This is a genomic window from Photorhabdus sp. RM96S, assembly GCF_042879335.1.
In the GTDB taxonomy this organism is placed as follows: domain Bacteria; phylum Pseudomonadota; class Gammaproteobacteria; order Enterobacterales; family Enterobacteriaceae; genus Photorhabdus; species Photorhabdus kayaii.
Map to the genome: position 1 here is coordinate 1 of NZ_JBHFKT010000030.1, position 57,671 is coordinate 57,671.

A 57,671-nucleotide genomic window follows, 5' to 3' on the forward strand; every position below is an offset into this window, starting at 1 on the left:
AGATGCATCGCGACGGCAAGGGAGTGAATCCCCGGGAGCATAGCAAACTATGTGACCGGGGTGAGCGAGTGCCGCCAACAAAGAGGCAACTTGAAAGATGACGGGTATATATTAATTTATTAGCTATATTACTTATGATGGCATCTGATCTTTTCCATCTACATGTTTTTCATACCGGATGCATTCCATTTTTTGGCGTGTCTACTTCATATAATGATTTTGTATTTTATAGTTCTATTGTACTAGCCATATTATGTAATATCACATTTATGATCGCACACAGCAGGCATTATAGGAAAAACAAGTGGTAATTTTGCCGGTAAAACAACACTATTTTACCGGCAAATAAATTAATAAACGCGATCATCCCAAATACTATAAGCACTTGTCCCTGCTATATGATGAGTCCATGTGATACTCTTATAACGTAAAGATATCGTTTCCTGCGGCTGTGCGCCAGCATGTGTTATCGAATGGGGGTGATAAACAGCTAAATCAACTATCGTCGCCTCAATTACCTTTATAGTATAATATAACTCCTGAATCCCGGATTGATTCGTTCGATAAATATCAAACATACCGTCCAATACTTCATTTTCTGACATCGCTATTCCCAAAAGCGGTGACGATTTATCAACAGGTTTTTTAAATGTTATGGGATGGTGTTTACCCAATGGAATTAAAATCATTCCGATTTTATAGGTTAGAAATTAATTAAATTTAGCCATCAGTTAACATTGAAACACTTTATTACAATTATTATCAATTTGATACAATTAAAAATATTTAGCAACAATTTGTAGAAAATTATTTATATTTTCTGGTCTTCACTTATATTTAATACTTGTTGAACAATGGAATTAATATAATATGTTTACCTAATCTCTCAATCTGACTACATCTTCCAAGATGCAGCCAAAAAAGCGGTTTAAAATATTATGAATCAACAAAATTAATTGGAAAATTATATGGATAATCAAAACTTAAATTCTAACTCCAACGCTATGTCTAATGACCATCAGGAAGTATTTATTCCTGATGGTCAGTCCCTCAGTAGCACAGAAGGTGTGAAATGGATTGGTCAAGCATGGCAACTTGTCAAGAACAAATGGGGCATGTGGATACTACTCTATATTGTCTATTCTATATGTATAGCTGGTTTCATGCTTATTCCTTTTATCGGAATATTTGCCTGGTTTTTGAACCCAGTATTTATCGGCGGTATAATTGCCGTGTGCGAAAAACAGAGGACTAGCGGAGAATTCGAACTAGGGCTGTTATTCAACGGATTTCAGAAAAACTTTGCATCACTGCTTGGCATTGGTGCTTTAACGATTGGTATTATACTCCTCGGTGTTATCGCAATGTTTATTGTCGGAGGTAGTGCCGTAATTCATCTTCTATTAGTCGCTCAACATGGTGAAATCCCAACCGAAATACTTCAAAATGGCCTGTCCTCATTACTTCTTAGTCTCTTTATTTTGATGGTTTTATCAATTGTGAATGCCGCATTGACCTGGTTTGCACCAGCGCTAATTGTTATTCATAATTTGAAATTTGGTGCTGCCATATCAATGAGCCTGACAGCAGTGAAAAAGAATCTATTACCTGGTTTATTATTCTTTATCACCTCCGCCATCATTATCATAATCTCGGTAATGACTTTTGGTTTAGGTTTTCTAATCTCTATACCAATACTTTTAGTTAGTCATTATTCCTCCTACCGCAGCATTTTTATCGGTAAGGAGAAATCATTTACATTTTAATTAGCTAGAAGATACATCTACTATTTGCTGAAAATAATTACTTTATTTTCAGCAAAATATAACGAAGACAAAAAAGTGCCAATTTGGCATTCAGATCATGAACAAATCTCGATATTTCAAAATGAGGTTTGTTTTTTCATGATAAAAGATCGGTATTGAAATATCGATATTAATTAAGTTATATGATAGAAACTACAATATATTACATAAATATCTTAGTTATTTAGATAATGATAAAACCATTTGATCAAGTTAAAAAATAAATAGCAAAACATTGTTTATAAATCCACCACATTGTTAGTTAATTACTCCTATTTAGTGCTTGTTGATTAACAAATTTAATATATTATACTTACCAGCTTTTTACGGATGATTGTAACTTTGAAGATGCAGACAGAAAAAGCGATTCAATAAATTACAAGTCAATAATTAAATTGGAAAATACATGGATAATAAGAACCTAAGTTTTAATTCCAACGCTATATACAACAATCAGGAGGTATTTATCCCTGGTGGTCAATCCCTCAGTAGCACAGAAGGCATGGAATGGATTAGTCAAGCATGGGATATCGTCAAACGTAAATTGGGTATGTGGATACTACTTGGTATCATTTATTTCATTATCATATCTGGTTTACAGCTTATTCCTTTCCTTGGGATATTTACTGTACTTTTTGGTCCGGTATTTTTTGGTGGTATTATTGCCGTGTGCGAAAAACAAAGAACAACTGGACAATTCGAAATAAAGCTACTATTCAACGGATTTCAGAAAAACTTTGTATCACTGCTTGGCGTGGGTGCTTTATCATTTGGCATCATTCTTCTTGGAATTGTCGCAATGTTTATTATCAGCAGTAATACAATGGCTCATATATTGTTAGATAGCCAATATGACGAGATCCCGGTTGAAGTATTTCCAAATGATCTATCTCCATTATACCTTGGTGCCTTTGTTCTGCTTATTTTTAACATTTTTGGTACTGCTTTAACCTGGTTCGCACCAGCATTAATTGTTATCCATAATTTGAAATTTGGTGCTGCCATATCAATGAGCCTAGAAGTTGTGAAGAAGAATTTATTACCCGGTTTCCTATTCTTCATGGTCATGGCAATAATGTTCATAATTTCTATCATGACTTTAGGTTTAGGTCTTTTAATAACCATTCCCCTATTTTTAGTCAGCTATTATTCCTCTTACCGTAGCATTTTTATCGGAAAGGAAAAATTATCTTCTTTAATTAGTTAAATCTTTACTAAATCTAATAACTTTATTTTCAACAAAAAAATCAATAGAGAAGAAGCAAAAAGCGCCAAATCTGGCGCTTTTCATTAATACAATAATCAACCAATATATTCCAAACCACCCATATATGGACGCAATACTTCGGGTATTTCAATACGACCATCGGCTTGCTGATAGTTTTCCATAATGGCAACCAGAGTACGGCCTACAGCTAAACCAGAGCCATTCAGAGTATGGAGTAATTGAGTTTTCTTATCCTCTTTACCGCGGAAACGTGCTTGCATACGGCGCGCCTGGAAATCCCACATGTTAGAACAGGAAGAGATTTCACGATATGTGTTCTGAGCTGGTAACCACACTTCCAAGTCATAAGTTTTGCATGCGCTAAAACCCATATCACCGGTACACAATAAAACTTTACGATATGGCAGGTTCAGTAATTGCAGTACTTTCTCTGCATGTCCTGTCAATGCTTCCAATGCATCCATTGATTCATCAGGATGAACAATCTGAACCAACTCAACTTTATCAAACTGGTGCATACGGATCAGGCCACGAGTGTCACGACCATAAGAACCCGCTTCTGAACGGAAGCAAGGGGTATGAGCGGTCATTTTCAATGGCAGTTCATTTTCATCCAGAATGTCACCACGAACCAAGTTGGTTATCGGAACTTCAGCAGTTGGGATCAGCGCGTAATGGCTTTCCGCCTCTTCTTCCAGAGGCTTAGTATGGAAAAGATCTTCACCAAATTTCGGCAATTGACCCGTACCATATAAGGTTTCATGGTTTACCAAATAGGGAACATAAGTTTCCAAATAGCCATGCTGTTCTGTGTGAAGGTTTAGCATAAATTGCGCCAAGGCCCGATGCAGACGGGCAATTTGCCCTTTCATCACCACAAAGCGTGAACCGGTTAGTTTAACCGCGGCGGCAAAGTCCAGACCATTGGTCAATTCACCTAATGAAACATGATCTTGAATTTCAAAATCATATTTACCTGGCTCACCCCAACGGCTCACTTCCAAATTATCGTTCTCATCTTTACCTACCGGTACAGAGTCATCTGGAATGTTAGGGATACTTAAAGCCAAATCACGGATTTCAGCTTGAAGTTTTTCCAGTTCGGCTTTCGCTGTATCCAACTTTTCACCTAACTGGTTCACTTCCTGACGTAGCGGATCAATATCTTCACCACGGGCTTTTGCTGCACCAATAGCTTTCGATCGGGAATTACGTTCTGCTTGCAGGGTTTCAGTTTCAACTTGTAAAACTTTACGGCGCTCTTCTTGTTTGCGCAGCGTATCCACGTCAAGGGTATAACCCCTGCGAGCCAGTTTTTCGGCGACTGCGTCTAGCTCATTACGCAGTATGTTTGGATCGAGCATGCTAGTCCTGTGCTTGTCGTTATTAAGTTATACCCGTTATCTTTCAAGTTGCCTCTTTGTTGGCTGCACTCACTCACCCCAGTCACATAATTCGCTATGCTCCCAGGGATTCGCTCCCTTGCCGTCGCGATGCATCTTGAAATCCATTAGGTATAGATGATGTGAATAGGCCCACACAAGTTGATGGGCCATAAGATATTTTACCTGCCAACCTTACCGCAACAATAATGTTAGCGATAGCGTTTTATCGGGCTATTTTGATCCTGTTCAGCAAGCCAGGCGAGTTTATCGCCTATTTTACTTTCTAGCCCTCGGTTAGTCGGATGATAATAGCGGGTTTCCCCCATCTCAGGCGGAAAATAAACTTCACCCGCCGCATAAGCATTAGGTTCGTCATGGGCATAACGATATTCCTCGCCAAGCCCCATCCCTTTCATCAATTTTGTCGATGCATTGCGTAAATGAGCAGGAACATCATAATCAGGTTTTTCCTTCGCATCAGCTATTGCTGCTTTAAAAGCGGTATAAACAGCGTTGCTTTTCGGTGCACAAGCAAGATAAACAATAGCCTGAGCAATCGCCCTTTCACCTTCTGCCGGCCCAACACGGGTAAAACAATCCCATGCAGCAATCGCTACCTGCATTCCCCTAGGATCGGCATTACCAACATCTTCGGAAGCAATAGCCAATAAACGACGGGCAACATATAACGGATCACCACCGGCAGTAATAATTCGAGCATACCAGTAAAGCGCAGCGTCAGGTGCAGAACCACGAATAGATTTATGCAGTGCTGAAATCAAATCGTAATAACGATCACCTTTATTATCAAAATGCGCACTTCTCTCTCCACTGACTTCTTTCAATAGCCCCGGAGTCAAAACCCTCAGCCCCTGAGCATCGGTTTCTGCCACATCCGCCATCATTTCAAGCAGATTCAGTGAGCGACGAGCATCGCCTGCAACCAGTTCCGCCACCATACGACGGGTGTTTTCGGGCAAAACGATATTCTGTCCACGATAACCACGCTCTTTATCATTCATGGCCTGCTCAAGAACCTGCTCAATCTCTTCTGTTGTCAATGACTTAAGTAGATAAACACGCGCTCGTGAAAGTAATGCGGAATTCAGTTCAAAAGAGGGATTTTCTGTCGTCGCACCAATAAAGGTGATCGTGCCATCTTCAATGTGTGGCAGAAAAGCATCCTGTTGACTTTTGTTAAAACGATGTACTTCATCAACAAACAAGATAGTTCTACTCCCTGCATTCCGGTTCTGACGCGCTTTTTCAATCGATTCACGTATCTCTTTGATACCGGAAGTGACCGCAGATATCCGTTCAACATCAGCCTGAGCATAATACCCAATAATTTCAGCTAATGTTGTTTTGCCCGTCCCCGGTGGCCCCCATAAAATCATGGAGTGCAGTTGTCCAGCCCGGATAGCCCTTGGCAGAGGTTTTCCCTCAGCGAGTAAATGCCGCTGCCCGATATATTGCTCTAATGTTATCGGCCGCATACGCGCGGCCAATGGCTGAAATTCATTTTGAGAAAAATCGAGTGACAGGTTGTTCACTTAAACCTCACTGGCGCTGATCATCCAGCGTAACACCTTTCGGTAGCGTAAAACTGAACTTTGCCGCATCCACATGGGTATTTTGCTGCTCTTTTAATTGATAAGCACTCTTTTGTCCATCCTGCTCAATAGCAGAAAATTTTTGGATAGTGCCATCCGTCGTGACGGTAATCGAGAAACGTTTCAGATTACCAGTGACATTATTCGGCGTCAGTTCAAAATCATTCCCTTGCTGGCTAATTTTATATTGGGACCAATCTTTAGCATCGTTACGAGTAATTAACATAAACGGCGTGTTACCTGTAGCATCTTTCAACCAATTAGCCGTTACCTGCTCAACAAATGGATTATAAAACCACAATGTTTTACCATCCGATACCAAGACGCTTTCATCAGGTGATGTCATATGCCAGTTAAATAGGTTTGGTCGTTTAACCCACAATTGCCCTTCACCTTCCTGAATTGTTGCTCCATCATCACTGGTGACGGTTTGAGTAAAGCTGGCATGAAAACTGTTTACTTTACCCAAACGCTCCTGCAAATCCTGGCTGGCATTTGCCCATACCGCATTGATACTCATGCCAGCCATTAAACAACCAATCAATATCAGATTTTTCATATCAGAGATACCTTTCTCAATGTTATTACTTCACGTGATTTATTATCAGGGTCTTCAACGTTCAATATTCACTATACCCTATGGATTTCAAGATGCATCGCGACGGCAAGGAAGCGAATCCCCGGGAGCATAACGAACTATGTCACCGGGGTGAGCGAGTGCAGCCAACAAAGAGGCAACTTGAAAGATAACGGGTATATCAGCTCTCATGTGGCGGTGGAGCTAATACTTCACGATTACCATTATGACCCGGAGCACTGACAATCTGCTGTGCCTCCATCTGTTCCACAATACGCGCCGCTCGGTTATAACCAATACGGAATTGGCGCTGGACACCAGAAATCGAAACTCGTCGTTTTTCCGTTATGAATTGAACTGCCTGATCAAACAGGGCGTCTAGCTCTTCATCGCTGTCAATGCCTAAGCCACCTTCAGCATCATCACCACCACTGAGAATGCTATCAATATACTCTGGACGACCACGAGCTTTCCAATCATTAACCACTTCATGAACTTCCTGATCCCGAACAAATGCACCATGTACACGCACCGGAATTGAGGAGTTTGGCGCCAGATAAAGCATATCCCCCATGCCCAACAGGGATTCAGCGCCGCCTTGATCAAGGATAGTGCGGGAATCAATTTTGCTGGAAACCGTAAAGGCAATACGAGTCGGAATATTCGCTTTAATCAAGCCGGTAATAATATCGACAGATGGGCGTTGAGTCGCCAGAACCAAGTGGATACCAGCCGCACGCGCTTTCTGTGCTAATCGGGCAATCAGCTCTTCAACTTTTTTACCGACGGTCATCATTAAGTCAGCAAATTCATCTACCATAACAACAATATACGGTTCTTTTTTCAGCACCGGATGAGTAACATCCATGCTGTCACCCGGCTTCCAGAATGGATGAGGAATTGGGCGTCCCATCTCTTCTGCCTGCTTAACCTTTTCGTTATAACCCGCCAAATTACGCACACCCAATGCAGACATCAGTTTATAACGGCGTTCCATTTCACTGACACACCAGCGCAGTGCATTAGCAGCATCTTTCATATCAGTAACAACTTCGGTTAACAGATGCGGAATACCTTCATAAACCGATAACTCCAACATTTTTGGGTCAATCATAATAAAGCGGACATCTTCTGGTTTTGCTTTATAGAGGATACTGAGGATCATGGCGTTGACACCAACAGATTTACCCGAACCGGTTGTACCCGCCACCAGCAAGTGCGGCATTTTACCTAAATCAGCGACAACCGGCTGGCCGCCAATATCTTTACCCAACACAATTGTCAGTGGTGACGGATTATCGCGGAATTTTTCACAATCCAATACTTCACGCAAATAGACCGTCTGGCGCTTTTTATTCGGCAATTCCAAGCCAACATAAGGTTTACCCGGAATCACTTCAACAATACGCACAGCGACCGCTGATAGAGAACGTGCTAAATCTCTTGATAAGTTAGAAATACGTGAGGCTTTAACACCCGGAGCCAAATCCAGTTCAAACCGGGTAATCACCGGACCGGGTGAAAAACCCACAACATCAGCTTTAACTCGATAATCACTCAGACGCGCTTCAATCAAACGGGACGTTTGCTCAAGGGCAAACATATCAATGGGTTCTTCTTCCGCTAAAGGACTGGTTAGCAGATCGAGCGAAGGCATTGGTGTCGTTGGTTTTGGCAACGGTTGATCGTTACGAACTAAAAACGGATGGAATAAGCTATCTTGCTGCGGTTGCTGCGGTTGCTGCGGTTGCTGCGGTTGCTGCGGTTGCTGCGGTTGCTGCGGTTGCTGCGGTTGCTGTACAACATTGTGTACAGATGCTGACACAAAAGCAATTTCTGTGGGTCGTTCTGATTGATTTTCCGGTGCTGATTGAGCAGAAGGCATAAATAACGGCTCTGCCGGCTCTTTTTCAACTAAATCTTCAACCGGTGAAAAGTTATTTAAAATCGATAAACTCTCCAGAGCAGAAAGCTCTTTTTTTTCCTGGTGACCTTGCGCCTGATAACGCTTATATTGCGGCTGCTCAACTGTCTGTTTGACAGTCTCTGTCGCTGTTTGAGCCCGTTTTTCCACCGAAGGCTCATTTTCCAGCTCAAATGGATTCTGTCTTATCTGAGGCTGGATTGGGGCCTGTTCTTCTGTATCCGTCGTAATACGATAACGCTCGCGCTGTTGTTCAAGAAACTGCTGACTCAGCAACGCTTCTTGCTGTTTATCAGACTCAATATCATCATCCGCTCCACCTGCTTGTTGTTTGACCTCTTCTTCACGCTGTTGTTCTGCAAGACGTTGTGAAGGCACTTTAATGCCATACAGTTCACGGCGGGTTGGAATACGGACAGGATTAGGACGGGGTAGTTCTGGCCCGATTCCTTGCTTAACCTGAGAGTTGCCTGTTATAACCGTTGCAGAGGTTGAGGTTGCTGCTACAACATTTTTTGGTTCTGTTTCAGGCATAAAAGTGAAGGTGTCGCTGCTATTCCGGCTATTTTCGACGGGCTCAAATGTTGGCGTCGCTTCACGATTAAATTCAGATATAGGTTCAAAATGGTACTCAGCAGGCGTTTCAAATACATAACGAACAGGTTCGTCATTATTCTTTTCGCTCTCTTCTACTAATGACTGAGGCCGTGCAATATCATCGGATGTATTAACCAGAATTTCAGGTTCAGCATCAATATCAGCCATATTAGTGGTAGGAATATCTATTGGCTGTTCTTGTTCGATTTCTGCTTTCACCAATTCTGGTTCGTCCAGTTCAGCTTTTGCTAACTCTACGGCTGAAGGTACTGTAAATAGTACATCATCATGATCAATATCAGCCGCTGTAAATTCAAATTCTGTTTTATCATCGGCGGGATCTTCCCTCTCAATAGCCGTTTCACCGTATGGCATATATTCCTGTTCATTACGGCTACGATTGGTAATAAATCCTATTGCTCCCAGAATTACTGCTCCCGTTTTTTCAGCAATGGTTAACCATGACCAACCAGTAAATAACGTCAACCCAATTGCCCAAATACACAGCAAGACCAAAGTTGCGCCTAATTCATTAAACCAAGGCAACATCGCACGACTAAACAGACTGCCAATAATACCGCCGGAAGCAAAGTAATGGAGATCGTCAACATTCAGTGCCGCTAATCCACATGAAGTCAAAACGATTGCCAATGCGCCAATAACGCGCAAAGCCAACGCAAAGAAATCGACATACTCTCGGTCATCATGTTGCTTAAAAGCAGTCCAGCAACCCAATATCATCACTGGGGGGATGACATAAGCTAGAATGCCAAATGCAGAAAACAGCGTATCGGCCAGCCATGCACCCACACCACCACCCAAATTATGCACTGGCTCATGCCATGCAGTCTGAGACCAACTGGGATCAGAAGGGTTAAAACTGACAAGTGCGACCAGCAGATAAGCCGCTAGGATAACAATGACAAGCAATACAGCTTCTAACAGCCTGCGCCCACTACTCAGTCTCTTTAATTTAATATTTTTATCTTCTGTATATTCCTGGCTCAAGAAAGGCTCTCCAGGTTTCCTGTTGATTTAACGGAACAACGCCGAGATAGCTCAGCGTTGAAACTGTATGCATAAACAGGAGTGTACCTAAATTTTTCCAGTTTTGCACCTGTACATTTTTGGTAAGATTTTAGCGAGTCTTAATGACCAGACGATTGCTCTGCTTAACTTCTTCCATCACAACATATGTGCGGGTGTCATTAACACCTGGCAAACGCAACAAAGTTTCGCCTAGCAACTTACGATAAGCTGACATGTCTGGTACGCGAGTTTTCAATAGATAGTCGAAATCACCAGAAACTAAGTGGCATTCCTGAATCTCTTCCAATTTTTGTACAGCAGCGTTGAATTGTTCAAAAACATCTGGAGCACCACGGTTTAAGGTAATTTCAACAAATACCAGCAAAGATGCATCCAAATAGTGAGGATTCAGCAATGCCGTGTATCCAGTAATAAACCCTTGGCGTTCCAGACGACGAACACGCTCCAGACACGGAGTTGGAGACAAACCTACCCGTTTAGACAGTTCTACATTAGAAATTCGCCCATCTTTCTGTAGCTCATTTAGGATATTACGATCTATGCGATCAAGATCTTTTCCCGGACGTTTTTTATTATCTATCATTTTGTTGATCTCTCTTTATTTTCCTACACCCATAACATTTTCCCCTATCTCTTGAGTTTGAGTTGGAAAAGATGTCTTAAAGTTAAAGCCTCGCTCTATCAGCGTAAAGCAACCCACAGGCCATTTTTTTAATGCTACACTAGAGGGAATTATCCGCATGTCGATTTTTATAGAAACGAATTTAGCGAGGTGGATAATTATCTCTTACAGTGATGTTTTCGCAAATGCACAGCCGATTGTCAAAGTAAATGAGCAAAAATCAGAACAACCTGTGGAACAAATTTTCAGTTAATCGTTTCGATAGTCTATCATTAATTAAAAACGAGCAAATAAAACCCAAACAGCACTAAAAGGACACTTTTCTCAGGTTAAAATCATTGTTAGTTAATATCTATCGGTAAAATCGTTAGTAACATGAGTCTTTTAACTTTTTTTACCCTCCTATTTCTCCTACAATCGTTCGATATTCGATAGGTGATAAATGGAAATGAGGTATTCATGAGCGCCGCCAAACACCACAAACTCATTATTCTTGGCTCCGGTCCAGCAGGCTATACCGCTGCGGTTTATGCTGCCCGAGCAAATTTAAATCCGGTTCTTATTACCGGGGTTGAAAAAGGCGGTCAATTGACTACAACCACCGAGGTCGAAAACTGGCCGGGCGATCCTGAAGATTTGACCGGCCCAGGGTTAATGGAGCGCATGCACCAACATGCTGAAAAATTCCAAACTGAAATCATTTCTGACCATATTCAAAAAGTTGATCTGCAAAACCGGCCTTTACGCCTTTATGGTGATGAACAAGAATATACCTGTGACGCACTGATTATCGCAACAGGTGCTTCTGCCCGTTATTTAGGTTTACCTTCTGAAGAGGCATTCAAAGGGCGTGGTATTTCAGCCTGTGCAACTTGTGATGGTTTCTTTTATCGTAACCAGAAAGTCGCCGTTGTTGGCGGTGGTAATACTGCGGTAGAAGAGGCCTTATATCTGGCAAATATTGCAGCGGAAGTTCATCTAATTCATCGCCGTGATACATTCCGTTCAGAGAAGATCTTGATCAGTCGCCTGATGGATAAAGTCAAAAATGGCAATATCATCCTGCACACCGATCGTATTCTGAATGAAGTACTCGGTGATGATATGGGCGTTACCGGTGTTCGCCTACGCGATACCCAAAGTGGCGCTACAGAAGAATTGGCGGTTACCGGCACCTTCATTGCTATCGGCCATACTCCCAATACCGCTATCTTTGAAGGCCAATTAGAACTGGATAATGGTTACATCAAAGTTCAATCCGGTTTACAGGGTAACGCCACTCAGACCTCCATTCCCGGTGTATTCGCCGCCGGTGATGTCATGGATCATACCTACCGACAGGCAATTACGTCCGCCGGTACAGGTTGTATGGCAGCCCTTGACGCAGAACGTTTCTTAGATGGGCTAGCCGCTAAATAAATTCTTTTTCTTTCAAGGCGCTATTTCGGTAGCGCTTTTTAACATGTAACATATCAGCAGGATGTTGACACATAGGATATGTCCAGCCTTTTGGTACACCATTACCCTCACCTGTTAAATTAGAATTTTTCCTTATGGACAAAATAAGACAGTATGAATTAGTTCGCTGGCTGAAACAGCAAAGTGCCCCGGCCCAACGCTGGCTCCGCCTGTCCATGTTATTTGGCTTAATCAATGGATTATTGATTATTGCTCAAGCTTGGCTACTGGCCTCAATTCTGCAAGCTTTAATCATGGATAATCTTCCACGCGAGCACATCACGAACGAATTTTGGTTGCTAGCAGCCGCCTTTGTGTTACGAGCTATCATCAGTGCCATTCGGGAACGAATCGGTTTTATCTGTGGCAAAGTCGTGCGTCAGAAAATCCGCGCTATGGTATTGGATAAGCTGGAACAACTTGGCCCAATGTGGGTTAAAGGTAAACCAGCCGGTAGCTGGGCAACCATTATTCTTGAGCAGATAGAAGATATGCAGGATTATTATTCCCGCTATCTGCCACAGATGTCTCTCGCCGTCATAATCCCTATTCTTATTCTGATCACCCTATTCCCTGTTAACTGGGCTGCCGGGCTAATTTTATTCGCTACTGCTCCCCTGATCCCGCTGTTTATGGCGCTGGTTGGTTTAGGCGCCGCAGACGCTAATCGGCGTAATTTTGTCGCACTAGGGCGATTAAGCGGTAATTTTCTTGATAGGTTACGTGGGTTAGAAACGTTGCGCTTGTTTTATCGCGGCAAAGTAGAAACACAACAAATCAACGAATCCACCGAAAACTTCCGTTGCAGAACGATGGAAGTGCTGAGATTAGCGTTCCTTTCTTCTGCGGTGCTGGAGTTCTTTGCTGCCATTTCTATTGCCGTTGTCGCTGTCTATTTCGGTTTCTCCTATTTGGGGGAGCTTAATTTTGGCAGTTACGGGATGGGCGTTACCCTGTTTGCCGGTTTTCTGGTGTTAACCCTCGCCCCAGAATTTTTTCAGCCATTACGCGATCTGGGTACTTATTATCACGCTAAAGCACAGGCGATTGGGGCCGCCGAAGCATTAGTGACTTTATTGAGCAGTGATGGTGAATATGCGCCTGCCGGTGGTGATAAAACACTTCCCCCCCAAGATCCGTTGACCATCATTGCTAATAATCTGGAAATTTTGGCCCACGACGGCAACCGGCTTGCTGGCCCGTTGAATTTTACTATAGAGAAAAATCAACGGGTGGCATTAGTTGGTCAAAGTGGAGCAGGTAAAAGTTCCCTCTTGAATTTATTGTTAGGGTTCCTGCCCTATCGTGGTTCAATACAAATTAATGGCACTGAACTGTGTGAGTTGGATCAACAGAGATGGCGTGATCAACTGAGCTGGGTTGGACAAAATCCACATCTGCCTGAGCAGACTTTGCTTGATAATATTCGTCTGAACCAACCTAATGCCAATCAACAACAAATCCATCAGGTTATGGAACAAGCATACGTCACTGAATTTATTCACGATTTACCCGATAGACTGAATACCATCATCGGTGATAATGCAGCACGATTATCCGTTGGTCAGGCCCAACGTATCGCTGTTGCCCGTGCCCTATTGAAACCTTGCCGGTTATTATTACTGGATGAGCCTGGCGCTAGCCTGGATGCGCATAGCGAACAACAGGTGATGAAAACACTCAATCAGGCATCTCATCATCAGATGACCCTGTTAGTTACCCATCAATTGGAAGAAACGCTGGAATATGATCAGATTTGGGTCATGGAAAAGGGGTTGATTATTGAACAGGGAGATTACCAATCGCTAAGCCAATCTCAAGGGGTATTCACCCGCCTGTTATCCCATCGAAGTGAGGAGCTGTAATTATGCGGGTATTGCTTCCTTTTCTGGCGCTCTATCGCCGTCATTGGTTTCTTATCAGTTTAGGCATGGTTCTGACCATTGTTACACTACTCGCCAGCATAAGTTTGCTGACCCTCTCTGGCTGGTTCCTTGCAGGCGCAGCACTAGCAGGTCTTACCGGTTATACATTCAACTATATGCTACCGGCGGCCGGTGTCCGTGGCTCAGCCATTCTTCGAACTGCCGGGCGCTATGCTGAACGGTTGGTTAGCCATGATGCCACTTTCCGGGTATTGGCACATTTACGGGTTTTTGCCTTTCAGAAAATTTTGCCACTTTCACCGGGAGGAATAGCTCGTTTTCGCCAAGGAGAATTATTAAACCGACTAGTTGCTGATGTTGAAACATTGGATCATCTCTATTTACGGGTGATTTCGCCGATATTATCAGCTCTTATCGTTATCATGGTCCTCACTTTCGGCCTTGGCTTTCTGGATCTCACATTAGCCTATACCCTTGGCGGTATTATGCTGGCTCTGTTGATCCTGCTGCCATCAATATTTTATAACGCAGGTAAATCCGTTGGCCGCAATCTGACTATTCTGCGTGGTCAATACCGCACCCAACTCACAGCGGCATTGCAAGGACAAGCTGAATTGATGGTATTCGGTGCTGCTGGCCGTTTCCGCAAGTCAATGGCTGATATTGAGTCACGTTGGTTAAGACATCAGCAACAGCAAGCGAACCTAACCGGCTTGTCACAGGCAGTCATGATTTTTGCCACCGGTATGACCGTTACATTGATTTTATGGCTGGCAGCGAACGGTGTGGGAGGAAACAACCAGCCGGGGGCATTAATCGCACTGTTCGTCTTCTGTTCTCTTGCCGCATTTGAAACTCTGGGCCCTGTCACTGTTGCATTCCAACATCTAGGTCAGGTCATTACCTCTGCAACCCGGGTTTCTCAATTGATGCAACAAGAACCGGAAGTAACGTTTCCTACATCAGGGCCGGAAAGTTCAGCTCAAGCCAGTATTGATATCAAAAATATCAGTTTCACTTATCCTGATCAGCCAATGGCCGTCCTGAAAAATGTTTCTCTCTGCTTGAAAGCAGGGGAACATGTCGCGCTGTTAGGCAAAACCGGTTGTGGTAAATCTACCTTGCTACAATTATTGACCCGGGCCTGGGATATTGATTCAGGATCAATCTGTCTGAATCAGCATTCTATTACTGCTTATGACGAATCAACTCTGCGCAGTATGATATCGGTTGTTTCACAACGTGTTCATGTGTTCAGTCATACTTTACGACAGAATTTATTACTGGCAAAACCAAATGCAACCGATAATGAACTAGAAATTGTGCTGAAACAGGTAGGTTTAAGCAATCTACTGGAAACCAATGAGGGACTAAACTGCTGGATGGGTGAAGGCGGTCGTCAGTTGTCAGGCGGTGAACAGCGCCGCATGGGAATTGCCAGAGCGCTACTGCACTCGGCGCCACTGATGTTACTGGATGAACCTACGGAAGGACTCGATGCGGATACTGAACAACAAATTCTATCTCTATTGCGTCAGCATTGTCAGCATAAGTCACTGATTATTGTCACCCACCGCCTGTACGGGCTTGACCATATGGACCGTATTTACGTCATGGATGGCGGCACTATTATTGAACAAGGGCAGCATAATGAATTACTGGCTCAGCAAGGTCGCTATTATCAGTTTTATCAGCGGCCACATCAGATTCGTCTTGAACCGGGGCAGTAACACACGATGCCAATAATTCAACTGAATACTGATTCATATGATTTTCCTCACCCGAAAGAAGCACTAACGGAGCCTAACGGCCTACTGGCAGTCGGGGGAGATTTATCCGCTAAGCGATTAAATGCAGCCTACCATCAAGGTATTTTTCCCTGGTTTTTACCCAGTGAAATGCCACTTTGGTGGTCCCCTGATCCGCGTGCGGTGATCATTCCGGGTGAATTGCATATCGGCCGAACCCTACGCCGGTTTCTGCGCAATCCCCCATACCATATTACGGTGAATCATGCTTTTGAACAGGTGGTTCATTTCTGTGCTCAACGGCAGGAAGGAACATGGATAGGCAAGGATATTCAACAAGGCTATAAAAAATTATATCAGATAGGACAAGCGCATTCAGTAGAAGTCTGGCACAATGAGCGGATTGTTGGTGGTTTGTACGGTGTCAGCGTTGGCACACTATTCTGCGGTGAGTCTATGTTCAGCAGAATGGAGAATGCATCCAAATGTGCGTTCATTGCCTTCTATCGCCATTTTCTGCGACACGGTGGTGAACTACTGGATTGCCAAGTGCTTAACCATCACACAGCTTCACTGGGTGCAAAAGAGATCCCTAGGGAAGAATTTATTCAGTATCTTTATCAATTCAGAAATCGGTCATTAAAACCTGGTTGCTGGTTACAACAAGTACTGGAATTATAATCAACATTTGACCGATTCATGTTGCTGATAACATAAATATCACTATGCACTATTTGCAAAATAACGGGTTAAAATACAACATTCCTTTACATAATGAGGGTTTTTCGGCATTATCTTGCCCGTTAAAAACGATGGTTATTAAACTTAGAGGATTAGATGGCCAAAGAAGACAATATTGAAATGCAAGGTACTGTGCTAGACACACTACCAAACACTATGTTCCGCGTTGAATTAGAAAACGGGCACGTAGTCACTGCTCACATTTCAGGTAAAATGCGTAAAAACTATATTCGCATCCTGACAGGCGACAAGGTTACAGTTGAGCTGACCCCATATGACCTGAGCAAAGGCCGTATCGTCTTCCGTAGCCGCTGATTCATTACCGTTTTCAGATATTACACCACAGGTAGCAACTTTGTATTTAACAACGTTGTATTCACCTGTGGTGTCGCTCTTCTATTAGTGCACTACATCTTCCGGCTTCTGCTTATAAGCATTGCTGAAATCGTAGGTCAGTATGCGTTTTGCCTTATCCAAACCAATACTCACCGAGCCACCGTGAACTAATGAGCCGAATAGGAGTTCATTTGCCAACGGTTTTTTCAAGCTATCCTGAATAACCCGCGCCATTGGACGAGCACCCATTGCTTTATCATAGCCTTTATCACATAGCCATTGACGAGCATCCGCACTGACCTCCAGCGAAACGCCTTTGTCATCCAATTGTGCTTGCAAGGCGACAATGAACTTATCAACTACCTGTTGAATGACTTCAATAGAAAGCGTATTAAACCAGATGATACCATCAAGACGGTTACGGAATTCCGGTGTAAACACTTTCTTAATTTCTTCCATTGCATCGGAGTTGTTATCCTGCTGCTTAAATCCAATGGATTTGCGCTGTGTTTCACGTACACCCGCATTCGTTGTCATGACTAAAATGATATTACGAAAATCCGCTTTGCGCCCGTTGTTATCAGTCAGAGTACCGTTATCCATGACTTGCAATAACAGGTTAAATACATCTGGATGTGCTTTTTCAATCTCATCAAGCAGCAATACTGAATGAGGATGTTTAATCACAGCATCCGTCAGCAATCCTCCTTGATCAAAACCAACATATCCCGGTGGTGCGCCAATTAAACGACTTACTGTATGGCGTTCCATATATTCTGACATATCAAAACGCAATAATTTGATATTCAACACCTTAGCAAGCTGTACGGTGACTTCCGTTTTCCCTACGCCTGTCGGACCTGCAAGTAGGAAAGAACCCACCGGTTTATTATCCTGCCCCAACCCTGCACGACTCATCTTAATGGCTTCGGTCAATGCCGCAATCGCGGTATCCTGACCGAATACCAACATTTTCAGCCGCTCATCCAGCGTTCTTAGGACATCTTTATCACTGGCAGAAACGGTTTTTTCAGGAATCCGGGCAATCCGGGCAACAACGAATTCAATATCCGACACATTAATCGTTTTTTTACGGCGACTAATCGGCACCAGACGAGTACGCGCCCCAGCTTCATCGATCACATCGATCGCCTTATCCGGTAAGTGGCGATCAGTAATGTATTTCACCGATAAATCAACCGCAGCACGGATAGCTTTCGTGGTATAACGTACATCATGGTGCGCCTCATATTTTGGCCGCAACCCTCTAATAATCTGTACCGTCTCTTCGGGTGAAGGTTCAACAATATCAATCTTCTGAAAACGACGCGCTAATGCCCGATCTTTTTCAAAAATATTACTGAATTCATGATAGGTCGTAGAACCAATCACTCTGATACGTCCACTGGATAACAATGGCTTAATCAGATTAGCCGCATCAACCTGCCCCCCTGACGCAGCCCCCGCACCGATAATGGTATGGATTTCATCTATAAATAGAATACTTTTTCTATCCTGCTCAAGGGTTTTTAACAATGCTTTGAAGCGCTTCTCAAAATCGCCACGATATTTAGTTCCCGCTAGCAATGAACCAATATCCAGCGAATAAATCGTACAATCTGCCATCACTTCCGGTACATCTTTTTGCACAATCCGCCACGCCAGCCCTTCTGCAATAGCTGTCTTACCAACCCCCGATTCTCCGACCAACAATGGGTTGTTTTTTCGACGGCGGCACAATATCTGAATTGTTCTTTCTAACTCATCCTGGCGGCCAATCAATGGATCAATCTGTCCTCTTTGAGCGAGTTGATTAAGATTAGTTGTAAAATTTTCCAACCGATCCTCTCCTGTAAGCTGCTCTTCTGCTGATTGCGTACCTGTCTCCTGATGATCCGATTCCGAGTCCTCTTTTTGAGTTCCGTGAGAAATGAAATTAACCACGTCCAGACGACTCACATCATGTTTACGCAGCAAATAAGCCGCTTGAGACTCCTGTTCGCTAAAAACAGCCACCAGCACATTAGCACCAGAGACCTCTGAACGCCCAGAGGATTGAACATGAAATACCGCGCGCTGAAGAACACGTTGGAAGCTCAACGTTGGCTGAGTCTCCCGCTCATCATTTTCAGGTAACAACGGTGTCGTTTGTGAAATAAAATTCTCCAGCTCCTTACGCAATTGAGCCAGATTGACCTTGCAGGCTTCCAATGCTTCACGCGCTGATGAATTACTTAACAACGCCAGCAATAAGTGCTCCACGGTCATAAACTCGTGTCTGTTATCCCGTGCTTTAGCAAAGGCGATATTAAGACTAAGTTCAAGCTCTTGATTGAGCATAAGCACCTCCCCCTAAAAATCAGTATACCTGGTCAAACTTTTTCCAGCGTACAAAGTAATGGATGCCCATACTCCCTGGCATACATATTTACCTGGGCTGCTTTAGTTTCTGCCACCTCAGCAGTATAAACCCCACAAACAGCCTTCCCTTGATAATGGACATCCAACATTAATTGCGTTGCCCGTTCAATATCATAAGAAAAGAACTTTCGTAATACGTCAACTACAAACTCCATCGGAGTGTAATCATCATTGTTAAGAATGACCTGATACATCGACGGCGGCTGCAATTTTTGCTGTCGCTCATCCTTAATAGATTCCTTACTTTTCAAACTATTATGATACTCGTTCATTATTTTCCCAACGGATTAATCTCTAAAACCAGCCACTGCCAGCAAATAAATTATGTTGCCATTTATCTTATCATTATCTGGGCAACTCCTTTTACCACAGACTATTCCCCTATGAAAACTCGGCATAAAAGTGCATGAACGAAACTCATATCGTTATCTATATCAAACTTTAGTCATTCAAAACAACCAGACATTTGTTCTGTGCTTGACGAGAATTTGATTTTTACTACAGTATGTTTTGTGAACAAACATAGATAATGTCACTGTTTACATGTGATTGTTTACGACTGTTATATTAATGGCTCATCTCAACCGAAATCATTAAACGAGGGATGTAGAAGTATGGAGACAGGTACTGTTAAGTGGTTCAATAATGCTAAGGGTTTTGGGTTTATTTGCCCGGCAAGCGGCGGAGAAGATATATTCGCTCATTACTCAACCATTCAGATGGACGGTTACCGGACGCTGAAAGCGGGCCAAAAGGTGAATTTCAGCGTTCACCAAGGACCAAAGGGAAATCATGCCAGTATTATTGTTCCTCTTGAAAACGAACCCAAAGGCTAAATAGCCTGGCCTGTGGGTCATAACCAGGTATTATTTTCATACGCCGCAGGCAATTACCTGCGGCGTCATATTATTTCCGCTTATTCTCTTGCCAACGCTTCGATTGGATCAAGACGAGCAGCATTACGGGCCGGCAGAAATCCAAATATCACCCCAATTGCGGTAGAACAGGCGAAAGCACTGAGTAAAGCAACAGGCTGGAAAACAAAACTCCAGCCAGGGAGCGCTAATTGAGCGATAAATGCAATCATATAAGAGAGTGCAATGCCCAAAACGCCACCAACCAGACAAACCAAAATAGCTTCTATCAGAAACTGCTGCATCACATCACTGGTTCTTGCGCCTACTGCCATACGGATGCCGATCTCTCTTGTACGTTCAGTTACTGAAACCAACATAATATTCATGACACCAATACCGCCAACTATCAGTGAAATAACCGCCACCAGCGTCAAAAACAGTTGTAAAGTATGGGCTGTTTTTTCCGCTGCTTTTACCATCATGTCCACGTTATAGGTAAAAACATCCTTTTTGCCGTGGCGCAAAGTGAGCAATTGAACTATCTTCTTTTCTATATCCTTAGAGTTATAATCATCCTTTATTCTGACAGTAATTGAATCCAGATAATGCCGGTTTATCAGACGGCTAGTCATCGTGCTATGAGGCAACCAGACATGCAATGATTTGCTACTGCCAAATGCAGCTCTCTTATCAGATATCACTCCCACAATTGTGGCCGGCATATTACCCACCAAAATCACCTCCCCAATCACCTTTTTCTGGTGAGGAAACAATTTACGCTGAGTATTTTTATCAATAACCACAACTTGCCCCTGACGGCGTATCATATCCAATGAAAACCCCATTCCCTGAGCAAAACGCAGAGCATAAACCTGAAAAAATTCATCACCAACGCCAGTCACTCTCGAAGCAACATCAATGTTCCCTTTACGAAGGCGCATTTGCCCCTCAATTTCTGGTGAAACCGCCAAAATATAGGGTTGCGCTTTAATCGCGTCTGCATCCTCTATTTTCAGCGCTTGCATACTGACCGGATCATCAAAGCCAAAATCTTCTCCCGGATAAATATCAATGGTGTTCGTCGCAATCTCTTTAATATCGGATAACACCGATGCCCTGGCCGCATCTCCGATAACCAAAATAGTCACGACAGAAGCAATACCAATGATGATCCCCAACATGGTCAGTAACGTTCGCATCTTGTTGGCAACCATCGCCCGCCATGCCATGAATAAAGCTTCATTAAACCGCCCAAGGGTCTGGCGTATCGAAGATATTTTTGATGTTAACGACGGAGTTTGAGTGACTTTTCTACCCCTTTGCGTGCCGGAATCACTCATAATATGACCATCCTTGATCTCAATAACCCGCTGTGCCTGCGCTGCGATTTTCGAATCATGAGTGACAATAATGACGGTATGCCCTTGTTCACACAGTTGTTTGAGGATCGACATCACCTCTTCGCCAGAATAGCTATCCAACGCTCCCGTTGGTTCGTCGGCCAAAATGACCTGACCACCGTTCATCAATGCCCTGGCGATACTGACCCTCTGCTGCTGTCCACCAGAGAGCTGCCCCGGACGATAGCAAATTCTCTCTTCAAGCCCCAAACGACCAAGTAATTCTATGGCTCTCTGGCGACGTACCGCTTTAGAGGCTCCTGAGTAGATAGCAGGAATTTCCACATTCTGTTCAGCAGTCAAATGAGTTAGCAAATGATAACGCTGAAAAATAAAGCCAAAATGTTCCCGCCTTAGTGCTGCCAGTTCATCATCACTCAGTTCAGCAACATTCTGTCCTGCAACCCGATATTCACCCTGACTGGGTTTATCAAGACAACCAAGAATATTCATCAGTGTCGATTTACCCGAACCTGACGCGCCGATAATGGCAACCATCTCACCGGCATGAATAGACAAGGTGACATCATCCAGTACTTTTACCTGCTGCTCACCAGCGGGATAGCTGCGCTCTATACCTTTCAGCTCAAGTAACGCATCCATTACTCATCCTCGACTTCTTCACTATGACCAGTGATCACCTGCTCATGTTCTTTCAGGCCAGATAGAATCTGTACATTTACATCATTGCGCACACCAATGGTCACTTCTCGTTTCTCTTCTTTATCGCCATTCAAGATATCCACCTCATAGCGAGTTGGCGTAATCTGTTTACCCAGAGCAGAGATCGGGATCATTAACACATCACGATGGGAATCAAGCTGAATTTTCACTTGGGCGGTCATTTGCAAACGCAAAAGTTGCTGAGGATTAGCTACCTCAAAACGGGCATAGAAGAAAATGGCATCATTAATCTTTTCTGGCGTCGGCAAAATATCCTTCAACACCCCTGGAAAATTTTTATCCGGTGCGCCTAATACAGTAAAAGAGGCTTTCTGGCCCGGTTTCAGGTAAATAACATCGGCCTCTGACACTTCCGCTTTTACCAACATCGTTCCCAGATCAGCCAACGTCAGAATAGTCGGGGCTTCCTGTGCCGCAATGACTGTTTGCCCCTGAAGGGTTTTGATATTGACAACGATACCATCCATTGGCGCGGTAATCCGGGTATATTGCAAATTAGTCTGAGCAGTATCAAGGCTGGCCTGATTTTTACTGATTTGAGCCAATAAAGTTTCTACCTTCGCTCTTTTTACTTCAACATCCGTTTTAGCCTGATCCAATTCCTGGAGTGAGACCGCCTGTACTTTTGCCAGATTGTTCTGACGCTGTAATGTCACCTGCGCCAATGCCAATTGTGCCTTGGCTTCTATCAAATAAGCACTCAATTCTTTGATCGTGGCTTCAACTTCTTTGACCTGGTTTTGCGCAGGTTTAGGATCAATCAATGCCAATAATTGGCCTTCTGTCACCTTATCACCCACTTCAACATACAAATTCTGCAACTGACCACTTACCTGTGCGCCCACATCCACTTTTCTGACCGCATCCAATTTCCCCGTTGCCAGTACATTTTTTTCCAAATCGCCTTTAATAATAGAGACTGTCTGATATTTAATCGCTTCTGGCCTATACAGAAAATATCCCAGAACCAATGTGATAACGGTCACAATAGCTAACAATACAACCCATCGACGTTTCGAACGAATAAAATTCATTTAAATATCACCATATTAAGCATTGGATTCAGAAAAATAGTAAAAACTTATTTCTTGCAATACCACGAAAACCTGAGATTTCCACTCATTCCAGATAGTTACCGTTCCCTTTACGTTTTATATCCACTGAAAGTTATTAATAACACACCCACCTTAAGAATAAAAAATTCTTTGAGCAACAATACATTTCACTCTATCCTGGCTATTCTCTTAATGTAAAAAAATTGTTATCTTTTATTTTTATAGTCTTTACAATCGATTTTTATACTGAATTTGGATAAAAAGACGTTAATCGTTTTAAAGGATGCTAATTATGTACTCTGGGCTGCTGATCATTCTTTTGCCGTTAACGCTAGGCTATCTTACCCATTTGAATAATAAGACACTGTTAAGTGCTGTTCATCACTTTCTTAACGCAATGGTCTATATCATCCTGTTTTTAATGGGAATCAGCCTGGCTTTGTTGGACGATTTAGGCCGTAACCTCTTCTCTATCTTTCAATATGCGATAACATTTTTTTTATGTATTTTTACTGCTAATATGCTAGCGTTATTCCTGCTTGAAAAACACGATCCTTGGATTATTAGTCCGCATAAACAGGAAAAACCCCCTTCCCGTTTACATATGATTTTTGAATCACTGAAATTATGTGGTGTACTGATTTTAGGTTTCCTATTTGGGCTCACTGGCTGGTCATGGCTGCACTTCTCCAATCATGCCAGTGAAATTGCCTTAATCGTTTTACTGTTGCTCGTCGGAATTCAATTACGTAATAACGGTATGAGCCTGAAACAGATATTGCTAAACCGCCGCGGTACCATTATTGCAATTGTCATTGCTGTCAGTGCGCTTACCGGCGGGGCTATCGCAGCACTTATTCTTGGGCTGCCAGTGAAAACAGGTTTAGCGTTGGCTTCCGGTTATGGTTGGTATTCCCTTTCTGGCATCTTACTTTCTGATGCTTACGGGCCGGTAATCGGTAGTGCTGCATTCTTTAATGACCTGGCACGCGAACTGGCAGCAATTATGCTAATTCCGATTCTAATCAATCGATATCGCTCAAGCGCTCTAGGATTAAGTGGTGCCACTTCGATGGATTTCACCTTGCCAGTATTACAACGGTGCGGGGGCGTCAGTATTGTTCCAGCAGCGATAGTTCACGGTTTCGTCCTGAGTTTGCTCGCACCTTTACTGATCGCATTCTTTACTTAACCAGAATTTGAGCCACAATAATACTTGATGTCATAAATAACCGTTCGGGCGTTTCATGGTCATAAATCGTCAACAGTGGTTACTTATCCTAATGCTGGCCCATTTGTGACCTATTCATCTTTTCGCAGTATGCCAATAGAATAAATAAGCCTTTGTTGACAAATTGCACTAAGGAGAGAATAGCGCACGTTAATCAGACATGTAATTGAAATATCAATTAATAATATTCTGTACATAAGATATTGCATAATTATGCTAACGGGTTTAGCATCGAACTAAATCACTGACTATTCAGAATTAAAGCATGAGTATTCAATTAAAAAGCATTGATTGCTATTACGGTATCCATCAGGCACTGTTTGATATTAATCTTGAGTGTTCTTCAGGGGAAACGATGGTTTTGCTAGGGCCAAGTGGCGCAGGTAAAAGTACATTGTTACGAGTACTAAACCTGCTGGAAATACCACGATCCGGCCAGTTGCATATTGCTAATCATCAATTCGATTTCGAACAAACACCAGGAACAAAGGAGATTCATTCTCTACGCCAGAATGTAGGTATGGTTTTTCAGCAATATCACTTGTGGCCACACCTTACTGTTATGGATAACCTGATCGAAGCGCCTTGTCGCGTACTGGGTTTATCCAAGCAACAAGCGCGGGAAAAAGCGGATAAGCTCCTTTCCCGTTTGCGCTTAGATGATTTTGCTGGCCGCTTCCCACAACATTTATCTGGTGGGCAACAGCAACGGGTTGCTATTGCACGAGCATTAATGATGGAACCCCAAGTTTTATTATTTGATGAACCAACGGCAGCGCTGGACCCAGAAATTACAGCACAGGTTGTCAATATCATCCATGAATTATCCGCTACGGGTATTACATAGATTATCGTTACCCATGAAGTGGAAATCGCCCGCAAGGCCGCAAGCCATGTCGTATATATGGAAAACGGCCACATTATAGAACAAGGTGATATCAGCCATTTTACGCAACCACAAACCAAAGCCTTTGCTAATTATCTATCACACTAACTATTAATAGGATATAGCGATGAAAAAACTACTTTTTGCAGCCCTCTTAGGCACAGTAGCTTTATCTGCAACCGCCACGGAAAAAGAGACCATTCGTTTTGCCACAGAAGCCACTTACCCTCCGTTTGAGTTCATCGATGCAAATAATAAAATTCAGGGTTTTGATGTCGATTTGGCCAATGCCATCTGTGAGAAAATCAATGCAACATGTACCTTCACTAACCAATCCTTTGACAGCCTGATCCCTAGCCTGAAATTCCGTCGCTTCGACGCTTTAGCCGCAGGTATTGATATTACCCCTGAACGCCAAAAGCAGGTTGATTTTACTAACACTTATTACGATAACTCCGCGGTTTTTATCTCCGTTAAAGGCAAAGTCTCCAACACCGCAGAGCTGAAAGGCAAACTTGTGGGTATCCAGAATGGTACAACTCACCAAAAATATCTGATGGAACAACGAAAAGAGATTAAAACCGTTCCTTATGACAGCTATCAAAATGCGATTCTGGATCTGAAAAATGGCCGTCTGGACGCCGTTTTCGGTGACACTGCCGTTGTTAACGAGTGGCTGAAAAAGAATGAAAACTTAAGTACCGTAGGTAACAAAGTCACTGACAAAAATTACTTTGGTATCGGCTTAGGTATTGCAGTTCGTAAGGGTAACAAAGATCTACAAGATAAGCTGAATAAAGCACTCGCTGACATCAAACGAGATGGTACTTATGACATCATTTATAAAAAATGGTTTAAATAAGTAGCCGAATCTCTATGAATGAATTCCAATCTCTAACAAGCGCCGCCGGCATCACCGTCGGCCTTGCCGTGTCTGCATTAGTGCTTGGTCTGATTTTAGCTATGCTATTTGCTGCTTGGGAATCAGCCCGTTGGAAACCCTTCGCCATACTTGGCACCTGTTGGGCCACTCTGTTCAGAGGATTGCCAGAAATTTTGGTCGTGCTGTTCGTTTACTTCGGCGCATCACAACTTCTCATGACACTGGCTGATGGCTTTGACATTAATCTTATCTTCTGGCACTCCAGAATTCAGATAGATATTCAAGACTTTTATGTCAGCCCATTCCTTTGTGGTGTCATTGCACTTTCCCTACTCTACTCTGCCTATGCATCCCAGACACTCCGTGGTGCGATAAAAGCCATTCCGGCCGGCCAATGGGAAGCCGGTCAAGCATTAGGTCTTGGTCGCGCTGAAATATTTTTCCGCCTGATCATGCCTCAAATGTGGCGACATGCTCTACCAGGGCTCGGTAACCAATGGTTAGTTTTGTTGAAAGATACCGCGCTGGTATCGCTTATCAGTGTGAATGATCTCATGCAACAAACCAAAAGTATTGCCACACGCACTCAGGAACCCTTTACCTGGTATATGATTGTGGCGCTTATCTATCTGGCTATCACTCTGATCAGTCAGTTTATTCTAAAGAAAATTGAGATGCATACCACTCGCTTTGATCGGAGTGCTCCCTGATGTTTGAGTATATTCAACAAATTTTACCAGGTCTGCAAACCAGTCTAAGCCTGACCGTCACAGCGCTTTTTGTTGCTTTCATGATGTCCGTCCTGTTCACTATGGTTCTGACCATGAAACTGCCAGTACTGACACAACTGGTAAAAACCTACATTACTCTGTTTACCGGTACGCCTTTGTTGGTACAGTTCTTTCTGATTTATTACGGGCCTGGGCAGTTTCCTTCCATAAAAGCGTACCCGTGGCTTTGGCAATTACTGTCTGAACCCTGGCTGTGCGCAATGGTAACGCTAGCGCTTAACAGTGCGGCATATTCTACTCTGCTATTCTATGGCGCAGTAAAGGCAATTCCTGCTGGTCAATGGCAATCCTGTCAAGCATTGGGCATGTCTAAAGCACAATCTATGCAGATCCTGCTGCCCTATGCTTTTAAACGGGCGTTATCTTCCTATTCCAACGAAGTTGTATTGATTTTCAAGAGTACTTCTCTCGCAAGTACTATTACTTTGCTGGAAGTAATGGGATACAGTCAGCTTCTATTTGGCCGCAATTATGATGTGATGGCTTTTATGGCCGCAGGGGTGATTTATCTATGTGTCAACGGTATCCTGACTTTGCTGATGCGGATGATTGAACGTCGTGCACTTGCTTTTGAGCGCCATGACTAAACGGGATAGGGCGTTCTCTTTTGGAACCCCATCCCCACACATCCTTTCGTTATTCAGTTATGATTTAATATCAATAACGCTAAAACTTCGTAATGTTCAGTATGAGGAAACATATCAAACAACTGTACCTTTTCTACACGATAGTTAGCTAGCGCAGCAATGTCTTTCGCCATTGTCTGAGCATTACAGCTTGAATAAAGAATATAATTCGTAGCCATTTTACTGAGATAATCGCACAACACCTTACCCATTCCCCGACGAGGCGGATTGACCAAAACCAATTGCGGAATTTGATCTTTTGCTACAGCAAAATGTGTTGAGTCCAAAGCTTGAAACTCGATGTTTTCCAAACCTAGTGTTTTCGCCGAATCGCGGGCACAATCAATGGCTTCTGAGCTGATTTCAATGCCGGTTAAACAGGTATTTTTATCTGCGCAATGCAGACCAAAACCCCCAACACCGCAGAATAGATCCCACATGCTACTGATTTTCAGTTCACGAACCCAACGCCCTGCTGTTGCATACAATTCAGAAGCCATTTTCGGGTTAGTTTGGAAAAAGCTATGTGGACGGATGTAAAGAGGAATGCCATTGAACTGTTCTTTCAGCGCCTTTTGTTCAGTAAACAGAATCTCTTTTTCCCCCTCCAAAATCGCCATATGGATTGGCTGAATATTGGCAGAGATCACCGTAAGCTGTGGCAATTGCTCACACAACCGAGGTAAAGCACGCTCCAGTTGAGCAATTTTTGTTTCAGAACGCAGTACAAAACGTAACATCATTTCACCGCTATGACGGCTTTCTGTCAGCAACAAATATTTCAGTTCACCCCGTTTACGAGCAACGTTATATGGCGTCAACCCGGCACAAGCAATGAACGATTTAACAACATCGAATACAGGCTGAAAATGCGCTGGATAGAGAGGACAATGACACAGATCAACCGCCGTGCCATCACGATACAACATGCCTAGCAATGGGCGTTCTACACTGCCACTGACGACCATTTTAGCTTTATTACGAAAGGCATCTTGTTGGCTGGCAATTGGAGGTAACCATTGCTTCACAATAGCTTGAGGTAATAACTGCTTTAAATTCTGCTGCTTATCTTCTAACTGCTGAGAATAGGGTTTTTCGAGCCACTGACAAGAGTGACAGTGCCCCGCAGAATAATGCGTACATTGCATTGTTGGATAACCGTGTTGAAAATATTAGTGCAAAGTAAAAGTCGGCGCCTTAGCAGAAACTTGTGATTCCTCTTCCTCTTCAATGTCACTCTCGATTTCGATATCACGATTAATATACAACAAGTTATTACTGTGAATTTCAAAAATCACTCCCGCAATCTGCTCTTCGCTTTGTTGCAAGAAATGAGAAAACTGGGAAAAAGTCAGCCCGGCTGAAACAAGGAAAGATTGGCACACCACCAATTTCGGTAGGTTTTCATCCTGAATATCAAGAAAAGCCTTGATTGTCAGCGAACTGGCATTAATCTGGCTTAGATTAGCCATCAAAGGAATAATGGCGGTTGGTTTAACTTCAGCCAACGCAGAAAACAAGATTACATTGTCCAACAGATCAATTTTAGCATCAAATAAACCATCAATATTCTGCATATGAGGTAGATGCAGCGCCTGGCATGAATCGCACTCAAAGTAGGAAATTTTGAGCTGATCCAACCACTCACGCAATACTGATAAGTCAGGAATGACAAGTGAACTCATCTAACAACCCCATACAACGGAAAATGAAAAAGCGCTATAGCTTACGAAATAATTCTTTATCGCGCCATCACCAATAACTGATAAATTATTTTTACTTACCGTTATCACTACCTTCTACCTTATTTTTGCTCTCTTTTTTATGATCAACATGATCAACTCCCAAAAAAGAGAGACCATACACTGCACGCCAAATGATATTAACCGCAGCAGGAACCAAACAACCTATGCCGATGAAAATCATAACAACATGTGCTTCTGGCGTCATTAGTAAATCTGTTAAGATGACAATATCATTAATAGTCAAATATGACAGGATTAAGCACAAAATTCCGACAATTTCTAGCAGAATAACCTGTTTTGGCATATCTGCCAATGAACTCATATTGCCTTGATGACTTTTCATCGCATCCTCTCTTAACAACCTGATGCTACATTATACTACCGGAAACACTGTTACCAAAATTGGTATGATGAATTAAAGCAAAAGGCAATTTCTGCTTTTTTTTACCGATCGATACAGGCATAGTAGCTATCAAATAAGCATGAGTAACACATCAAACCGCATTACTTTAATATAACCAAGAGGAGTTTATATGTTTACTGTGATTTTCGGTCGTCCTGGCTGCCCGTACTGTGTCCGCGCGAAAGAGCTGGCAGAACGACTGAAAGAGCAGCGTGATGACTTTGACTTCCGTTATGTTGATATTCACGCAGAAGGTATCGCTAAAGCTGATCTGGAAAAAACGGTTGGTAAACCCGTAGAAACTGTCCCGCAAATTTTTGTTGATGAGAAACATATCGGTGGCTGCACTGACTTCGAAGCGTATGTAAAAGAACACCAATTACTACAATAATCGAACTTCCTGTTTTACTTTCGCTGCGGTAAAAACCGCCATTGATTATTCGTCACAGTGGTCTCGGTTGATTTGTGCAAAAAATGTTATTTTCATCAAATTGAAAAAAATCTGTTTTTTTTCTTATCACGAAGAACTTTTTTGCCAAACCGTAGTCTGAATTAATGCCACTGCTTTTCTTTGATATCCCCATATTGAGGAACCCGATAGTTAATCCACTTTGGTTCAAGACTATCGGGTTTTTTTATTGCCTGAAAAGTATACCGTTCATAAACACATAACCGATTCTACAGATGATCAACCTATCAACCACCGATACTATCAACGCGCTGATCTAGAGATTATCATCATAAATATCAATGAATTGATTAGTTTTTGTCAGGATGACTGCCAAATATTCCCTTGGTGGAAATATAAACCAAAAATAAATAACACCAACAATTAAGAGAATTACGCTTTACTCTCAGGTCAGCCAACTTTACTCTCTTGCGTCCGACTATCATGATATACATAAGTGACTATATGTGAGGCCCGATTTGTTAGAACAAATAAATCATGATCTGTTTACCTTTTTCAATGCTACGCCTGAATCATCACCAGCCATGATTGCAATAGCGACGTTCATTGCAAAATACCTGGTTATTATTTTCCCTCTAATATTGGCTAGTTTCTGGTTCTGGGGTTCAGAGCGTACTCGCCCTTATCATCGGGTTATCGTCAGTAAAACCACCATTGCCTTCTGTTTTGCTATGCTAACCTCATACTGTATCGGTTTACTCTGCCCTCACGACCGCCCTTTTGCAGAAGGTTTTGGTTATAACTTTCTTCCTCACGCGCCAACAACCTCATTCCCAAGTCATCATGGAACAACCGTCTTCACTTTCGCTTTATCCTTTTTATTCTGGTATAGGATTTGGCCGGGCTTATGCATGATGGCAATTGCACTGGCAATTGCATGGGCCAGAGTCTATTTAGGCGTTCACTGGCCGATGGATATGGTCGGGGCATTTATCGTCAGCCTAATGGGATGCACTTTTGCACAAATAATATGGAGCCTGTCTGGTGAACGTTTACAAAAAAGATTGAACAGTCTGTACCAGCATTGCTGCGCTTTTCCTATCCGTAAAGGATGGATAAAAAGCTAGCAACATAAATGCAACTTAGCGACTTAAGATAAACGAACGCTATTTCAACCAAAGTCTTTTTATTAGAAATTATTGGCTAATTTTACATACCAAAATGGACATGAGTTAACCAGCAGGGTAATATCCTGTACCCTATTTAGCATTTATTTGCGCTTAAATTCAACTCAACGATTTTCATATAAATCAATAAATCTATGCCCTATGGATTTCAAGATGCATCGCGACGGCAAGGGAGTGAATCCCCGGGAGCATAGATAACTATGTGACCGGGGTGAGCGAGTGCAGCCAACAAAGAGGCAACTTGAAAGATGACGGGTATATATAAATCACTATGTAAATAGATATATAACGAAAGAGATTATTAAAACTTGATCAAAGAATGGCTAGCACATCTTTCATTCATATTATTGGTGCTATTAATCTATTATTCTGATTTTATCTATATCTTTCACAAAGATACAAGCATTACATAAGAGATATCTATTTTAAAATCTGGTAAAAAATTGATATTTATCAATTTATTAACCATTCACTCTATTTGCCATTTTTATTCATTAATATGTAAATAAATAGACAGGAAATAACAAAAACATAAGAGAATAATAAGAGTTGAATAATGGGCAAATTGAGGTTACAATTTGAACTTATTAAAATTCGCAATATTTAGGCAACAATTACACTAAATCTCGTAGCATGATGACTTTTCGAGATATATTCTGCATTTGAGACTATGATCACGGTACTATTCACTAAAAATCGCTATCTTTCCACTATCAAAAGTCTGGTCTTAAAATTTCCAGACTTTCTTTCAAAAAAGAAAGTAAAGCGAAAATTTTGGCTTGTTAATTTAAAGTCCAATTTTCGAACAAGATGTTAATGTGGTAATAAAAACGTTTAAATAACCACCAGAGATATTTAAAAAATTTATTTTTTATAAAGAAAGAATTAGACCACATGTATTTGCATTTATTGCATACTTGCGGCATTGTAATTTCATTTTTTAATTTACCGCGTTATTCTCGGAGATAACTATGGATATGACTCAAACAGGTACGATCGCATCACAGGCGACCAGCCCAAGCGATTATAAAACCTGGCGTAAATCAGATACAGTATGGATGCTTGGTTTATATGGTACTGCGATTGGTGCCGGTGTATTATTCTTACCCATCAATGCCGGTATTGGTGGCCTACTACCTCTTTTGGTGATGGCGCTACTGGCTTTCCCAATGACTTTCTTCGCCCACCGCGGGATGTGTCGTTTCGTTCTATCCGGTAAAAACCCTGGCGAAGATATTACCGAAGTCGTAGAAGAACACTTTGGCAGCCTGGCAGGTAAACTTATCACCCTGCTCTACTTCTTCGCTATCTACCCGATTCTCTTAGTTTACAGCGTTGCTATTACCAACACCGTAGACAGCTTTATTGTTCACCAATTACATTTGCCATCACCTCCCCGTGCTCTGCTGGCTCTGATCCTAATTATTGGTGTAATGACCATCATCCGTTTCGGTGAACAGGCTATTGTTAAAGCAATGAGCGTGCTGGTATTCCCATTTGTTGCCGTTTTGATGCTACTGGCGTTTTATCTGATCCCTAACTGGAATACCACAATCTTCGAAAACATCAGCGTTTCTGCATCGAGTGCAAGTCATGGGCTACTCATCACTCTATGGCTAGCGATCCCAGTAATGGTGTTCTCCTTCAACCACTCGCCAATTATCTCGGCGTTTGCTGTGGCAAAACGTGGAGAATATGGTGAAAATGCTGAGAAAAAATGCTCCCGCATTCTGGCTTACGCCCATATCATGATGGTTGTAACCGTGATGTTCTTCGTATTCAGCTGCGTATTGAGCCTGTCTCCAGAAAATCTGGCAGAAGCCAAAGCACAAAATATTTCTATTCTGTCTTATCTGGCTAACCACTTTAATACACCCGTGATTGCCTACATTGCTCCGTTTATTGCATTCATAGCAATTACCAAATCTTTCCTTGGTCATTATCTGGGTGCACGTGAAGGTTTTAATGGTATCGTGGTTAAGGCATTGCGTGACCAAGGTAAAACTATTGAGCCTAAAAAGCTGAATCGTATCACGTCCATTTTCATGTTAGTAACGACTTGGATTGTCGCTACTCTGAATCCAAGTATTTTGGAAATGATCGAAAGATTAGGTGGTCCTATTATCGCAATGTTGCTGTTCCTTATGCCAATGTATGCAATCAGCAAAGTTCCTGCAATGCGCAAATATAGCGGCAAGCTGAGTAATCTGTTTATCGTCTTTATGGGGTTAGTTGCTATCTCTGCTGTCCTCTACTCACTGTTTGCATAATAAATATTTGGTTGCTGTTCTCTTCAAGCGGGCAGCAACCGAATAATGACATGAGCTAGCTAGCGGAAAAATTCAAACTACACGACCCACTTCACCCAATCCCCCTGCTGTTCATCATATTGCCACAAATCGTCTTCGTTAAAATATCCCCGTTCGTCTATTGGTACCTCCTGCTGTTCTTCTTCGTCCCATTGTTGCCACAACTTATCTGTCAGGATATAAGGCGTCTTGGTCGCAATCTCTCCAGTAAAAGGAAACCCATAGCCAGTCTCCTCAAGACGGATAAACTTGGCATCGGTAGAAATATTAGAGATAACTACAGCCTCAGTTGCTGAAGGAAAGAGAATATAACCATTAATCAGCGGGAAATATCGGGGCAAACCCGGCTTATACGGTGGTGGAATGATATCAACGGCGTTCCACATAAGAAGATAATCTAGCCCCTCATCGTTATTAGGCCCCATTGGATAACCTTGGTAAAAATAACGATTATGAATTGAATAATTACCCGTCAATACATATGCAATATAAAAATAGTAACTAATCAGATCTACTTCTTCTGTTCTAAACGTACCGAATATTGAATGTAAAGGAAATGTTCCCATGCCACCAAGGAGACCAAGAACCTCATACTGTTCATCATGACCATATTGATCAATATATTTTCCCGTCTTGATTTTCGACACCTGCATATCTGTCAAAATATTATCTCGTCCATTACTTGGATTAAATCTATACCCAATGGATTTCAAGATGCATCGCGACGGCAAGGGAGCGAATCCCCGGGAGCATAGATAACTATGTGACCGGGGTGAGTGAGTGCAGCCAACAAAGAGGCAACTTGAAAGATAACGGGTATATATCGGCCATAAAGAAAGTGCAGACTATCCTCATAAATGTAAGTAAATTGCTCCTGATTAAGCTTATGGAGAGGATTAGGTTTATCCGTCCACCGTTTGTCATCACCTAAATTATTGCGATTTCCAAAACGGATAGAAAGCGCTAACGGATCAAGATATGACATATAACCTCCTTTTCATCATAGAATAATGAATTCTAATTATTTTATTTCTAATAACATTAATTTATTGATAAATATAAAATCACTCTAACACAATTTAACCTTAATATTGAAATAGTTAGTTACATTGCTATTTTATGCACTATTGATTTTTTTAAATAATAGACGAACACTTCATAAAAAAAAGTTTTTTTTATAAAAAACACATGTAATATCTCATTTAAATTAATAATTATATAAATTTCAAACAAATAAATTAACCATGTTTATTTACAACAATCAAAAATATAATTTAAAATTTTAATTATCAAACTAATCATTCAAAACAAATAAATTTTCAATTATATTTTAATTTAATACAATTATATACAATGTGAAAAAATCCAGTTACTTTATATTTCTCATATCAACAATCTACTTTCCATTTTTTAATAAAATGACTCCATATATCAGATAATTACATTATTTTTTCAAATTTATTTGACAACCTATAAATGGCACCTATAGTTATATGTGTTAGAGAAAATGTTATATGCCAATTAAAAACGTTAGCTGTCCTATATTTTTAGCGCAAAAAAATTTCTTATGTAGATTGCTTTTATAGTAGAAGTACCAACCACCTTATATTTCTCAAACAGACGGTTTTCCGTTCTTTATTCTGAGATAATATAGGCTTATTTACCAATTAATTACATTATATTTTGGAGTTTATATTATGATTAATGACATGCATCCTTCTTTAATTAAAGATACTAATATAGTAGATGACGTAATGCTACGTAGCTGTAAAATCATTGCAATGAAAGTTATGCCAGACAAAGTTATGCAAGTTATGGTGACTGTATTAATGCATGATGGCACATGTGAAGAAATGCTTTTGAAATGGAATCTGCTAGACAATAGAGGCATGGCGATTTATAAAGTCCTGATGGAAGCGCTTTGCGCTAAGAAAGATGTGAAAATAGGCACCGTAGGAAAAGTTGGTCCTCTCGGTTGCGATTACATTAATTGCGTAGAAATCTCTATGTAAAATAATTGCTTGTTGAAATGCTTGGGCCAAATAATAGACTCCTAATAGAAACTCAATTTGATTGAAGCGATCTCATTGATCGCAAAATACAGTACTGTTGTGATAGGAACTTGGCACAACATTTCTCTGGTATAATGAAGCTGACTTTTATAACAGCACATTCTACCCTATCTAAGGCAGAGCGTAATATTAACGTTCTGCCTGCAATAGTTACATTTAATAAAAAAAGAAACTCATAAAATAACAGAAAACAAATTTTCAAAAAATTAAAATTAATTAACTTAGTTATCTATTTCACACAAAAATATCAATATATCATTATTAAAATTTAATTTCACTCAAAAAAATTTCTTTTAGAAATTATTTTAATAATAGCACATACCATCTATTCAATCTTTAAAAACAGGGTAGAACAACATCTCTTTATTTCACCCCGTAAATACTTAACAACATATACCCGTCATCTTTCAAGTTGCCTCTTTGTTGGCTGCACTCACTCACCCCGGTCACATCGTTATCTATGCTCCCGGGGATTCGTTCCCTTGCCGTCGCGATCCATCTTGAAATCCATTGGGTATAGATAATTACATCAATAATATTTACACATTGTAATTGTCAATAAAATATTATTGACCTAGGTATTATTAAATCTTAAATAGATTTAAATAAATTAATTTCAAAGCTTGCAGTCATATATATCCATGCGAAATACTATAGGATAAGAATAATTTCATAATGTTTTATTTAAATATCAACTAGAAAATTAAAATTTAAATCATTCACCACATACTGCCAGTACGCTTCAATTCCTGCCACCCCTTCCTTATCCATACTCTATTAATAAGAACATCCTGCATAAATAATTCCCGCTGGAACGGATTGTAATTTCTCCATTTCAACGACAGAAAATAAATATCAATATTATTTTTTGATTAGAGTGATGCATTTGATTATTATAACCATTTAGAGGAAATATATTATTGGCGAATTTTTAACAGCATCAATAATTATATAATACAGATAAACTTTTAATATAGATTACAATTACAAATTACCTTATATTTCTTCGGCGGACAAATGACTGCTCCGTACATTTTAGTAAAAAATTCTCTTTTTCAATTACGTTAAATTAAAAGGTTAACACGATGAACTATACAAATCCTTCTTCTAATGAAGTGGTAACAGAAAATAAGCCTGAACAAACTTCTCCAAACCCTAATTACTATTTCGCTGTTGGTACAGTAACTTCAATTCAGGCTGCACCTGATCAAAACCAATTGCAAGTGACTGTCACTATGCAATTCCCTAACGGCAAATTTAACTATTTGTTATGGTGGAATGCTCAGGACTACAGAGGTGCAGCACTGTATCATCTTCTTCTGAGCGCTTGCAGTAATAACAAACGTGTAAATATAACTTCCTCATCAGCGGTTTCTCCTGGTGGTTACAATTATATTTACAACGCAACATTACTGGCTTCTTAAGATAAAGTCATAAATTGCTAAATAGCTCCACCTAATTCCTTATTGTTACAATAGAAATTGAGTGTAGTATTTCTCTGGTAGAACAAAGCTGATGTTGAGTAAAAGCTAAAAAATATTTTCTACCAGTTACTCCCTTCTCCAGGCAGAACCTTAATCACAAGGTTCTGCCTGTTCTAACAACACCGCTTTAAATTCACGATAATTAATAAATAATATCTTATTTCAATAATGCTATTTCGGTGTCATTAATCTATATTCAATGAATTTAAAAATCATTTAAAATAGAAAATAAAAACCTATTTTCTCTCACTCATTACTCTTCATAATAGATGATAAAATGTCAGAAGAAAGCCAACGTATTAAAAAGCCATCCTCAGGTTATGCAACAGATCATTTCTACGATGGAGCATGGCATAGGGCCGTCAAATCTGTTGAGGGCAGTGTTGAATTTTTTGATGTTTACGATGTTATCTTTGAGGGGATTACTTACCAATCTCCACCAATCTTAGTTTCTGAGAACCTCATTATTGTTCCCATAGCAAAAGATGAAGTTGCCTGGAACAGTAAAATAGAAATATATGGCGCTATTGGCACTGGAGAAAGCGAAAAGATTTTTTCTGACGGTGATGCTGTCCGACCCTTTGCCGGTGAACTTGATGTTTCAAATCCTCAGGAACCTCTTGTTATTTTCGGCGGAGGCAATGTTAGTCGTTTTCCCAATTATACAGCCAGCGTCAATGGGGTTGAATATGGCGATTTAACAGGATTCGCTACTAGCTATGAACTCCGATATGAAGGAACATCAATCCGAAACTATCGAGGTTTATCACCTACGCATATTCGTTACGAAAATATCGGCCATCATGTAGAACTGAGATCGAATTATGGGCTTACTGGCAAGATAAACCTGGTGGTATTTTGTTATTCAAAGGCCGGTATAACGGATCTGCTGTAAAAAATAGCAAACGTTGCTCTCTAGATGGAAAAAAATAAGTGTAAAACGTGCGCGGCAAAATGCCGCGCCCTAAATCAGAAAGAATATAACTTCACCCAACCTGCCACATAAACCTTATATTGACGTCAAATCAACCAAAAATCGCCTTAAACCAACCACTAACTTTCATCACAATCAAATCCCAAATACGGCTAAAAAAGTTACCTTCCTCTACCACTTCTTTCACCACCAAAGGACGTTGTTCAATGACCTTATCCCCTAATTGGAAGTTAATCACACCCACAACCTGATTTTTCGTCAAAGGCGCTGTTAATGGCGTCTGATTTAATATGTAACTGGCTTTCAAATTTTTTAACTGCCCACGAGGAATAGTGATCGCCGCGTCTTTTTCTACGCCGAGAGCAACATCTGAACGCTTGCCATACCAAACCTTTTCTGAAACAAACGGCTCACTAACTTTAATAGGGGTTACCGTTTCATAAAAACGGAATCCCCATGCAAGTAATTTTTCACTTTCAGCAAAACGAACCCGATCACTTGGCGCACCTAACACTACAGAAATCAGCCGCATAGATCCCTCTGTCGCTGAAGCAACCAGATTATAACCGGCGCCGCTGGTATATCCTGTTTTCACACCATCGACATTCATATTTTTATTCCATAACAATCGGTTACGGTTAAGCTGTTGGATTTTATTGAAGGTAAATATTTTCTCTTTATGCAAGGCATACTCATCAGGAACATCACGGATCATCGCCTGACTCAATACCGCCATATCACGAGCAGTACTAAATTGGCCCTCAGCATCCAATCCATGAACTGTACGAAAATGGGTGTTAGTCAACCCAAGGGCTTTTGCATAATTGTTCATCAGACTAACAAATACATCCTGACTGCCCGCCACATAATCAGCCAAAGCGATGCTGGCATCATTACCAGATTGAATAACAACACCACGATTCAGATCGATCACTTTTACCCTGTCATCGGGTTTAAGAAACATGAGCGAAGAACCTTTCAGTATGGGATTTCCCGTCGCCCAAGCATCTTTTCCCACAGTAACGACATCTTCCGACGTAATTTTTCCTGCTTTTATCGCCTGACCGACAACATAACTGGTCATAATTTTTGTCAGACTGGCTGGATCAAGCCGCTCATCGGGATTACCCTCAGCCAGAATTTTACCGCTGTCATAATCCATTAACACATAAGCTCTAGCGTCCACGGGTGGAACAACAGGTTCATCCGATGCATAAACACGAGCACTTACCATTGATGCCACTGTCAGCACCGCAATCACACATTTCATCGTCATCGCCAGACTTTTCTTCATCATCGTTCCCCTTTACTTAATAAGAAAAAATGTCAAATTCTTATACCCTATGGATTTCAAGATGCATCGCGGCAGCAAGGGAGCAAATCCCCGGGAGCATAGATAACTATGTGGCCGGGGTGAGTGAGTGCAGCCAACAAAGAAGCAACTTGAAAGATGACGGGTATATTAATATAAAATGTTGTACGACAAGAAACCAACATAAACAGTGTAAAGATTGTGCTGATCATGGGTTTTCATTTAATCTGATAAAAGTTATTGGTAACAAATAGACGATTTTCTTATCATCCCGATTCAAGGAGAAACTCATGCTGACCATTTGGGGCCGTAAAAACTCTTCCAATGTAAAAAAAGTGCTCTGGTGTCTGAAAGAACTTGGTGTACCGTATAATCAAGTAGATATTGGCAGTAAATTTGGCGAACTGGATGACCCGCAATATCTAAAAATGAATCCGAATGGAAAAATCCCTTGTTTACAGGAAGGCGATTTTATCTTGTGGGAATCTAACGCAATTGTTCGTTATCTTGCAGCAAAATTTGGTAAAGAGGTACTTTATCCACAAGACCTACAGGAAAGAGCAAATGCAGATAAATGGATGGATTGGGTTGGTTCACATCTGTTTCCTCATATCAGGCAATTCGTGATAGGTTTTATTCGTACACCCGAAGCAGAACGGGATCAAAAGCAAATAGAACAGACCCTGGCTGAAATCGAGAAGCTGATGAAAATGGTTGAGAATACTCTGGCAGAACAGAAATATCTTTCCGGCGATAAATTTGGCATGGCGGATATTGCATTAGGGCCTATGATTTATCCTTGGCTTAATATTCCAATCAAACGCCCCTCTCTGCCAAATATTGAACGCTGGTATCAATTAATGGCAGAAAGACCAGCGTTCAAAGAAATTGTCATGATTGAGTTAAGTTGAAAAAAAATCAGCTCATTGGCATCCATCTGGGATCAGGATATTGATACTTAAATCCTAATTCCTGACAAATACGGCTGCCATCAACAATTCTGCTTCTCACCTGAGTTTCTTTTCTGGAAAACTCAGGTGGAACTAAATCAAGCTGATTACTGGCCTTAGGGTAAAATTCAGCCTTGGTTGGGTGAACAGGCGCACATAAATTATAAATATGCCCACCTTCAGTCCTCTGAATTAATAGGTTAATGGCTGAAATAACATCATCCTGATGAACTAAATTGACCGGCTGATTACCCCCTTTAACTTCCTTTTTTCCCGCCAGAAAACGTCCAGCATGACGGCCACTGCCGACCAAACCAGCTAAACGTAAAATATCAACGGAAATATTTGGCAGTTTATGCAACCAATTCTCTAATTCAACCAATGCCTGAGCTGACGATGTTTCAGGATAAAAAGGCGCATCCTCATTGAGATTGCCAGCAACAAAACCATAAACAGAAGTAGAACTGGTGAAAATAATCCTTGGCACAGAGTATGAAAGAGCAGTATCGACAATTAACTGAACTGCCCTAACATAGTTATAACTGCCACCCGCAGTGTGGCTTGCCGGTAAAGTGATGATCAGTACATCGGCTACCATCAGTTGCTCTAAATCATCAAGCGCGCAATTGATCTGAGGTTCCAGTTGTAACAAATAACATTCGATACCAGACATACGTGCTGCCTCTACACCATCTGGCGTCGTTTTGCTGCCAACAACCTGCATACCACTGCGACTCAATGCTTTGGCTAATGGCATCCCCAACCAACCCAGACCGATAATGGAAACTTTTTTCATCACCACTCCTTCTATGCCTGATATTATTTTGATTATGCAAACAATTCGAACATTAAGCCACTGTTATTATTGATCCTATATTTCTCCCATAGGAGAGAATATTTCAAGTAAAAACAAAACATTATTATGAGATAAATTTATTGTTAAAAAAATAGATTGCTTTTAGGCTGTCAAATCGTATAGGTTGAATAGCAAGCAAAAAATTTAACCTCTGTTGGTCAGTGAATAAAAGTAACCGGCAGTAAACAGTCCGCAATCATAAACAAAGAGAAACCATTATGATCCGCATTCAATTTAGCCATTACCACCATCATCATCCTGATTAGTCTTTCAGGCGATTGTGTGCTGGAAGACGTTTAGCGGGTCTTCCGGTGGCATGAATGCGATAAAAACCCTCGGAAGGTTCCTTCCGAGGGTTTTTTTATGTTTCCGATTTTAAGTGGGGATAAAAATGTTAGATAAATCACATTTACGTATCGCAATGCAGAAATCAGGCCGATTAAGCGAAGATTCACGAGAATTACTGGCTCGCTGTGGCATTAAAATCAATCTGCAACAACAGCGCCTAATTGCATTCGCAGAAAATATGCCCATTGATATCTTGCGGGTACGCGATGACGATATTCCAGGGCTGGTTATGGATGGCGTTGTCGATCTGGGTATTATCGGTGAAAATGTGCTGGAAGAAGCGCTATTAAGCCGTCGCGCTCAAGGAGAAGATCCTCGTTATTTCACTTTACGCCGCCTTGATTTCGGTACTTGTCGCCTTTCACTGGCCGCGCCTCTAGACTACAACTACACCGGCGTCGAATGTTTACAAAATGCCCGTATCGCAACCTCTTACCCTCACCTACTAAAACGTTATCTCGATCAGAAAAAAATCCACTTTAAATCCTGTCTGCTAAATGGCTCAGTTGAAGTTGCTCCCCGCGCTGGGTTAGCCGATGCCATCTGTGATCTGGTTTCAACTGGCGCAACACTGGAAGCGAATGGTCTGCGGGAAGTAGAAATTATCTACCGTTCCAAGGCTTGTCTTATTCAACGTGATGGTGAAATGCCCGCCGATAAACAGCAATTGATTGAGAAACTGCTGACCCGCATTCAAGGGGTAATTCAGGCCCGTGAATCCAAATACATCATGTTGCACGCACCAAGCGCAAAACTTGAAGAAGTGATTGCTCTGCTACCAGGGGCGGAACGTCCAACGATTCTACCGCTGGCGGGGGATCAAAACCGCGTTGCCATGCATATGGTAAGCAGTGAAACACTGTTTTGGGAAACGATGGAGAAGCTTAAATCCCTTGGCGCCAGCTCCATTTTAGTCTTGCCGATTGAAAAGATGATGGAGTAAACGAAAATGACTGACCATTTCGATACCCTGATCCGTTGGCAGGAATGTCATGATGAACAGCAAAACGCTTTACTGACACGCCCTGCAATTTCAGCTTCCGTAGAAATCTCCCATACCGTGGAACACATTCTGCATGCGGTAAAAGAGTCTGGCGATCACACTCTGCGTGAATTTAGCCGCCGTTTCGACAAAACGGTTATTAAAAATATCCGTATTTCGCCGGAAGAGATCGCCGCCGCGGAAAACAGCCTGAATGACGACATTAAACAGGCAATGAAACAGGCAATGAATAATATTCGCGTTTTCCACGAAGCGCAGAAGCCTATAAAGATCGAAGTAGAAACCCAACCTGGGGTCTATTGTCAACAAGTAACACGGCCTATCGATTCTGTCGGGCTCTATATCCCCGGAGGTTCTGCACCATTACTTTCTACCGTTTTGATGCTCGGAATACCTGCACAAATAGCGGGTTGCCATAAAGTTGTACTTTGTTCCCCGCCACCGATTGCCAATGAAATTCTCTATGCAGCCACACTGTGTGGAATTACGGAAATATTCCAGATTGGTGGTGCTCAAGCCATTGCTGCTATGGCATTCGGAACAGAATCCATCCCCAAAGTAGATAAGATTTTTGGTCCAGGTAACGCTTATGTTACCGAAGCCAAAAGACAAGTTAGTCAGCACGTAGATGGTGCCGCCATTGATATGCCTGCTGGCCCATCGGAACTGCTTATTATCGCCGATGCGGGAGCAAACCCCATCTTTGTGGCTGCCGATTTACTCTCACAAGCAGAACATGGTCCTGACTCACAAGTGATATTGGTTACACCTGATGAAGCGTTAGCCAGAAAAGTGATAGCGGAAATCGAAAAACAGCTTACCCTGCTTTCCCGCAATCAAATTGCCACCAAGGCATTAGCGCACAGCAGAATTATTGTGACAACAAGCCTGCAACAGTGTGTGGAAATCAGCAACCGCTATGGCCCAGAACACCTGATTATTCAAACTCGCCAACCAGAACAACTGGTTGAAAAAATCACGAGCGCCGGTTCTATTTTCCTCGGTGACTGGTCGCCGGAATCTGCGGGAGATTACGCATCAGGAACCAATCACGTATTACCAACTTATGGCTACACCTCAACCTATTCCAGCCTTGGTCTGGCGGATTTCCTAAAGCGTATGACAATTCAACAACTGACGCCGCAAGGGCTGCTGAACCTATCTCAGACCATTGAAACACTGGCGCAAGCAGAACAACTGACCGCTCATAAAAACGCTGTCACTTTACGTGTGGCGGCGCTGAATATTGCCGGTCAAGGCGTGAATATGAATAACATTTTTGATGCCAACCGGTTGGCACGAGAAAATATCCGCAAATTAACCCCTTATATGTCTGCTCGTCGCCTTGGCGGCAAGGGTGATGTTTGGTTGAATGCCAATGAATACCCACTAGCACCTAATTTCCAATGCACTGAGCAAACATTAAACCGTTATCCTGACTGCCAGCCAGCCTCGGTTATCCGCCGTTATGCCGCCTATGCCGGCTTACAACCTGAGCAAGTACTAGCCTGTCGTGGTGCTGATGAATCCATTGAACTTCTAATCCGCGTATTTTGTGAACCCGGACAAGATATGGTGCTGTTTTGCCCTCCGACTTATGGTATGTACAGTGTCAGCGCTGAAACTTTTGGTGTCGAACAAAAGAAAATTGCCACACTGGAAAATTGGCAACTGGATATCGAAGCGATCGAAAATAACCTCGACCGGGTAAAATTAATCTATATCTGTAGCCCTAATAACCCAACAGGAAACGCAATTAATCCTGATTCATTGCGTAAAATTCTGGAACTAACCGCCAATCGTGCAATTGTCACTATCGATGAAGCCTATATTGAATTCTGCCCGGAAAATAGTATCGCAAGCTGGCTAAAAAACTATCCAAATTTAGTCATTTTGCGAACCCTCTCGAAAGCTTTTGCTTTAGCCGGTCTGCGCTGTGGATTTACTCTCGCATCTGTGGATATCATCACTCTATTGTTAAAAGTGATTGCACCTTACCCGCTTTCCACGCCTGTTGCAGATATTGCAGCACAGGCACTGACAGCAGAAAGTATCGCAATTATGCAAAAACGTGTCGTTGAGATCAGGGAAAACCGCAATGACTTGCAACAGGCGCTGAATAAATTAGCCATCGTAGAAAAAGTATTCCCCAGTGAAACCAACTATATATTGGTGAAATTCTATGACGCAGAAACTGTTTTCAAAACATTATGGCATCAGGGCATCATCCTGCGCGACCAACGCAAACAGCCCGGTTTAGAGGGTTGCCTGCGGATCACCATCGGCAGCCGTAAAGAGTGTGAGCGAGTGGTTGAAGCCATCAGCGCCCTTTCCACTGTAAATGAACAACCAAAGGAGATAGCAAACTGATGAACCAGAAACTCCTGTTTATTGATCGGGACGGTACGCTGATCACTGAACCGCCAACAGATTTTCAAGTTGATCGTCTGGATAAACTGGCACTGGAAACCGAGGTTATTCCTGCTCTGCTTGCCCTGCAAAAATCGGGGTTCAGGCTGATTATGATCACTAATCAGGATGGTCTTGGCACAGATAGTTTTCCATTAGAACAATTTGAACCGCCACATAACCTGATGATGCAGATTTTCAGTTCTCAAGGCATCCATTTTGATGAAGTTTTAATCTGCCCTCACAAGCCAGAAGAGAACTGTCATTGCCGTAAGCCAAAAATAAAACTGGTGGAAAAATATCTAACAGAAGGCTTGATGGATACCGCGAACAGCTATGTGATTGGTGACCGGGAAACCGATCTGCAACTGGCCAAAAATATGGGCATTCAGGGGTTACGTTATCATCCGAAAAACCTTGGCTGGTTCGCTATCTGTGAACAACTAACCCGTCAAGACCGTCACGCTCATGTTCAACGTATCACTAAAGAGACATCCATCAACATTGACGTTTGGCTTGATCATGAAGGTAGCAGCGATATCAATACCGGTGTCGGGTTCTTTGACCATATGTTGGATCAGATTGCTACCCACGGTGGTTTCCGCATGCATGTTCAGGTTAAAGGCGATCTCTGTATTGATGATCACCATACCGTTGAGGATACCGGTCTGGCATTGGGGGAAGCATTGAAACTGGCTTTGGGAGATAAACGGGGCATCTGTCGCTTTGGTTTTGTGTTGCCAATGGATGAATGCCTTGCCCGCTGTGCTCTCGATATTTCTGGTCGCCCTCATCTGGAATATAAAGCTGAATTCAAACACCAGCGGGTGGGTGATCTGAGCACTGAAATGATTGAGCACTTCTTTCGTTCACTCTCTTATGCAATGGCCTGTACACTGCATCTGAAAACGAAAGGCAGCAACGATCATCACAGAGCAGAAAGCCTGTTTAAAGCCTTTGGCCGAACACTACGTCAGGCAATTCGGGTAGAAGGCGATACATTGCCAAGTTCCAAAGGGGTTCTGTGATGAAAGTTGTCATTCTTGATACTGGCTGCGCTAACTTGTCATCGGTAGCTTATGCCATCCGAAAATTAGGCTATCAACCTGAAATCAGTCAGGAAACAGCAACGATCCTGGCAGCAGATAAACTACTTTTACCTGGTGTCGGCACTGCCAGTGCTGCAATGGATCAATTGAAACAACGGGAACTTATACCGTTAATTAAAGTACTCAGCCAACCTGTGTTAGGTATTTGCCTTGGCATGCAGCTATTCGCTGCCACCAGCGAAGAAAGCGATAATGTTGCAGGTAATAATGTCACCCTACTCGAAGTTATGGCTTCCCCCGTCCAAAAAATGGCTACGCATGGGCTTCCATTACCACACATGGGCTGGAACCAAGTTCTGCCAAAAGCCGGGCACCCGCTATTCCGTGGTATTGAAGACCATGCCTATTTTTATTTTGTCCATAGCTACGCGATCCCGCTGAATACCTACACCATTGCGCAAACTGAATATGGCAATATTTTCAGCAGCGCAATCGCCAAAGATAACTTCTTCGGCGTACAGTTTCACCCTGAACGTTCCGGTGCTGCCGGAGCCAGACTATTAAAGAATTTTCTGGAGATGTAGGCACAATGATTATACCCGCATTAGATTTGATAGATGGCAAAGTAGTACGGTTACATCAAGGGGATTATGCTCAACAACGGGATTATCAACACGATCCTTTGTCCCACTTTCAACAATATGAACAACAGGGAGCAAAATTGCTCCATCTGGTCGACCTGACCGGCGCTAAAGATCCATCCGCCCGCCAGATCCCTTTACTGCGCAAATTACTTGCAGCAGTTTCTATACCTGTTCAGGTCGGCGGCGGCATCCGTACAGAAGAAGATGTGAAAACATTGCTTGATGCGGGTGCCAACCGGATAGTAATTGGCTCTATCGCCATAAAACAACCGGCACTCGTTACCCAATGGTTTAAACGTTATGGTGCCGAAAATATTGTGCTGGCGCTGGATGTTCGTATCAATAATACAGGCATAAAACAAGTTGCCATCAATGGCTGGCGGGAGAATTCCTCCGTCACTCTGGAACAGGTTATTGAGCAATATCTGCCTTGCGGGTTGAAATATGTACTGTGTACAGATATCTCCCGCGATGGCACGCTAACTGGCTCAAATGTCGAATTATATCGGGCAATTTGCCAATACTATCCACAAATCGCGTTTCAGGCTTCGGGGGGCATCGGCACATTGAATAATATCGCTTCTCTGCCCGCCAGCGGCGTAGCCGGAGTTATTATTGGTCGCGCATTACTTGATGAAAAATTTACCCTGAAGGAGGCAATTCAATGCTGGCAAAACGCATAATTCCTTGCCTTGATGTTCGTGACGGGCAAGTGGTTAAAGGCATTCAGTTTCGTCATCACGAAATTATCGGCGATATTGTGCCACTTGCCCAACGTTATGCAACAGAAGGTGCAGATGAACTGGTTTTCTACGATATCACTGCCTCATCTGATGGACGGGTAGTCGATAAAAGTTGGGTCGCCAAAGTTGCGGAGGTGATTGATATTCCCTTTTGTGTCGCTGGTGGTATTAAAACTGTCGAAGATGCAGGGCAAATCCTTTCATTTGGGGCAGATAAAATCTCTATCAACTCTCCTGCACTGGCTGATCCAACCTTAATTACTCGTTTGGCCGATCGTTATGGTGTTCAATGCATTGTCGTAGGGATTGACACCTGGTTTGATGAAAGCACTGGCCGCTATCAAGTTTATCAGTTTACCGGTGACGAAAAACGCACAAAGGCCACTCAATGGCAAACCCTCGATTGGGTAAAAGAAGCGCAACACCGGGGTGCAGGTGAAATCGTACTCAATATGATGAATCAGGATGGTGTCCGCAATGGCTACGATCTGACTCAACTAAAACAGGTGCGTGACGTTTGTCATGTTCCTCTCATTGCCTCTGGTGGTGCAGGCGCACCAGAACACTTTCTTGATGCCTTTAAACAGGCAAATGTCGATGGTGCACTCGCTGCATCTGTATTCCATAAACACATTATTAATATCGGTGAATTAAAACAGTACCTTTCACAACAAGGCGTGGAGATAAGAACTTGCTAACCGCACAACAAATCGAAAAACTGGGTTGGGAAAAAGTCGCTTATATGATGCCGGTTATTGTGCAACATGCTATATCCGGCGATGTCCTCATGATGGGCTATATGAATAAAGAAGCACTGAATATTACTATCAGTTCAGGCAAAATCACTTTCTTTTCCCGCAGTAAACGACGTCTATGGACCAAAGGTGAAAGCTCCGGCCATTTTCTTAATTTGGTCAATATCTATCCTGATTGTGACAACGATACCCTGTTGGCACTCGCAGACCCAATCGGCCCTACCTGCCACTTTGGTACACACAGTTGTTTTGCTCCGGCACAAACTGAATGGGGATTTCTCTATCAGCTTGAAAAATTGCTGGCAAGTCGCAAAACAGCCGACCCTGACCATTCATATACAGCGAAGTTATATGCCAGCGGTACTAAACGAATCGCTCAGAAAGTGGGTGAAGAAGGGTTAGAAACCGCTTTAGCCGCGGCAGTGAATAATAGAGAAGAGCTAACGAATGAAGCAGCAGATCTGATGTATCACCTGATGGTTCTACTACAGGATCAAGAGCTGGATCTGAGTTGTGTCATTCGTCGATTACGGGAAAGATGATATACCCGTCATCTTTCAAGCTGCCTCTTTGTTGGCTGCACTCCCTCCCCCCGGTCACATAGTTTGCTATGCTCCCGGGGATTCGCTCCCTTGCCGCCGCGATGCAACTTGAAATCCATTGGGTATATGCCCGTGATCCACCGCGCTTTTCCGGTAGATAAAAAGGCAAAAACCAATCATACGAAAAACGACTATCAGGCGACATAGACGTCTACGTCGCCTTTTTGACAGCTCCCCGCCCAATTAGGCATAGGTATCTACACGAAATGAACGTTTATAAATCACATGGCCGCTTTAAAGATCGAAACAATTTCTTCATGGGTAGCTTGAGTGGGATTAGTCAAACAACATATATCTTTCAAGGCATTAGTTGCTAACTCTGGTAAATCTTCTAATTTGACATTCAGTTCCGCTAGACCTGACGGAATACCAATATCTTTTGACAACTTACGAATTTCAGCAATACATGCCGCAGCCCCTTGCTGATCATTCATAGCGCTTACATCTACCCCCATCGCAGCGGCAATATCTTTCAAACGACCCGCAACCGCTTTAGCGTTGAACTCTTGAACGTGTGGTAATAAAACAGCATTGCATATGCCGTGTGGTAAATCATAAGTACCGCCCAATTGGTGAGACATGGCGTGTACATACCCCAGTAATGCACTATTAAACGCCATCCCCGCCAAGAATTGTGCATAGGCCATGTTTTCACGTGCTTCTATATTGCTCCCATCTGCAACTGCTTGGCGTAAAGAGTGACTAATCATTGAGATTGCTTTCAATGCACAAGCATCCGTTATTGGGCTAGCCTCAGGAGAAACATAGGCTTCAACCGCATGAGTCATTGCATCCATTCCAGTTGCGGCGGTTAACCCTTTCGGCATTCCTACCATTAATTCCGGATCGTTCACAGACAAAACAGGTGTTATTTTCTTGTCAGCAATGGCCATTTTAATATGGCTTTCAGTATCGGTAATAACACAGAAACGTGACATTTCTGACGCAGTACCCGCGGTAGTATTGACTGAGATTAATGGCAAATACGGTTTAGATGAACGCCCAATACCGACATAATCCCGGATATCGCCTCCATTAGCAGCGACCAACACAATAGCTTTTGCACAATCATGTGGCGAACCACCCCCTAAAGAAATAACGCAATCGCTATTATGCTGACGCAGAATATCCAAACCTTCCTCAACGTTAATTGTCGTCGGATTCGGATTAGTACCATCATAAACCGTACTCTCAATATCAACATCAGATAATAAAGCTTGAACTTTTGCTGCCACCCCAATTTCATTTAAAACACGATCGGTCACAATCAATGCTCGCTTATAACCATCACCTTTCATCGTATTTACCGCTTCAACCAAACAACCCGCACCAAACATATTTACCGATGTCATAAAAAAAGTCGTAGTCATCATTGATAATTCCTTATATTAAAATAGTTTTAGAATGAAAATATATATACCCGTTGTCTTTCAAGTTACCTCTTTGTTGGTTTCACTCACTCACCCCGGTCACATCGTTATCTATGCTCCCGGGGATTCGCTCCCTTGCCGTCGCGATCCATCTTGAAATCCTTAAGGTATAAAAAGTAAAATTTGAAAAATCACCTAATGGAACTACAGATCATTGCTCTTGCAACAAACATAAATAATAGCTCTATTTAAACCATACAATTCAAAAAATATAAATATACCCGTCATATTTCAAGTTGCCTCTTTGTTGGCTGCACTCGCTCACCCCGGTCACATAGTTATCTATGCTCCCGGGGATTCACTCCCTTGCCGTCGCGATGCATCTTGAAATCCATAGGGTATATATCTCGGTAGAGTTAGATAATGTTTATTAAAATAGATATTTGATAATTTTTCCTCTTGGTAATATATGTCATTGGCAATATAATAAATACAATAATCGAGAAGATTAATATATCAATTCACCAAGTCATTATTTAGGAGTTTATTTTGTCCTCTAACGAAATATTTAACCGCCTGACCACATTATTGGATAATCATCATGCTAGCTATCGGGTGATGGAACATTCAACCGCCGGACATTCTGAAGAAGTTGCAAAAATCCGTGGTACACAACTTGGACAAGGGGCAAAAGGATTAGTTTGCCATGTTAAAGGGGAAGGATTCCGCCAATATGTACTCGCTGTACTGCCTGCGGATCAACAAGCAGACCTCTCTTCACTGGCAAAACAGATCGGTGGCAGCCGCGCCTCACTGGCAAGTCCTAAAGAAGTTTTTGAACTGACTCAATGTGTATTTGGTGCTATTCCACCTTTTAGTTTTCATCCAGATCTGAAACTGGTTGCAGACCCTTTATTATTTGAACGTTTTGATGAACTGGCTTTTAATGCCGGTAGCCTTGAACGCTCAGTGATTCTTAACACTCAAGATTACCATCGAATTGCACAACCTGAATTGGTGAGTTTTCGTCGGGTAGAATAAATACCATCGCAAAAAATGATATTTGTCAAATAGCCTATAAAAATAGGCTATTTAAGATAATATTTAAAATATATTCATTTAAATAGTAACTATCCCGCCCCAATAAGTTTATATCATTAGATAAAGTCATTATTATTGCTACATTATATAAACATTAAACAGAGAGGTATAATTATCAAATACCATGAATATCTAATTATTCACTATTGAGCCATATACAAAAAATTATCAATTACATTAGGGGATAATTCACCACCCAAATAAAGGTGTTTCTTGATAGGAATTTTCAATTATTTTTAATTTCAGAAACTTTATTTCAAATATCGGTATAAAATGACATGTCAATTATATTAATGTTGTATTGACAACAATTTAATATGCCTATTCATTATATTTTATTAAATACAAAAACCCACGCTCATTGTATTCTCATATCGCTTTCAACAAGAAAGATGACGTTTTTTTTAAAATAAAGTTTAAGGAATAGAAAAATATGACTAATAAGCTAGTTACAGGTGCAACTTTTTTCGATAGAAAATACTTTCTGGGTGAAGCGCACTATTATCCAGAAAACGATATCATTATTCCATTGCCTTATGATCTCAACGATAGATTCCGTTCAGTAAGAATTGGAACGTTATCAAAAGTCTATGCATGGCGTCATCAGAGTAATTGTGAACCAGGTCAACGCTATCGTGAATGGGAATACGATCACCCAGATATTGATAGAGAAATTAGAGGATTATCTAAGTTTAAAGTGGCACCAAAAGATACCTGCTTGGTTGCATTAAAACTTATTGATGATACTTATTCAGGTATTAAATTCTCAATGTTCACGAATACACATTGCGTGGGCCCAGTTGAAACAACAACTGATGATGATTATGCACTGGTTGGTATATTGCCATTTGAGACTGAGTTAGTCACTGCCATTGCAATAAGAAATACCAGTACTGGAGTATATATCAATAACGGATCATTCTATTTCTATCGTGATGCAAATGGTGTTGTTACTATTGATGAGAAAGCTAATTTCCCTAAAAATCTCAGAATAGTTAATGCAGGTGGCAATCGTTTTGATATTCATATTATCAGTACCGATTTTTCTCACTAATCCGGTCATAATGTAACAATAATTAACCGTCGTTTTCAGACAGGCTACGTTCTGAAAATTTAAGCAACACCGTTGCGGAATATCATCAAAAACCGCAACGGTGTATTCATAAATCAGCAAAAATTTCGGGGTTATATACCCTATGGGTTTCAAGATTATCGCGACGGCAAGGGAGCGAATCCCCAGGAGCATAGCGAACGATGTGACCAGGGTGAGCGAGTGCAGCCAACAAATCCTTAACCATTAGCTAGCCATTCATTGTTATTTATCCTTTTTCTATAAAAATTTATAATCAAAAAGTCAAAAAGTCAAATAGTCAAATAGTCAAATAGTCACTTAATCTTTAAAAAAACATTAAATTAAGATCCACAAGAAATAATTTTCACAAGCTATTTCTTTTGAGATAAATACTTCCATAATGATTAATTTTAAAAATTATAGAAAAACCCAACCATTCCATTATTACATATCTTATTTTAGGTATTTTCATAATATTATTAATAAAAAACAATCTTATAGTATCTATTCAAAACACCAAGCATGAAAAATATTCACAACCAAATTGAATACTAAATTTAAGATAAAAAATTCACTAAAAATATCAAATTTTCACATTTCAATCAGTCAATTTGACTATATTAGTATAATTATAAAAATATTATTCGGTATTTTTTAAACAACTTTACTTTATGTATTTTTATGCTAATTTTAACATTAACCCATAGAATATTATTCTTCTATTGACTGGATATATTGCATCTAAAGATGAGGAATAAATGAATTATCAGTGGGAAATATTACATAGAAAAAATCCAATTTTCACAAATAGTATAAACGAGTCAATACTATATATTTCACATTAATACAATCAGGTATATTACTTACATTAACTTTGAGGAATAGAATAAATGACAAAAGAATTAATTACAGGCGTCACGTTTTTCGAAGAGAAAAACTATCAGGGTAAGTCACATGATTACCCAGAGCTCGATAAAATTATATCGCTCCCTTCCAATCTTAACGATAAATTTCGTTCAGTAAAAATTGGAAAGTTATCAAAAGTCCATGCGTGGCGTCACTATAACGATCCAGAGAGTAAATATTATGAATGGGTAGTCGACAATCCAGATATCGATAAAGAAATTAGAGGGTTATCGAAATTCAGAATTATACAGAAAGATACAAAACTGGTTGCACTAAAAATCATTGATGATACTCATTCAGATACAAAATTCTCTATGACCATTAAGATATTTAATGGAGAAGAAGAGGAAACAATCGACGTTAACGCAACAACAGATGATAATTATACAGTCGTTAACGAACTACAGGTACAGAAAGAGATAGTCACTTCAATTTATGTCAGAGATGTCAACACCGGAGAATATATTGGTAACGGATCATTTTATTTTTCTTATGATGCTATCGGTATCGCAACTATTTATGAAGGTCTCAATTTCCCTAAAAACTTGAAACTGGTTCATGTAGGAAATAATCGTTTTGATTGTCACATTATTAGCACTGATCCTATTGCTTAATTCGGGATTAATGTGACAATCATCACTCTCAGACAAATTATATTCTGAAATTTAAACTACGCCGTTGCGGTATATTTGTTAAAAAACCGCAACGACGTGTTCCAGACGATCGCGGAAATTAAAACCACATCATATCTGATGTAAATTTATCCACTTCCCTGGTCAATCGGTGATAACCGAGCTTACTCCATCCATTCAGTATGGAAAACACCTTCTTTATCAGTACGTTTATAAGTATGAGCACCAAAATAATCACGCTGAGCCTGAATTAAATTAGCAGGCAATACAGCTGAACGATAACTATCGTAGTAAGAAATAGCAGCCGAGAAAGTAGGCGTTGGGATACCATTCTGCACCCCATACGAGACAACATCACGCAGTGCCTGCTGATATTCATCAGCAATTTTCTTAAAGTAAGGCGCCAACAACAGATTAGCAATATCCGCATTTTCGTTATACGCGTCAGTAATTTTTTGCAGGAATTGAGCACGAATAATACAACCCGCCCGGAAAATCCCGGCAATCTCACCGTAATTAAGATCCCACTGGTACTCATCAGATGCCGCTTTCAATTGCTGAAAACCCTGAGCATAAGAGACGATTTTACCCAAATAAAGCGCACGGCGGACTTTCTCAATAAATTCGGCCTTATCACCTTTAAATGGTTGTACATCCGGCCCGCTCAAAACTTGAGCCGCGGCCACTCTCTGATCTTTTAGAGAAGAAATATAACGTGCAAATACCGATTCGGTGATCAACGTCACTGGAATCCCTAAATCCAGAGAGCTCTGGCTGGTCCACTTACCCGTACCTTTATTTGCTGCTTCATCCAAAATCACATCAACCAAATATTGGCCTGCTTCATCTTTCTTATGGAAAATATCAGCCGTGATTTCAATCAAATAACTGCTTAATTCGCCATTATTCCAGTCAGTGAAAATCTCAGATAGTTCTTCATTGCTCAGATTTAGGGCATTTTTCAGTAAAGAATAGGCTTCAGCAATGAGCTGCATATCACCGTATTCAATGCCATTGTGAACCATTTTCACATAATGGCCGGCACCATCCGGGCCAATATAGGCCACACAAGGTTTACCTTCAGCTTTAGCCGCAATCTCTTGCAGAATTGGTGCCACCAATTTATACGCCTCTTTCTGGCCGCCAGGCATAATAGATGGACCTTTCAATGCCCCCTCTTCTCCACCGGAAACCCCGGTACCGATAAAATTAAAACCCTGCGCAGAAAGCTCGCGATTACGACGGATAGTATCCTGAAAATAGGTATTACCCCCATCAATCAAAATATCACCTTTATCCAGATGTGGGGTCAGTGAAGCAATAGTTTTATCGGTTGCTTCGCCAGCCTTAACCATGAGCAGAATACGGCGCGGTTTTTCCAGTGAATCGACAAATTCTTCGACCGTGTAACTTGGAACTAATTTCTTCCCCGGATTTTCGGCGATCACTTCGTCAGTCTTATCACTTGAACGGTTAAATATAGATACGGAATAACCACGGCTCTCAATATTTAGTGCCAAGTTACGCCCCATCACCGCCATACCGACAACACCAATCTGCTGCTTGGACATGAATAACTCCTGTCTGATGATAATTCTGCTCACCAATAACAATAATAATTAGTGTGCAATTTGTTAATGTGATCACATGTTAACTCAGGACGAGTCCTAATGGATAGTTATTGGTGCCATCGATACCGCTACACCCCATTTTTTGGAAAAAACTTCCTCAGATGAAAAATCAACTATTGAAATTTGATGAGTCAATGCCCATTATTCATTATTCGGCATGAGCCGTCATATTAAAAGGTAAAACAAACTGTATGGAATGGATCGCTGATCCGACGATATGGGCTGGACTGGTTACTCTTATCGTTCTAGAAATTGTCCTTGGAATTGACAACTTGGTCTTTATTGCCATTCTGGCAGATAAACTTCCTGAAAAACAAAGAGACAAAGCAAGAATTACAGGTCTAAGTTGTGCGTTACTGATGCGTATCGTACTGCTTTTTAGTCTTTCTTGGTTGATAACGCTAACTCATCCATTAATTACGCTTTGGGAACATCCATTTAGTGCTCGTGACCTAATTATGCTGATAGGTGGCCTTTTCTTACTGTTCAAAGCGACAATGGAGCTCAATGAACGGCTGGAAGGTAAAGATGCCCACTCAGGACAACAACGCAAAACATCTAAATTTTGGACGGTTGTCGTTCAAATCATTGTCCTTGATGCTGTATTTTCATTGGATTCAGTGGTGACTGCTGTTGGTATGGTAGACAACATCGGTATCATGATCGTGGCAGTCACCATTGCGATGTTCCTGATGATACTGGCAAGTAAACCGTTGACCACTTTCGTCAATGCTCACCCGACTATCGTTATTCTCTGTCTGAGCTTCTTGTTGATGATCGGTTTCAGTCTGATAGCCGAAGGTTTTGGTTATCGCATCCCCAAAGGTTACTTGTACGCCGCTATCGGCTTCTCTATTATGATTGAAGCCTTAAACCAATTTGCTCAATTTAACCGCCGCAGATTTCTTACTGCTTCCCGTTCACTACGTGAAAGAACAGCGGAAGCCGTTTTACGTATCCTGAGTGGTAAGCATGAAAATGCAGAATTGGATAATCATACATCCAATCTGATTTCTGATAATCAGGAAGTGTTTGATCCACAAGAACGTCAAATGATTGCCAGGGTTCTGGGCATGGCACAGCGTAACGTTAACAGTATCATGACTTCCCGTCACGACGTGGAGTACCTTGATATTCATGCACCAACCGAAAATTTGACGCAAATACTGAGTAAAAATCCTCACACACGCATTGTGGTAACAGATGAAGATATCAGTGACGAACCATTAGGTGTTGTCCATGTTATTGATTTACTGAATCAACAACTCAACCAACAGCCTTTTGATTTACATTCGCTGATAAAACAGCCTCTGATTTTCCCTGAACAGCTTTCACTACTCCAGGCATTGGAGCAGTTCCGCCAGGCACAAACTCACTTCGCGTTTGTTGTCGATGAATTTGGTTCTGTGGAAGGTGTGGTGACTTTGACCGACGTAATGGAAACTATCGCGGGTAATTTACCGGTAGATGGCGAAGAAACTGATGCCCGCCATGATATTCAAGCGACTGAACATGGTGGTTGGATCGCCAATGGTTATATGCCGCTGGATGATTTGATCCTTTATGTCCCTTTGCAACTGGATGAAAAACGTGAATATCAAACCTTAGCAGGTTTGTTAATGGAACATTCACAACATATTCCACGACAAGGTGAGCAATTACAGATTGATAATTACCTGTTTGAACCGTTGGAAGTGACCAGTCATCGAATTAATAAGGTAAAAATTACCCCTCTGGTGTCAGAGTAAAGAAAATAGAGAATAACCCAGTGTTATTGATCATTCATCGTATCTGCCATCACTGAGTTTTCCCTCTGAAACAAAATAAAACCCGGTCAGTTTAAACTGCACCGGGATTTTTTGGGCCTTTGCTATCAATAATATTATTCATTAATTCAACAGGATTATATTCATATATACCCAATGGATTTCAAGATGGATC

General features: G+C 41.5%; 51 protein-coding genes, 3 pseudogenes and 1 other annotated feature. Of the genes and pseudogenes, 35 read left to right on the forward strand and 19 right to left on the reverse strand.

Annotation, left to right across the window (positions count from 1 at the left end; genetic code table 11):
• Positions 1–350: 350 nt before the first annotated feature.
• A pseudogene (tssD, locus tag ACGF49_RS17140) lies at positions 351–665 on the reverse strand (type VI secretion system tube protein TssD); the annotation flags it as partial.
• A gap of 303 nt (positions 666–968) precedes the next feature.
• Between tssD and ACGF49_RS17145 the strand changes: the two are divergent.
• Together ACGF49_RS17145 and ACGF49_RS17150 are read left to right on the forward strand one after the other, a co-directional pair.
• On the forward strand, positions 969–1,766 hold the full coding sequence (locus ACGF49_RS17145; protein ID WP_229015637.1) for a BPSS1780 family membrane protein: 798 nt from the start codon (positions 969–971) through the stop codon (positions 1,764–1,766).
• A 445-nt stretch (positions 1,767–2,211) separates the two neighbouring features.
• On the forward strand, positions 2,212–3,012 hold the full coding sequence (locus tag ACGF49_RS17150; protein WP_113042230.1) for a BPSS1780 family membrane protein: 801 nt from the start codon (positions 2,212–2,214) through the stop codon (positions 3,010–3,012).
• A gap of 95 nt (positions 3,013–3,107) precedes the next feature.
• Here ACGF49_RS17150 and serS read toward each other — a convergent pair whose 3' ends face one another.
• The 5 genes from serS to lrp all read right to left on the reverse strand — a co-directional run bounded on the left by serS (position 3,108) and on the right by lrp (position 10,762).
• Entirely contained in the window at positions 3,108–4,397 is a 1,290-nt protein-coding gene (gene serS, locus ACGF49_RS17155; protein WP_112878978.1) for a serine--tRNA ligase, read from the reverse strand.
• Between the two features lie 230 nt (positions 4,398–4,627).
• The gene (locus tag ACGF49_RS17160) at positions 4,628–5,971 is read right to left on the reverse strand and encodes a replication-associated recombination protein A (RefSeq protein WP_113042229.1); all 1,344 of its coding nucleotides are present in this window, start codon (positions 5,969–5,971) and stop codon (positions 4,628–4,630) included.
• Positions 5,972–5,978: 7 nt separating this feature from the next.
• Entirely contained in the window at positions 5,979–6,590 is a 612-nt protein-coding gene (gene lolA, locus ACGF49_RS17165) for an outer membrane lipoprotein chaperone LolA (RefSeq protein ID WP_387492029.1), read from the reverse strand.
• Positions 6,591–6,789: 199 nt separating this feature from the next.
• Positions 6,790–10,137: a DNA translocase FtsK 4TM domain-containing protein gene (locus ACGF49_RS17170; protein WP_387492031.1), complete on the reverse strand. Its 3,348-nt coding sequence runs from the start codon at positions 10,135–10,137 to the stop codon at positions 6,790–6,792.
• Positions 10,138–10,267: 130 nt separating this feature from the next.
• Positions 10,268–10,762 (reverse strand): leucine-responsive transcriptional regulator Lrp, encoded by a 495-nt coding sequence (gene lrp, locus ACGF49_RS17175; protein WP_011145896.1) that lies wholly within the window; start codon positions 10,760–10,762, stop codon positions 10,268–10,270.
• Positions 10,763–11,260: 498 nt separating this feature from the next.
• Here lrp and trxB point away from each other — a divergent pair, with 498 nt between their 5' ends.
• From trxB to infA, 5 genes are all read left to right on the forward strand, one after another.
• On the forward strand, positions 11,261–12,220 hold the full coding sequence (trxB, locus tag ACGF49_RS17180; protein WP_113042226.1) for a thioredoxin-disulfide reductase: 960 nt from the start codon (positions 11,261–11,263) through the stop codon (positions 12,218–12,220).
• Between the two features lie 134 nt (positions 12,221–12,354).
• On the forward strand, positions 12,355–14,124 hold the full coding sequence (gene cydD, locus ACGF49_RS17185) for a cysteine/glutathione ABC transporter permease/ATP-binding protein CydD (RefSeq protein ID WP_113042225.1): 1,770 nt from the start codon (positions 12,355–12,357) through the stop codon (positions 14,122–14,124).
• 2 nt (positions 14,125–14,126) lie between these two features.
• Entirely contained in the window at positions 14,127–15,875 is a 1,749-nt protein-coding gene (gene cydC, locus ACGF49_RS17190; RefSeq protein WP_113042224.1) for a cysteine/glutathione ABC transporter ATP-binding protein/permease CydC, read from the forward strand.
• A 6-nt stretch (positions 15,876–15,881) separates the two neighbouring features.
• Positions 15,882–16,574: a leucyl/phenylalanyl-tRNA--protein transferase gene (aat, locus tag ACGF49_RS17195; RefSeq protein ID WP_113042223.1), complete on the forward strand. Its 693-nt coding sequence runs from the start codon at positions 15,882–15,884 to the stop codon at positions 16,572–16,574.
• A 156-nt stretch (positions 16,575–16,730) separates the two neighbouring features.
• Positions 16,731–16,949: a translation initiation factor IF-1 gene (infA, locus tag ACGF49_RS17200; RefSeq protein ID WP_002211347.1), complete on the forward strand. Its 219-nt coding sequence runs from the start codon at positions 16,731–16,733 to the stop codon at positions 16,947–16,949.
• Between the two features lie 84 nt (positions 16,950–17,033).
• Here infA and clpA read toward each other — a convergent pair whose 3' ends face one another.
• Positions 17,034–19,310, reverse strand: a complete 2,277-nt coding sequence (gene clpA / locus ACGF49_RS17205) for an ATP-dependent Clp protease ATP-binding subunit ClpA (RefSeq protein ID WP_387492037.1) — start codon at positions 19,308–19,310, stop codon at positions 17,034–17,036.
• 32 nt (positions 19,311–19,342) lie between these two features.
• Positions 19,343–19,663 (reverse strand): ATP-dependent Clp protease adapter ClpS, encoded by a 321-nt coding sequence (gene clpS, locus ACGF49_RS17210; protein WP_113042221.1) that lies wholly within the window; start codon positions 19,661–19,663, stop codon positions 19,343–19,345.
• Between the two features lie 342 nt (positions 19,664–20,005).
• Here clpS and cspD point away from each other — a divergent pair, with 342 nt between their 5' ends.
• Positions 20,006–20,227: a cold shock-like protein CspD gene (cspD, locus tag ACGF49_RS17215; protein WP_036814644.1), complete on the forward strand. Its 222-nt coding sequence runs from the start codon at positions 20,006–20,008 to the stop codon at positions 20,225–20,227.
• Between the two features lie 80 nt (positions 20,228–20,307).
• Here cspD and macB read toward each other — a convergent pair whose 3' ends face one another.
• Positions 20,308–22,251, reverse strand: coding sequence for a macrolide ABC transporter ATP-binding protein/permease MacB (gene macB / locus ACGF49_RS17220; RefSeq protein WP_228901130.1), 1,944 nt, complete (start codon positions 22,249–22,251; stop codon positions 20,308–20,310).
• On the reverse strand, positions 22,251–23,366 hold the full coding sequence (gene macA, locus ACGF49_RS17225) for a macrolide transporter subunit MacA (protein WP_113042219.1): 1,116 nt from the start codon (positions 23,364–23,366) through the stop codon (positions 22,251–22,253). Before macA ends, macB begins: the two co-directional genes overlap by 1 nt.
• A 313-nt stretch (positions 23,367–23,679) precedes the next feature.
• Between macA and ACGF49_RS17230 the strand changes: the two genes are divergently transcribed.
• The 5 genes and pseudogenes from ACGF49_RS17230 to artM all read left to right on the forward strand — a co-directional run bounded on the left by ACGF49_RS17230 (position 23,680) and on the right by artM (position 27,765).
• Positions 23,680–24,579: a lysine exporter LysO family protein gene (locus tag ACGF49_RS17230; protein ID WP_228901132.1), complete on the forward strand. Its 900-nt coding sequence runs from the start codon at positions 23,680–23,682 to the stop codon at positions 24,577–24,579.
• Between the two features lie 304 nt (positions 24,580–24,883).
• Positions 24,884–25,612: pseudogene (artP, locus tag ACGF49_RS17235) on the forward strand (arginine ABC transporter ATP-binding protein ArtP).
• A gap of 19 nt (positions 25,613–25,631) precedes the next feature.
• Positions 25,632–26,366 (forward strand): arginine ABC transporter substrate-binding protein, encoded by a 735-nt coding sequence (gene artJ / locus ACGF49_RS17240; protein WP_113042216.1) that lies wholly within the window; start codon positions 25,632–25,634, stop codon positions 26,364–26,366.
• Between the two features lie 14 nt (positions 26,367–26,380).
• Complete coding sequence (artQ, locus tag ACGF49_RS17245) at positions 26,381–27,097, forward strand: arginine ABC transporter permease ArtQ (protein ID WP_387492042.1); 717 nt, start codon at positions 26,381–26,383, stop codon at positions 27,095–27,097.
• The gene (artM, locus tag ACGF49_RS17250; protein WP_113042214.1) at positions 27,097–27,765 is read left to right on the forward strand and encodes an arginine ABC transporter permease ArtM; all 669 of its coding nucleotides are present in this window, start codon (positions 27,097–27,099) and stop codon (positions 27,763–27,765) included. The genes artQ and artM overlap by 1 nt, the downstream gene beginning before the upstream one ends.
• Positions 27,766–27,818: 53 nt before the next feature.
• Here the strand turns inward: artM and rlmC are convergent, their stop codons facing one another.
• From rlmC to ACGF49_RS17265, 3 genes are all read right to left on the reverse strand, one after another.
• The gene (gene rlmC / locus ACGF49_RS17255) at positions 27,819–28,952 is read right to left on the reverse strand and encodes a 23S rRNA (uracil(747)-C(5))-methyltransferase RlmC (protein ID WP_387492046.1); all 1,134 of its coding nucleotides are present in this window, start codon (positions 28,950–28,952) and stop codon (positions 27,819–27,821) included.
• A 24-nt stretch (positions 28,953–28,976) separates the two neighbouring features.
• The gene (locus ACGF49_RS17260; protein WP_113042212.1) at positions 28,977–29,489 is read right to left on the reverse strand and encodes a YbjN domain-containing protein; all 513 of its coding nucleotides are present in this window, start codon (positions 29,487–29,489) and stop codon (positions 28,977–28,979) included.
• Positions 29,490–29,580: 91 nt separating this feature from the next.
• A complete protein-coding gene (locus tag ACGF49_RS17265) occupies positions 29,581–29,892 on the reverse strand; it encodes a YbjC family protein (RefSeq protein WP_113042211.1) in 312 nt (103 codons plus the stop codon).
• Between the two features lie 190 nt (positions 29,893–30,082).
• Here ACGF49_RS17265 and ACGF49_RS17270 point away from each other — a divergent pair, with 190 nt between their 5' ends.
• The 3 genes from ACGF49_RS17270 to ACGF49_RS17280 all read left to right on the forward strand — a co-directional run bounded on the left by ACGF49_RS17270 (position 30,083) and on the right by ACGF49_RS17280 (position 33,818).
• Positions 30,083–30,343, forward strand: a complete 261-nt coding sequence (locus ACGF49_RS17270; RefSeq protein ID WP_113042210.1) for a GrxA family glutaredoxin — start codon at positions 30,083–30,085, stop codon at positions 30,341–30,343.
• Between the two features lie 536 nt (positions 30,344–30,879).
• Positions 30,880–31,488, forward strand: coding sequence for an undecaprenyl-diphosphate phosphatase (gene ybjG / locus ACGF49_RS17275; protein WP_113042233.1), 609 nt, complete (start codon positions 30,880–30,882; stop codon positions 31,486–31,488).
• Positions 31,489–32,519: 1,031 nt separating this feature from the next.
• Positions 32,520–33,818, forward strand: a complete 1,299-nt coding sequence (locus ACGF49_RS17280; protein WP_113042209.1) for an HAAAP family serine/threonine permease — start codon at positions 32,520–32,522, stop codon at positions 33,816–33,818.
• A gap of 77 nt (positions 33,819–33,895) precedes the next feature.
• Here the strand turns inward: ACGF49_RS17280 and ACGF49_RS17285 are convergent, their stop codons facing one another.
• Positions 33,896–34,504 carry a hypothetical protein gene (locus ACGF49_RS17285; RefSeq protein WP_146748091.1) on the reverse strand — a complete coding sequence of 203 codons (609 nt, stop codon included), beginning with the start codon at positions 34,502–34,504 and terminating at the stop codon, positions 33,896–33,898.
• Between the two features lie 116 nt (positions 34,505–34,620).
• Here ACGF49_RS17285 and ACGF49_RS17290 point away from each other — a divergent pair, with 116 nt between their 5' ends.
• The 4 genes from ACGF49_RS17290 (at position 34,621) to ACGF49_RS17305 (ending at position 38,308) form a co-directional block, all read left to right on the forward strand.
• Positions 34,621–34,788, forward strand: coding sequence for a hypothetical protein (locus ACGF49_RS17290; protein ID WP_158536552.1), 168 nt, complete (start codon positions 34,621–34,623; stop codon positions 34,786–34,788).
• A gap of 766 nt (positions 34,789–35,554) precedes the next feature.
• Entirely contained in the window at positions 35,555–35,869 is a 315-nt protein-coding gene (locus ACGF49_RS17295) for a Cro/Cl family transcriptional regulator (RefSeq protein ID WP_112894822.1), read from the forward strand.
• Between the two features lie 1,145 nt (positions 35,870–37,014).
• Positions 37,015–37,353: a hypothetical protein gene (locus ACGF49_RS17300; protein WP_113042206.1), complete on the forward strand. Its 339-nt coding sequence runs from the start codon at positions 37,015–37,017 to the stop codon at positions 37,351–37,353.
• A 337-nt stretch (positions 37,354–37,690) separates the two neighbouring features.
• A complete protein-coding gene (locus ACGF49_RS17305) occupies positions 37,691–38,308 on the forward strand; it encodes a hypothetical protein (protein ID WP_387492052.1) in 618 nt (205 codons plus the stop codon).
• 130 nt (positions 38,309–38,438) lie between these two features.
• On the opposite strand, the gene ACGF49_RS17310 is transcribed toward ACGF49_RS17305, so the two are convergent.
• Positions 38,439–39,644, reverse strand: a complete 1,206-nt coding sequence (locus ACGF49_RS17310) for a serine hydrolase (RefSeq protein ID WP_271858666.1) — start codon at positions 39,642–39,644, stop codon at positions 38,439–38,441.
• A gap of 26 nt (positions 39,645–39,670) precedes the next feature.
• On the opposite strand from ACGF49_RS17310, the gene ACGF49_RS17315 reads away from it, so the two are divergent.
• Positions 39,671–39,913 carry a hypothetical protein gene (locus ACGF49_RS17315; protein WP_387492054.1) on the forward strand — a complete coding sequence of 81 codons (243 nt, stop codon included), beginning with the start codon at positions 39,671–39,673 and terminating at the stop codon, positions 39,911–39,913.
• Between the two features lie 36 nt (positions 39,914–39,949).
• Positions 39,950–40,570: a glutathione S-transferase family protein gene (locus ACGF49_RS17320; RefSeq protein ID WP_113042204.1), complete on the forward strand. Its 621-nt coding sequence runs from the start codon at positions 39,950–39,952 to the stop codon at positions 40,568–40,570.
• A gap of 7 nt (positions 40,571–40,577) precedes the next feature.
• Here the strand turns inward: ACGF49_RS17320 and ACGF49_RS17325 are convergent, their stop codons facing one another.
• Complete coding sequence (locus ACGF49_RS17325; RefSeq protein ID WP_113042203.1) at positions 40,578–41,405, reverse strand: SDR family oxidoreductase; 828 nt, start codon at positions 41,403–41,405, stop codon at positions 40,578–40,580.
• A gap of 278 nt (positions 41,406–41,683) precedes the next feature.
• Here ACGF49_RS17325 and hisL point away from each other — a divergent pair, with 278 nt between their 5' ends.
• The 9 genes and pseudogenes from hisL to hisIE all read left to right on the forward strand — a co-directional run bounded on the left by hisL (position 41,684) and on the right by hisIE (position 48,958).
• Positions 41,684–41,731 carry a his operon leader peptide gene (gene hisL, locus ACGF49_RS17330; protein ID WP_109791964.1) on the forward strand — a complete coding sequence of 16 codons (48 nt, stop codon included), beginning with the start codon at positions 41,684–41,686 and terminating at the stop codon, positions 41,729–41,731.
• Positions 41,707–41,830: a sequence feature (His leader region), on the forward strand. It overlaps the preceding gene by 25 nt.
• A 26-nt stretch (positions 41,831–41,856) precedes the next feature.
• Positions 41,857–42,756, forward strand: coding sequence for an ATP phosphoribosyltransferase (gene hisG, locus ACGF49_RS17335; protein ID WP_113042202.1), 900 nt, complete (start codon positions 41,857–41,859; stop codon positions 42,754–42,756).
• Positions 42,757–42,762: 6 nt separating this feature from the next.
• Positions 42,763–44,082, forward strand: a pseudogene (gene hisD / locus ACGF49_RS17340) (histidinol dehydrogenase); the annotation flags it as partial.
• Positions 44,083–45,186: a histidinol-phosphate transaminase gene (hisC, locus tag ACGF49_RS17345; RefSeq protein ID WP_223121427.1), complete on the forward strand. Its 1,104-nt coding sequence runs from the start codon at positions 44,083–44,085 to the stop codon at positions 45,184–45,186.
• Positions 45,186–46,253 (forward strand): bifunctional histidinol-phosphatase/imidazoleglycerol-phosphate dehydratase HisB, encoded by a 1,068-nt coding sequence (gene hisB / locus ACGF49_RS17350; RefSeq protein WP_113042201.1) that lies wholly within the window; start codon positions 45,186–45,188, stop codon positions 46,251–46,253. The genes hisC and hisB overlap by 1 nt, the downstream gene beginning before the upstream one ends.
• Positions 46,253–46,858, forward strand: a complete 606-nt coding sequence (gene hisH, locus ACGF49_RS17355) for an imidazole glycerol phosphate synthase subunit HisH (RefSeq protein WP_113042200.1) — start codon at positions 46,253–46,255, stop codon at positions 46,856–46,858. Before hisB ends, hisH begins: the two co-directional genes overlap by 1 nt.
• Before the next feature lie 5 nt (positions 46,859–46,863).
• A complete protein-coding gene (gene hisA, locus ACGF49_RS17360) occupies positions 46,864–47,601 on the forward strand; it encodes a 1-(5-phosphoribosyl)-5-[(5-phosphoribosylamino)methylideneamino]imidazole-4-carboxamide isomerase (protein ID WP_113042199.1) in 738 nt (245 codons plus the stop codon).
• On the forward strand, positions 47,583–48,359 hold the full coding sequence (hisF, locus tag ACGF49_RS17365) for an imidazole glycerol phosphate synthase subunit HisF (RefSeq protein ID WP_113024900.1): 777 nt from the start codon (positions 47,583–47,585) through the stop codon (positions 48,357–48,359). Before hisA ends, hisF begins: the two co-directional genes overlap by 19 nt.
• A complete protein-coding gene (hisIE, locus tag ACGF49_RS17370; protein ID WP_113042198.1) occupies positions 48,353–48,958 on the forward strand; it encodes a bifunctional phosphoribosyl-AMP cyclohydrolase/phosphoribosyl-ATP diphosphatase HisIE in 606 nt (201 codons plus the stop codon). Before hisF ends, hisIE begins: the two co-directional genes overlap by 7 nt.
• On the opposite strand, the gene ACGF49_RS17375 is transcribed toward hisIE, so the two are convergent.
• Positions 48,933–49,163, reverse strand: a complete 231-nt coding sequence (locus ACGF49_RS17375; protein WP_125026222.1) for a hypothetical protein — start codon at positions 49,161–49,163, stop codon at positions 48,933–48,935. The genes hisIE and ACGF49_RS17375 overlap by 26 nt on opposite strands.
• Before the next feature lie 76 nt (positions 49,164–49,239).
• Positions 49,240–50,391, reverse strand: coding sequence for an L-threonine dehydrogenase (gene yiaY, locus ACGF49_RS17380; protein WP_113042197.1), 1,152 nt, complete (start codon positions 50,389–50,391; stop codon positions 49,240–49,242).
• 546 nt (positions 50,392–50,937) lie between these two features.
• On the opposite strand from yiaY, the gene ACGF49_RS17385 reads away from it, so the two are divergent.
• The 3 genes from ACGF49_RS17385 to ACGF49_RS17395 all read left to right on the forward strand — a co-directional run bounded on the left by ACGF49_RS17385 (position 50,938) and on the right by ACGF49_RS17395 (position 54,081).
• Entirely contained in the window at positions 50,938–51,429 is a 492-nt protein-coding gene (locus ACGF49_RS17385) for a YbaK/prolyl-tRNA synthetase associated domain-containing protein (protein WP_113042196.1), read from the forward strand.
• Between the two features lie 493 nt (positions 51,430–51,922).
• Complete coding sequence (locus ACGF49_RS17390) at positions 51,923–52,543, forward strand: beta/gamma crystallin domain-containing protein (RefSeq protein WP_113042195.1); 621 nt, start codon at positions 51,923–51,925, stop codon at positions 52,541–52,543.
• A 908-nt stretch (positions 52,544–53,451) separates the two neighbouring features.
• Entirely contained in the window at positions 53,452–54,081 is a 630-nt protein-coding gene (locus ACGF49_RS17395; protein WP_113042194.1) for a beta/gamma crystallin domain-containing protein, read from the forward strand.
• Between the two features lie 182 nt (positions 54,082–54,263).
• On the opposite strand, the gene gndA is transcribed toward ACGF49_RS17395, so the two are convergent.
• Positions 54,264–55,670, reverse strand: coding sequence for an NADP-dependent phosphogluconate dehydrogenase (gene gndA / locus ACGF49_RS17400; protein ID WP_113042193.1), 1,407 nt, complete (start codon positions 55,668–55,670; stop codon positions 54,264–54,266).
• 251 nt (positions 55,671–55,921) lie between these two features.
• Here gndA and ACGF49_RS17405 point away from each other — a divergent pair, with 251 nt between their 5' ends.
• Complete coding sequence (locus tag ACGF49_RS17405; RefSeq protein WP_228901335.1) at positions 55,922–57,478, forward strand: TerC family protein; 1,557 nt, start codon at positions 55,922–55,924, stop codon at positions 57,476–57,478.
• The last annotated feature ends 193 nt before the right edge of the window (positions 57,479–57,671 follow it).

Coding starts and splice junctions, on each gene's coding strand:
- ACGF49_RS17145 (WP_229015637.1), top strand. CDS start 969: ATGGATAATCAAAACTTAAATTCTAACTCCAACGCTATGTCTAATGAC.
- ACGF49_RS17150 (WP_113042230.1), top strand. CDS start 2,212: ATGGATAATAAGAACCTAAGTTTTAATTCCAACGCTATATACAACAAT.
- serS (WP_112878978.1), bottom strand. CDS start 4,397: ATGCTCGATCCAAACATACTGCGTAATGAGCTAGACGCAGTCGCCGAA.
- lolA (WP_387492029.1), bottom strand. CDS start 6,590: ATGAAAAATCTGATATTGATTGGTTGTTTAATGGCTGGCATGAGTATC.
- lrp (WP_011145896.1), bottom strand. CDS start 10,762: ATGATAGATAATAAAAAACGTCCGGGAAAAGATCTTGATCGCATAGAT.
- trxB (WP_113042226.1), top strand. CDS start 11,261: ATGAGCGCCGCCAAACACCACAAACTCATTATTCTTGGCTCCGGTCCA.
- cydD (WP_113042225.1), top strand. CDS start 12,355: ATGGACAAAATAAGACAGTATGAATTAGTTCGCTGGCTGAAACAGCAA.
- cydC (WP_113042224.1), top strand. CDS start 14,127: ATGCGGGTATTGCTTCCTTTTCTGGCGCTCTATCGCCGTCATTGGTTT.
- aat (WP_113042223.1), top strand. CDS start 15,882: ATGCCAATAATTCAACTGAATACTGATTCATATGATTTTCCTCACCCG.
- infA (WP_002211347.1), top strand. CDS start 16,731: ATGGCCAAAGAAGACAATATTGAAATGCAAGGTACTGTGCTAGACACA.
- clpA (WP_387492037.1), bottom strand. CDS start 19,310: ATGCTCAATCAAGAGCTTGAACTTAGTCTTAATATCGCCTTTGCTAAA.
- clpS (WP_113042221.1), bottom strand. CDS start 19,663: ATGAACGAGTATCATAATAGTTTGAAAAGTAAGGAATCTATTAAGGAT.
- cspD (WP_036814644.1), top strand. CDS start 20,006: ATGGAGACAGGTACTGTTAAGTGGTTCAATAATGCTAAGGGTTTTGGG.
- macB (WP_228901130.1), bottom strand. CDS start 22,251: ATGGATGCGTTACTTGAGCTGAAAGGTATAGAGCGCAGCTATCCCGCT.
- macA (WP_113042219.1), bottom strand. CDS start 23,366: ATGAATTTTATTCGTTCGAAACGTCGATGGGTTGTATTGTTAGCTATT.
- ACGF49_RS17230 (WP_228901132.1), top strand. CDS start 23,680: ATGTACTCTGGGCTGCTGATCATTCTTTTGCCGTTAACGCTAGGCTAT.
- artJ (WP_113042216.1), top strand. CDS start 25,632: ATGAAAAAACTACTTTTTGCAGCCCTCTTAGGCACAGTAGCTTTATCT.
- artQ (WP_387492042.1), top strand. CDS start 26,381: ATGAATGAATTCCAATCTCTAACAAGCGCCGCCGGCATCACCGTCGGC.
- artM (WP_113042214.1), top strand. CDS start 27,097: ATGTTTGAGTATATTCAACAAATTTTACCAGGTCTGCAAACCAGTCTA.
- rlmC (WP_387492046.1), bottom strand. CDS start 28,952: ATGCAATGTACGCATTATTCTGCGGGGCACTGTCACTCTTGTCAGTGG.
- ACGF49_RS17260 (WP_113042212.1), bottom strand. CDS start 29,489: ATGAGTTCACTTGTCATTCCTGACTTATCAGTATTGCGTGAGTGGTTG.
- ACGF49_RS17265 (WP_113042211.1), bottom strand. CDS start 29,892: ATGAAAAGTCATCAAGGCAATATGAGTTCATTGGCAGATATGCCAAAA.
- ACGF49_RS17270 (WP_113042210.1), top strand. CDS start 30,083: ATGTTTACTGTGATTTTCGGTCGTCCTGGCTGCCCGTACTGTGTCCGC.
- ACGF49_RS17280 (WP_113042209.1), top strand. CDS start 32,520: ATGGATATGACTCAAACAGGTACGATCGCATCACAGGCGACCAGCCCA.
- ACGF49_RS17295 (WP_112894822.1), top strand. CDS start 35,555: ATGATTAATGACATGCATCCTTCTTTAATTAAAGATACTAATATAGTA.
- ACGF49_RS17300 (WP_113042206.1), top strand. CDS start 37,015: ATGAACTATACAAATCCTTCTTCTAATGAAGTGGTAACAGAAAATAAG.
- ACGF49_RS17305 (WP_387492052.1), top strand. CDS start 37,691: ATGTCAGAAGAAAGCCAACGTATTAAAAAGCCATCCTCAGGTTATGCA.
- ACGF49_RS17310 (WP_271858666.1), bottom strand. CDS start 39,644: ATGATGAAGAAAAGTCTGGCGATGACGATGAAATGTGTGATTGCGGTG.
- ACGF49_RS17315 (WP_387492054.1), top strand. CDS start 39,671: ATGTCAAATTCTTATACCCTATGGATTTCAAGATGCATCGCGGCAGCA.
- ACGF49_RS17320 (WP_113042204.1), top strand. CDS start 39,950: ATGCTGACCATTTGGGGCCGTAAAAACTCTTCCAATGTAAAAAAAGTG.
- ACGF49_RS17325 (WP_113042203.1), bottom strand. CDS start 41,405: ATGAAAAAAGTTTCCATTATCGGTCTGGGTTGGTTGGGGATGCCATTA.
- hisG (WP_113042202.1), top strand. CDS start 41,857: ATGTTAGATAAATCACATTTACGTATCGCAATGCAGAAATCAGGCCGA.
- hisC (WP_223121427.1), top strand. CDS start 44,083: ATGAATAACATTTTTGATGCCAACCGGTTGGCACGAGAAAATATCCGC.
- hisB (WP_113042201.1), top strand. CDS start 45,186: ATGAACCAGAAACTCCTGTTTATTGATCGGGACGGTACGCTGATCACT.
- hisH (WP_113042200.1), top strand. CDS start 46,253: ATGAAAGTTGTCATTCTTGATACTGGCTGCGCTAACTTGTCATCGGTA.
- hisA (WP_113042199.1), top strand. CDS start 46,864: ATGATTATACCCGCATTAGATTTGATAGATGGCAAAGTAGTACGGTTA.
- hisF (WP_113024900.1), top strand. CDS start 47,583: ATGCTGGCAAAACGCATAATTCCTTGCCTTGATGTTCGTGACGGGCAA.
- ACGF49_RS17375 (WP_125026222.1), bottom strand. CDS start 49,163: ATGTCGCCTGATAGTCGTTTTTCGTATGATTGGTTTTTGCCTTTTTAT.
- yiaY (WP_113042197.1), bottom strand. CDS start 50,391: ATGATGACTACGACTTTTTTTATGACATCGGTAAATATGTTTGGTGCG.
- ACGF49_RS17390 (WP_113042195.1), top strand. CDS start 51,923: ATGACTAATAAGCTAGTTACAGGTGCAACTTTTTTCGATAGAAAATAC.
- ACGF49_RS17395 (WP_113042194.1), top strand. CDS start 53,452: ATGACAAAAGAATTAATTACAGGCGTCACGTTTTTCGAAGAGAAAAAC.
- gndA (WP_113042193.1), bottom strand. CDS start 55,670: ATGTCCAAGCAGCAGATTGGTGTTGTCGGTATGGCGGTGATGGGGCGT.
- ACGF49_RS17405 (WP_228901335.1), top strand. CDS start 55,922: ATGGAATGGATCGCTGATCCGACGATATGGGCTGGACTGGTTACTCTT.